We start from the raw sequence: 57,097 nt of genomic DNA on the forward strand, positions 1-57,097 counted from the left end.
TTGCCGGCTTGTAGTCCAGTTCGGTAATCGCGTCGATGCAGCGCAGCGCGAACGGCGTCGTGCGCACCGCGTGGAGCCGCAGGAATGCTTTCAGCCCCGATAACCCGTCCCGCGTCAGATCCAGCGGATGCGGCGCAAGCGTCGACAACACGCGCCACAACGCACCGTGGCCACGCGGCAGATCAGCCGTCAACGTCGGTCGGGTAATCAACTGGATCGGACAATCCAGCGCCTTGCTTTCGAGCAGCAAATCGCCCACCGGATTGCCGATCGACAAGCGCGCCGGCAAGTCGCCGTTTGTCACCGTCGTCACCACATCGATTTGGGGCAGCTTTGGCCGGACCGACTGTCCGTCCAGTCCGACCAGCGACAGCATCATGGATTGACGACCGGGCGATCCCGCATCGCGGTCACGAAACGCAACCCAATAGACCGCCGCCGAATCCGGGCGCGGATCGTGACTCAGCGCCTGATAGGGCCGCACCAGGGTTCTAGGCCGATCACTGTCGAGCGATACGTCCTCGTCTTTGTCCTTCTTCCTTGATAACTCGCCGAGATAGACCGCGTCGACCGAATACACGCCCAGCGGCGAATGTTTCGCCAGTCGCATGGGTTGGACCGGATAGGCGTCCTGCCCCTTCAACACAATGGGCAGGGCCGGTTGAGAAAAGAGATTCACGACGGGCGTACAAAACAGCTTGAACGCCGCCGCGTCCAGCGATGCAAGCGCCAGCGCGGCGACCGAGTCGGCAGGCGTATCGCGCAATACGACGTGCAACGTTAGTTCCCGAGCGTCGGGAGCGCTTGCTGCCCGCCGCACGCGGCCGATGTCGAGATCGACGAAATCGAACAGTTCGGGAAACGCGAAGTATTCCAGCAAGTAGCGGTAGGTGGTCGCGGTGTGGCTGGTGGTTCGGTTGTCCGGCAGCAAGCGGTCGTCATCGGCGAAACCGACCGGTTCGAACGGCACCTTCGATATGGCCCGCCAGCGCCCACATTGATCGACCTCGACATACGCGGCCGCCGCGCGCAGCAGCAAAGCGTCCAGCAGCGACGAGACGAACGGCCGTTCGCCGGAAAGATAGATCCGGACAGGCCCGTCCGGAATAGCCGCCGTGAATGGACCGGCAGCCGACGCGAAGCTGATCGACAGCACGCCGGTTGCGTCTGTCGGCAATCTCACGGTCGACGGCGCCAGCAGCGCCGGGGCATACCGCGCGGACCGGATTTGCAATGGCGAGAGGGTCACGTCGTAGGCCGACCGGAACCGTATCGGGGCGGTGCGCGCATTCAACGCCATGCCTCGCGGCACGATGATCGGCTCCGTCAGTTGACCGACGATCGTCCGTGGTTCGACCGAGGCAATCGCGCACGACGGTATGGTGCGCAGATAGTGGGGGTGGACGACCTCGAGCAGCGCCTCGGTGAACTCGGGATAGTCGTCGGCCAGCTTCGAATCGAGGTGTGCGGCCAGAAACGAAAAGGTTTGAATCAGACGCGCCACATGCGGATCGTCGCTTCGGCCGCTCTGGATGCCGAGCCGAGCCGCGATCTTTGGATAGCGGATCGCGAAATCGCCGAGTGCCCGCGCGAACAACCCGAGTTCATATTCGTAATGCGACAGCAGGTGATCCATTCAGCTACAGCCCTAGTCGGTCGGAACGCACGAGTGTCGGGCCGACGAAGATAAGTTTGCGCAATCCTCCTTGTGGGCCGTATGGCTGCATCCGGATCATTTCATGCTGCGGTCCGTACGACGGGAGAGATTCGGCCGCCTCGGCGTCGAGAATCGCCGGGCCGACGACGTGTCGGTCATAGAGATGTTCGATTTCCGCTAGCCGTTCCGCCCGCGTGCGCTTGCCAGGCTCCGGGAAGTGGCGTGGCCGGTTCAAATAAAGCCAATGATGCACAACCTGCGCGTCGGGCGACGATTCGCCGATCAATGCCGTTTCCTTCATCGGATCTACCGAACCGCCCATACGCGATGACCTCTATTCAAGCGACGAAATCAGTCGCGCTCCGCACTCCGTCGGATCATCGTGAAAGGCTACCGGCGTACCGTGATGGTTGCGCGTACTGTTTTGGGGAATGATCCTGAACTGCCCGCCGCACTTCGGACATTCGGTCAGGTGCCCTTCGAGCGCGACGGGAATGCCCTGCGCTTTCAGATCGTCACTCGCGGTGATCACGTGGCCTCCGTGCGTCGTCTTGTCATTCAGGCGGATCACGCCACGTCCGTTTTCATCCTTCATCATCCTTTCCGCATCGTTTGCATTGTCATGCCGTTGAACAAGCAAGACCTGATCGGTCCCGCATCCAGGTCAACCGTCGCTCTTCGGAGCGACTCCGCTAAAAGTTTTCGGATGCCGAGCATTGGCGCAAATTCGATTCCATCCGGAGAATTCGAACGCGGTCGCGTACCTGCCTCCATTGTCCTCATCACGAATTCCGTAATTCAGCTCAGGCTTCTCCAGGCTGAGCGGGCCATAGTCGGCAAGTGACGGATCATCCGAACGGGTCACATAGATAAAACGCGCACGAACCAGCTGGCCGGCCCGATTTTTGTAGGTGACGTATCCGCAAATGAACGTGCGCGTGTAGTTCGGCGTCGAACTTATCCCGTGCAAATCAAGCGTGTTTTCGTATAAATCAAAAAAATCGATGTCTTGGGCATCGACCAATGCTGATTTGACCGCTTTTTCCGCAGCATCGTATTTCGCAGATGCACTTGACGAGCATCCAGCGAACAACACAAGTGCCGTGGTTAGCGCCGCTACGATGTGCCTTTCAATCATGCCGGAAATCCTCTTCGTCAAGCACCGTTAGCTTCGCACTGCCGAGTTTGCCATGTTGGCAGCAGGATTCTCGAGCCAAGCTGCCGCGTACATTCCGCCGTCGGGTTCACCCCTCCAGTCTTCGACCCGCGCTTTCGACCCATTCGGATACTCGCCGCGCTGCTGGGCCAACACGGTGTCTCCCCATCCGACAGGCGTCCCTGAGCGCGGTTCCGCGTAAAGATCATCGGGCGCGATCGCGGAGATTTGCTCGATGGCGGCAGGCCAGACAGGATCGCGACAGGTCGCATTCGCAATGATTCGCATGACGGTAAAGATCAGAATCAGCGGCATCATCAGCAAACGAATGAAGACCGGCGCGCGCATCCCGAAGCTATACAGAGAAAACAGGAACGACTCGCGTGGCGTCTCGCGCTGCGTGTGAAACAGCATCGGTTTGGGCAAACCGTTCGGCCCGCCGTTCATGTACGCGCACCAGTAGTTCCACTGCGCGAGTGCCATTTCAACCTGCTGCTTGCCGGTCCATTCCCGACCTATCGAGAACACGCGAGTGACATTGCCGTGGTCGTCGACCGTATAGTGCCGAATGTGGAAAATCGTGCCGAAGGACGTGTCTTCGCGGTGCAGACAAAAGATCGAATCTTCCGTCCACGGTGCTTCCCAAACGATGTCACCTTCGCTGGGTTTCGCGAAAAAGCGTCGTGCGCGAATCGCAAAAAGCTTGCGAGCTTCGCGATGGAAACGGATCGGGCGATAGCGGAGACCAAAGAACAGGCCGCGCCCAAGTTTCCAGACTATCGAACCGAAAAGGACGACAGGCACAATCGCTAGGCAATTAAATACAAACATCCAAAACGCAGGAGCTGGATCGGCGTGCGTTAGAAGATAGACGTATGGACCAATTCCCATACCCAAAAAGGCCAGTACAGCGCCAGTAATGAACCACTGCCGTTCGAGAAAAGACGGCTCGATTACATCCATATAAGTTGAATTGACGCTGAACGTTGCACCGAAATCCTGGACATCTGGACCAACGGCTCGATTGATCAGCAAGCGATGCGCCAGATCCCACTGTGGCACTGGTTTGCCGATACATTTTTTCATGACGCGCTCGTCCACCTGTTAGCCTCCCGCCGCCGAGTTAAATGCCTTGATTTCCGCCTCAAGCGAGTCGTAGTGCTCCCCCTTGCTGAACTTGCAGCGAGAGACCCAGTCTTTGAGCGCCGACGCTTTGAAAATCGCGATCGCGATACCCACTAAGATGGATAGGACCAAAGCAGGCCAGAATAGGGGCAGGCTGAAGAATGCAGCAACCGCAACGTATACGCCTAGAATCCCGCTGAAAGCGTAGAGAGTAGTCAGACCATATTCTTTATTGGCATATGCCTCTGGCATGTTCTTCAAGATGTCATACCCCGCTAGCACGATGCCTGCTAGCGCACCAAGGCCGCGCCCAACCTTCGCTCCGACTTCGGCCCATTCACTGGCACCGGCCCACTGCTTCATGATGAACGCCGATAGCGGATGAGCCGGCGCTTTCGCCACTGTTTCCGACGCGGTTTCGATGACGGTCCCGACGATCGAAACGACAGCGCCGACTGCCTTCAAACCGGTTTCGCCTTGGTTGAACTGATCGCTGCCCGCCCAATCCTTCGCCGCGAAGGTAAGCGTCGCCATCTGGAATATCACCGTCACGACGCCGAGATTGAACTCCCGGGCCGAGTTGAGCCACTTCTTGGCGGTATCCACGCCCGGAACCCTGACGGCCTTGATCGCGTCAGCCTCTAGCTTCCCGTCCCGAACCAGCGCGTCGACGTCCATCTCGTAGGCGACGACGTTCGGATCACTCGGTGGCGCCGTCCTCAGGACCTGTTTCCCGACCTGGGTCGCCGAGGCGCGCTGTTCGGTCCGGTTTCCGTCCAATTTGACGCCCAACTCCCGGGCTTGCTGCAACGCCCAGTCGCGAATGGCAAGTTTGCTGACTTGTGACGGTTTGAGTCGAACTCCGGACTGTATCGCCAAACGAATGGTCACGAAGCCGAGCGCGGCACCGCGCGTGGTCTTCGTGAGTACGCCGACGATCTGATTGGCGGTCGTCACGATGAGTCGATCGCGCAGACTGGCCGCGTTGCCCAGATTTTCGATCTTCTTGAACGCTTCCTTGTAGAGATTCAGGAAGTTCTCGTATTGGATATCAGAACCGTGCACCTGTGCGTCCGCCGCTTTTATCAGCGTGTCCTGATTGAACATCAGGGCGCGCACGTACAGATTGCGGATGTTCGAAGCCTGACCGTTCAGCCAGTCATCGAGCACTTTCTTGCAGGCTTCGGTGCCGACAGCGGCACCAATGGCCTGTGCGCAGGACTCACTGTATGCGTAGCCGCTCCGAAGGTCCTGCGAATCGTGAACGCCAGCCATCCATTCGGCGAGCAATTGCGACTTGAGCCATTCCGCATGCGCTTGCACAAGCGGCTGCCACTTCGGCTTGAACGCTTCGAGCGCTTGCTGATACTCCTGTGGGAAGCGTTTCAACGCCTCTTCATCGAGCACGCTGGTTCGCTTCCCATCGGGACCGACCTTGAACGCTGCGTCCTCCCACGCCTCGTTCGCCGCCTCTTCCTGCGTCGCGGGAACGTCCCCCGTCTTTCGGTCTTCCTCCTTCATCGCCTGCTCAAGACTTCCCGTCCTAATCCACGAGCGCATGACGTGAAAAAAACCGACCGCATCCGGCGCGACGGGAGCGCCGACCTTCATATTGACGGCATTGGCATCGGCGATGGTCTTCGAAGTTCCATAGGTCAGTCCAGTAACGGCCTTCGCATTCGCTCGAATTCCCGCTTCAGCACGTTGGAGCAGTTGCGCCGATGTCCACTTCCAATACATCTGTTCGTCGAAACCATTGTTCAGGTTGGGAACCGTCAGTTCCGCGAGATCGTTAGCGACGCCGACAGGGTCGTTGACCGCGACCACAAAGCCTTTCTTGTTCGGAGATTCAGCCATTGCATCACCGATTCGTTTGGCGACGTTGCGCTGACGTAGTCGGATCTCGTCCTTGGGTGTGCGGTTGCTAAAGCCGAACGCTGCCTTCATCGCCTGAGCATCCATCGCAAAATGCGCGATCTTGCTCTGCGTGGCTTGAAATTCGCCCGTATCGGTGGCGCCCCCGGCCAGCATCGCGGGAACGTTGATGCACTGCATATGCTGCTTGCGCCAAGCGTCTTCATTGATTTTGTTGTGTACGAGGTCCTTGGTCCACCGCACGTTCGACCAGCCAATCCAGAGATTGCTCGCCTCGTCACTTCCAGGCGTATGCTGAACACTGACACATCGCCCCAGCGACTCGAAGTCCGTTTCGGCACGTGCGATACAACTTTGAGTGAGTGCGCTTTTGGAGTCGCCCGGAGGTGGCGTCGTGTCGGGTGGGAAATACCAAAGACTGCCATCATCCAGAACCATGTAAGCGCTGAGCCGTTTGCGCTTCTCGTCGTAGGTGTATAGATAGCCTTGACGCAGCGCGCGTAACGTGAATTTGGCGGAGGCAACTGCTTGAGGTGCCCGACCGTCAATTTTGAAATTACCGGACAGCGCTGGGGCTTTCGCTGCGCCACGCGGACAAGCGATTGCGTACCGTACGGGATAGATCAGCAGCGATTGGCGATCGCACAGCGGGCAACCTTTGGTCGTCATGGTTTTGATCCTCGAGTTTCAGAGTCAAGTGCAATATCGAGTCGCAAGTGTTGCAATGCATACTCGACAAGCGCATCGACATCCATAGCGTGGCCGCTCAGAATCGCCTCACTGAACACCCTGTCCAGTGCGATGGGGAATTGCGCGGCGTGCTCGACAGACATGGTGGGTAGCCGGCGTAGCACCCGATCTGCGGCTTCACTGCAATTGATGCGCGGCCATTGCTCGCGACGCGGCCAGCCGGACGGTTGATCGGTGTCCGCTGTGTCGGCGCCGGAACGCGTAACGCACCAGCAATGTCCGGCCCACGCGAACTGCCACGCCTGAATCGGGCCAAACAATGCCCGTTGCTGAGACGAATCGAGCACCGCGTGTGTCAGGCTCAGCACACGTGGATCGTAGTAACGCCAGAACGTGGGGTTACCGTCTGCGCCCGGACCGACCAGATAGCGTGCAACGTGTTCGCATATCGCGTCGGCGGGCGCATCGCTGCTGAGCCATGCGCACACCACAGGCGGGCGTTCAATATGTGTTTCTGCTACCCAGCACGCGGTTGCCAGCGCACGCGCTTCGTCGTCCAGCGCGGAGATATCGACGAGTTGGGGCATCAATTCCTCACGGTGTGCCAGCGCGCGCGGAGTACACGGCTGCATATCCAGTGCCAGCAGCTCAGGTGCATGAACTAGTGTCGTCGGTTCCACCAACAGGAAACCGTGTGTGAGCGGCCCCGAGAAGTTAGGGGCTGCTTGCAGGGGAGCAATAGTCATATGCCTTCGCTCATGTCAGTGCGACCGATGCCTGGCCAGCCTGGGCTGCGCCACTGGCAACCTGTTCACACAGATCATTGCCAGGGAAGTTGGCCGGCACGCTCTGCGGCCCCACCGTATCGTGACTGCCCGCATGGATCTTGTTTTCACCGGGCGTATAGCCCACGATGCCTTTCGCGCTGACTTCGAGCTGGCTGTTGCCGGCCGTCAAGCGAATGCCCTGCTTGGCGGTAATGTTGATCCAGTCCGTCGTGCTGATGATCGACAAGACCTTCTTTGCCAGCAGCTCCAACTCGTCGTTTTCCGCATGCACCTGCACCTTGCCGCTCGCGGCGATCAGCTTCATCCCCATCTTGTGCACGAACAGCGAGAACTTGTCCGATACGCTGGCGAAGAACGATTTGCCCGTCGCGACCGACATGCTTTCACCGGCCGTCACGGCTACGTGCTGGCCGCCCGTGACGTGCGCGGTCGCGGGCGTCGTCACGGCGATGCCAGCCGCGCCGGCCAGCAGCAAGTGCGCTTCGTTGAGTTCCGGGAAGTCGCCCTTGTCGCTGTTGCCCGTCGCCCCCGCGCCCTGGATACCCTCCACCTGCGATTTCAGCGCATCGGCGATCGGTGTCTGGTCCGCTCCGTTGTCCTGCGCCTGATAGTGCTGCGCAAGCTTGCCAAGCTGCCCGTGTAACGTTTGTGCTTTGGTCAGTCGCGATGCGGGTTCGCTAACGTCCGAGAGGTGCCCCTGCGCAGCAGGACGCACCTCGGTGCTGATTACCATGCCCTTGCCGGAGCGAATCGCGCCGACCTCATCCGTACGCAGCTCGAAGCCCTCGCCCCGAGCATCCTTGCGCCCCTGCCAGTCCTCGATCCGGGTGATCTTGCCGAGCGAAAGTTGGCTCGCCGCATGGTCGGACCGAAGTTGCGCCTGAATGGCGTTCGCCGTGTCATCGAAGATCAGTTGATTGCTTCGGCCGGACGACGCGTTGCCATCCGCGCCGATCAGTTCCCGGCTGCGAATCCCCATCAGTGGATGCTCGTCCGGCAGCTTCCACGACGGCACGTTGCGCGCGTTCATCACGCGGCCCGTGATGATCGGGTGGTCCGGATTTCCATCGAGCCATTGCACGATCACTTCGGAACCGATACGGGGCAGCGCCGCCATCCCTTGGCCGCCGCCGGCCCAGCCGCTCGCGACCCGCACCCATGTCGAATACTTGCCGTCGCGATCCCAATGGAATTGAACCAGCACGCGGCCGTGTTCGTCGGTGTGGATGCTCGTGCCGGACTGGCCGACGACGGTTGCCGTCTGTGGCGCAAGGATCTTCGTGTCGATGCTGTTGTAGCCGCGCCCCGGCCGCCACGGCGTCGCCTTGGGGACACACGTGAACTCGTTGCGGTATTCCGCCAGCACGCCCGTGTCCTGCAAATAGTTGTTGGTCACCACGTGCCGAACCGAGACGATCAGGTATTCGTCGTCGTTCGGGTCGCGGCTCAGCGCCGAACCGTAACGGTCGGTCAGCTGGAACCAGCGCCCCGGCTGCACGAAGCGATTGTTGCCCTTCGCGTCGAAGCGCTTGATCGTCGCCTCGATTTCCTCCATTCGGCGATTCGCGATCTGATACCCATGCTCCATGTTCCGGTAGCCGTACGCGCCTGCGTACTCGTTCCATTCGAGCTGCGGCAGCGCGGCATCGGGACTCAACAGACTCGTTTGAACGTGGGTCGGCGTCGGCGTCTTGAAGTCGAAGCGGGACAGTTCCGCGTGCGTCGATGTCGTCTGCTGGAACGGGGACCAGCTCCGGATGCTGTTCGACTCTTCCGCCCCCTCGCCATTGTGGAAGCGGATTTCGTGAATCTTGCCGTCGATCGCGGGCGCGGGACGCGTCGGGTCGGAAACGGTCAGTTTGTGCGACGTGGCCGTGTGCTCGTACCAGTACAGGTAGCCCGCATGCTCCCAGCGCCGATGAACGTAATTGTGGTCGTCTTCATCGAACTGGCAGGCCATCGTCATGCGCGGATCGTCTTCGCCGACGTGCCACGCCCATTCCGGCAACACGCCGTAGTCCTGAAAAACCGTCGCTGTCTGGTCGTGCAGGTTCTGGTCGAGAAACAAACGATTGTGCTGGCTGTACTTCAGGTAGCGCAGCCACGGGCCTGCGTGCGCCTCATAGAATACCCAGCCGCCATCCGTGCGAACGTGCCGGAACGCGAAAATATGGCCGTTGAAATATCGCAGGCTTCCGTCGCCGCGCGCCAGACTGATCGTAATGCGCTTGCCGATGAAATCTTTCGGTGCAAGATGATCGTTATCCGACAGGATTTCGATCTTGTACGCGAAATCCTTCGATAACGCTTCAACCGCCTCGAATGCGTTCGGCAGCAGGATTCCGTAAGGCGCGTTATCGTCCGGAAAGCTGATTTGCACTTGCCGGTTGTATTGCGGGCCCAGCGCAAGGTCTCTCAGGGCCTGTGCCGTGTTCTGCATTGTTCTCGTCCCTCGGTCTGCGCGCGACGTGCCGGTGGGCTGCTCGTATGCCCCGGAATACTCCGGCAAAGGGGGACGGATGATGAGAGCATCGCGCCCATGCCGCGATAAGCTCAGACGTATACCACAAAGCCCCGCGACGACACACGGGAAGAAGTGTCAGGAATATTGAACGAATGCTAACGTGTCGTGCGGAGCGAGCGCCGTATCAGCGCCGACCAGCGTCTCCATCGAGACCAGGGCCGGCTCTTGAGATCCAACACCGTTACAGAATGTGAAGCCAGAAACAGACGCCCAACAAAATGGCTGATTCCAGTATTTTCCGCCCGATCTGACATCGCTTGGAACGTCTCGGACGAACACCTGCGGTCCCGATGTTTTTGTACCGTCAACCCGCGCTGCCGGGCGGCATTGCACCGCCCGCTCCCGCTCACACCACCGGCCCCGGTTCCTTCTCTTTGCGCAGGATCGCGTACAGGATGATCGCGCCGAACGTCGCGGTGCCGATCCCGCCGAGCCCGAAGCCGCCGATCTTCAGCGAGAAGTCGCCGGCGCCGAGCACGAGCGTGACGGCCGCGACGATCAGGTTGCGGTTGTCGGAGAAGTCGACCTTGTTGACGACCCAGATCCGCGCGCCCGTCACCGCGATCAGCCCGAACACGACGATCGACACGCCGCCGAGCACGGGGCCGGGAATCGTCTGGATCACCGCGCCGAACTTCGGCGAGAAGCCCAGCCCGATCGCGATCAGCGCCGCGACCGCGAACACCAGCGTCGAATAGATCCGCGTGACGGCCATCACGCCGATGTTCTCCGCGTAGGTCGTCACGCCCGTGCCGCCGACGCTGCCCGATACGATCGTCGCGAGCCCGTCGCCGATGAACGCGCGGCCGACGTAGCGGTCGAGATTGGTGCCCGTCATCGCGCTGACGGCCTTGATGTGGCCGAGGTTCTCCGCGACCAGGATCACCGCGATCGGCGCGAGCATCAGCATCGCGTGCGGATCGAACACCGGCGCGCGGAAGCTCGGCACGCCGAACCACGCGGCCTGCGCGACGATCGCGAAATCGATCGGCTTGCCGAGGCCCATGCCGTTGGTCGCGATCGCGTAGATCACGTACGCGATCACGAGCCCGACGAGGATCAAGAGGCGCTGCATCATCCCGCGCGCGAATACCGCGACGCCGCCGACGCACAGCACCGTGACGAGCGCCATCACCGACTCGAAGGTCGAGCCCGACACGCCCTTGACCGCGATCGGCGCGAGGTTCAGCCCGATCACCGCGACCACCGCGCCGGTGACGACGGGCGGCATCAGCGTCTCGATCCAGCGCGTGCCGATCGCCTGCACCAGCGCGCCGAGCGCGACGTACACGACGCCGCACGCGACGATCCCGCCGAGCGCGACCGGAATGTTCGGGTTCGGGCCGCTGCCGCCGTAGCCCGTCACCGCGATCACGAGGCCGATGAACGCGAAGCTCGAGCCGAGATAGCTCGGCACGCGCCCGCCGACCAGCACGAAGAACAGCAGCGTGCCGATGCCCGACATGAAGATGCACAGGTTCGGATCGAAGCCCATCAGCAACGGCGCGAGCACGGTCGAACCGAACATCGCGACGACGTGCTGCACGCCCATCGCGACCATCTGCGGCCACGCGAGGCGCTCGTCGGGGCCGACCACGCGCGAGGCCGCGCCGGTCGATTGGACCCGCCAGCGCGGGAAGTAGGAATCGGACATGGGAAAAGCGCTCCTGTCGGTCGTCGGTCGCCGGCTGCGAAGGATGCGCCGGTCTGGAATCTGGCGCGAGTTTACGGAGCGGAAATGGGGCTGGCAAGCGAACCGGCGGGCGGAGCCGGCCAAACGAGAACGCGGCAGGCCGCGCGAGAGAGCCGGTGCGCGACCGCGCGGCCCCGGCGAAGCGCCCGTCCGCGCACGATGCGCGGCTGGCAGCGGCAAGCACCGGCCGCGAAGTAAGCGTGCGCTCACATCGAAGCCGGCGCCGCGTGCATCACGGATTGATGTACTGGAACAGCGACAGGTTCTGCAGTTGCACGTACGCCTTCTGCGCGCCGGTCAGCGCGTTCTGCACCTGCAGGTACTGGCTGATCGTCGTGACCATGTTGGTGCTGGTCAGGTCCGTCAGGTTGCTGGTCGTCTGCAGCGACGCGGTCTGGGTGACGGCCTGCATCGCCTTCACTTCCTGCTCGCGGCCGCCGACGGATGCCTGGATCGTCGTCACGTTGCGCATCGTGTTGCCGACCTTGATCGACCCGGTCATCAGCGCGTTCTTCAGCGACACGGCCGCGACAGGGTTGCCGGTCACCGGCGTCTTCAGCGCCGCGATCATCGAGTCGAGCGTCGAGAAGATGTCGGCGCCGCCGCTCGCCTGCGGGCCGGGCGTCACGGCGAACGTATCGCCCGTGCTCGGCGTGCCCGATACGGCCACCGTCATCCCGCTGCCGAGCGCGATCGACGCACCCGACGTATAGGCCTGCGCGGGCGTCGTGGTCGGCGGCTTGGCCGAGTTGTCGGTCACCGTGTAGGTCGGCGCGGCGGGCGTGCCGCCGAACGTGATCGCGAAATGGTGATCGTTGGTCGCGGCGGACGGGTCCGTCACCGTCACCGCGCCGATCGCGCCGGTGCCGACGTTGCCGGCGCCGGCCGACGGAACCTGCGCGCTGCCGAGCGACGGCACGGACATGAACACCGCCGAACCGGTGTCGCCCTGCGACACGCTGCTCGAATCGGCGATCTGCACCTGGCGCGTGCCCGAGTCGCCGACGTAGCTGATGCTGCCGTTCGGGCTGGCCGTGAACGGCGCCGTCGAATTGTTCAGGCCGGCGAACAGGTAATTGCCGGCCCCGTCGTTCGAGTTCGCGAGCGTCACCAGCTGGTCGCGATAGCCTTGCAGCTGCGTCGCGAGCGCCGAGCGGTCGCTGTCGGCCAGCGAGCCGTCGCCGGCACGCACGATCAGCGTCTGCACGCCGGTCAGCACGCTGCTCACGCTCTGCAGCGCCTGGTCCTCGGCCTGCAGCGACGCGAGCGCGGTGGTCTGGTTGGTCGTGTACTGCGACAGCGTCGCCGACGTCATCGACAGCTGCACGGCCTGCGCCGCGCCGACCGGGTTGTCGGCCGGCGTCTGCAGGCTCGTGCCGCTCGAAATCTGCTGGTACAGCTGCGCGAGCTGCGCCTGCTGATCGTTCATCTGTGAAACGTTCAGCTGGAAGAACTGGGCGCTGGAAATTCGCATCGCTTCTATCCCTCGAATCGGGTCAGTTGAACAGGCCGAGCACGGTCTGGAACAGCGTCGCCGCCGTCTGGATCACTTTCGCGTTCGCCTGGTAAAGCTGCTGGTACTGCATCAGGTTCGCCGCTTCCTCGTTCTGGTTCACGCCCGACACCGACTGCTGCGCGGTCGTGATCTGGCCGACGAGCGAGGTCTGCGCAGCGCTCGACGACTTCAACTGGCTCGCCGTGTTGCCGATCGCGTTCACGTAGTTCGCATACGCGCCGGTCAGCGTCGTCGTGCCGCCGCCGAGCGCCTTCGCGGTGACGAGCTGCGACAACGCTTGTGCGTTGGAGCCGTCGCTCGTGCCGCCCGCGTACGGTCCGATCGTGAACGTGTCGCCATCCGACGGCGCGCCGGACAGCGTGACGGTCACGCCGTTCATCACGCCCGCCGGGGCCGGCTGCGTGGTGCTGTTGATCGTCAGCTTCGCGCCGGCCGTCGCGTTGTACGGCACGCTGTCGGTCGGGCTCGTGATCGTCACCGAGGTCGGCGGGGTGCCCGCGATCGTCACCGTGGTGCCGGCCGGGAAGCCCGACAGCGACTGCGACGCCGCGTCGTAGGTCAGCTTGGTCGGCGTCGTCGGCACCTGGTAGCCGGCGCTCACCGCGCCCTGCGTGATCTTTGCCGTGCCGATGTTGGTTTTCGATGCCGCCGCGACCACCGGCGACGCGGCCGCGATCGCCGAGCCGCTCGTGGTCGCGAGGCCGAAGCCGGTCAGCGCGCCGCGCGTCGGCAGCACGGTGAACTGGTCGCCGGCATTCATCGCGCCGGACGAGAACGAGAAGTTCAGCCCGCCGAGCGAGACCGGCATCGGACCCGCCTTCTGGTCGACCACCGACCCGCTCGCGCGGTCGGTCAGCGTGTAGTTCGTGCCGTCGTACGACAGCGTGTAGTCGCTCGTCGTCGGCTGCGACGCATTGGCGAACGACACGGACAGCGACGCGTTGCCGGTGTTGCCCTGATTCGAATAGACGGTGGGGTTCGTCACCGTGAACAGGTTGCCGCCCGGCTTGCCCGCCAGATCGACGCCGAGCGCGTTCTGCGCGTTGACCTGCGCGGCGAAGCTGGTCGCGAGCGCGCCGAGCTGCGCCTGGGCCGGGTCGAGCGTCTGGCGGCGGAACGCGAGCAGGCCGCCGAGCGTGCCGCCCGACAGCGACGCATCCGGCAGCGCCTGGTTCGGCCCCTGCGGATTCGCGCCGGCGATGCCCTGCGACACGACGGTCAGCTCGCTCGGATCGGACGACGACGTGACGGTCGCAAGCTGGTAGCTCTTGTCGGCGACGACGAGCGGCTGGCCGCCCGCGAGGAATACGCTGTAGCCGCTGTCGTTGCGCACGACCTGCACGCCGGCGAGGCTCGACAGGTTCGACACCGCGAGGTCGCGCTGGTCCATCAGCTGGTTCGGCGGCTGCCCCTGGCTGCTCGCCGCCGAGATCTGCTGGTTCAGCTGCGCGATCTGCGCGGTGTACGTGTTGATCTGCGACACGGTGCTGGTGAGCTGCGTGTTCACGCTCTGGCGCAACGCGTCGTATTGCTGGCCCGCCGCCTTCAGCTGGTCGCCGAGAATCTGCGCGTTGCTGATCGCGGTCTGCCGCACCGACGGATCGGACGCATTGTTCGCGACGTTCTGCAGCCCGGTGAAATAGCTCGTGATCGCGGTCGAGATGCCGGCCGTCGGGCTGCCGACGTAGTTGTTCAGCTGGGCGACGAGCGAATACCACGTCGACAGCGCGCCGCCCTGCGACTGCGCACCGTTCAGCTGGTCGCTCAGGTACTGGCTGTACTGCCGTTGCACGGTGACGGTGTTCACGCCCTGCGGCAGGTAGCCGCTGCTGGTGTACTGCCCGCTCGCCTCGGCATAGACGGGGCGTTCGACCGAATAGCCGGGCGTCGCGGCGTTGCTGATGTTCTGGCCGGTCGTCGTGAGGCCCCAGAGCGCGGCATTCAGGCCGCTGACGCCGAGGTTCATGAGTGTGTTGGACATGCGCGATCCTGATGAGCCGGCCGCGCTGCGGCCGCCGGGTTGCGTGACTCCCGGTATAACGGCCGCGGATTGAAAAAATTGAGGAAAAAATGCACGCCCGACGCACGGGCGTGCGTCGCCGCTGGAAGCGCCCGGCGCAAGGCGCCGGCGGCGCTGCGCGGGCGGCCCGTGGGGGCCTGCGCGTCAGGCCCGCGCGAGCGAGCGGCGCTTCATTTCGAGCTGCGTGATCAGCCGCTGCAGCGTGTTCTCCGCGCTGCCCGGCAGCGACATGTAGCGAAAGCCGAGCTGGTAGCGCCGCGACCCGTTCGGCATCTGCGTCGAGCGCTGCGACACCAGTTGCAGGTCGAGCGACAGCTTGCCGTGGCCGGTCAGCTCGAGCTCGACGTCCGGCAGCAGCGTGCCGACCTCGAGCGCCTCGACGCGCTCGTCGGCCGTGCGCAGCCCCACGCCGCCGAGCGACAGGTTGTGCACCTCGAACAGGAAGCTTTCGCCGTCCGGCAGCTTGCCGCGGCACAGGAACGGATCGACGATCGGCGCGTCGACGCGGAAATATTCGCGGCGCTGGATGCACACCAGCACGTCGGGGAAATCGGCGACGAACGCGGGCAGCCCCTCGTAGCGCGTCTCGCGCGGCGTGCCCGTGGTGAATTCGACGCGCACGCCCTCCGGCGCGGCCGCGAACGTGCAGTGCGACGCGCCGAGGATGCCGGCGTTCTGCTCGGACAGCGCGCCCCAGTCGAACGTGAACGTCCGCTCGCCGACGTCGACCTCGAGCAGACGCGTGACGAGCTGGCCACCCGGGTACTGGACGGTCAGGAAATCGCCGCGGTTCACCAGGTTGCGCAGCTGCACGCCGATTTCCAGCGGATTGCGGCGGGCATAGTCGGGCCCGGAGTGGCCTGCATCCAGGCTGGGGTCCGTCGACGTTTCGATATTCATGGCTAGCCGGTCTTTCTTGTCATGGGCGCCCGGGGCAACCGGTGCGCAATAAAACCGGGCCAGAACGGGGGCCCGGTCGCAGGTCTCTCACACTTAGCGGCAGTGCTGACCGAAAGTTTAGATCGAAACGGCGATTTATTTCTCGCAAACGTTGAAACCGCGCGCGGCAAGGTGCCGGGCGCGGTCCAAAAGGGGTGGCGAGCCGGGAGCGGGCGGGCCCGTCAGCCGATCTGCTGCATGATCGAGATCAGCTTCTTCGCGTAATTCGGGTCGGTGGCGTAGCCGGCCTTCTGCATCCCGTGCGCGAAGCCTTCGACGCTGCGGCTCGCGCTCAGCACGCCCGCATAGCGCGGGTTGTTCTTCAGCAGGTTCGCGTAATCGGTCATCGCGTGCTCGTACGAGTCGTACGCACGGAACTTCGCGACCACGCGGCGCGGCGTGCCGTTCACGTATTCGGTGGTCAGCGCCGACACGGTGCGGCCGGTCCAGCCCTTGTTCGCCTTGATGCCGAACACGTTGTAGCTGGTCGAGCCGTCGGTCGCGCGGATCTCGCGCTTGCCCCAGCCCGATTCGAGCGCGGCCTGGCCGACGATGAAACGCGCCGGGATGCCGGTCGTCGCGCTGGCCGCCTGCGCGGGCGCCGCGAGCCGGTCGACGAACGCGTCCGCGTTCGGCACGCCGCTCGCGCCCTTGACCGGCGGCGTCAGCGCGCTGCCGGCCGAGTAGCCGCGCGCGCCGGCGAGCCCGCCGTTGTTCGCCGCGTTCGCATAGGCCTTCGCCATCGCGTTCATCGCGGCGAGGCTGCCTTCGTTGCCGGCCGTGCCGAGGCCGCCGGCGCCCATGCCGCCCATGCCGCCCGCGCCGACGTCGGCCGCCGTGTCGCTGCCCGCGCTGGCGCCCGCATTGCGCAGCAACTGCTTCATCAGCGCATCGGCGACGCCGATGCCGCGCGTCGACATCTGCTGCGCGAGCTGCTGGTCGAGCATCGACGTGTACATCTTCGACGTATGCGAATCGAACAGGCCGCCGTCGGGCGACGCGTCGCGCATGCTCTTGAGCATCATCTGCGTGAACATCGCGTCGAACTGGCCGGCGACCGCCTTCGCGCCGGCCTGCGGCGACTGCTTCGCCTGCGCGCGCAGCGCGTCGAAACCCTGCACGTCGAGCGCGAAGCGCTGCGTGAGGTCGTTTGCGTTGGGGAGCGTGGCTGCCATTTAGATCACCTCCAGGTCGGCGCGCAGCGCGCCGGCCGCCTTCATCGCCTGCAGGATCGACATCAGGTCCGCGGGCGTCGCGCCGAGCGTGTTCAACGCCTTCACGACGTCGGCGAGATTCGCGCCGGCCGTCACCATCTTCAGCGCGCCGTTGTCCTGCTTCAACTGGATCTGCGACTGCTGCGCGACCACCGTCTGCCCGTTCGAGAACGGCCCCGGCTGCGACACCACCGGCTGCGTGTTGACGACCACCGACAGGTTGCCGTGCGCGACCGCGCAGCTTTGCAGCGTGACCATCTGGTTCATCACGATCGAGCCGGTGCGCGCGTTCAGGATCACCTTCGCCGCGGCCTTGTCCGGGCTCACGTCGAGGTTCTGCAGGCGCGCCATGAACGCGACCTGCTGCGCGGAATCGGCCGGCGCCGCGAGCTGGATCGTGCGGCCGTCGAGCGCCGTCGCGGTGCCCGGGCCGAAGCTCGAGTTGACCGCGGACACGATCCGCTGCGCGGTGCCGTAATCCATGTCGTTCAGCTGCAGCTGCAGTACGCCGTTCATCTGCGCGACCGCGTTCGGCACCGCGCGCTCGACGATCGCGCCGCCGACGATCCGGCCGGCCGCGAGCTGATTCACCTGCACGCGGCTGCCGTTCGCGCTGGCGCCCGCGCCGCCGACCGCCATGTTGCCCTGCGCGAGCGCGTACACCTGCCCGTCCGCGCCCTTCAGCGGCGTGAGCAGCAGCGTGCCGCCGCGCAGGCTCTTCGCGTTGCCGAGCGACGACACGGTCACGTCGAGCGCTTCGCCGGGCCGTGCGAACGGCGGCAGCGTGGCCGTCACCATCACGGCCGCGACGTTCTTCAGCTGCATGTTGTTCAGCGACGACGGGCCGCCGTTGGCCGAACCGTTGTTGATCGAGATGCCGAGGTTCGCGAGCATGTTCGCGAGCGTCTGCGTCGTAAACGGCGTCTGCATCGTCTGGTCGCCCGTGCCGTCGAGGCCGACGACGAGGCCATAGCCGATCAGCGGGTTGTCGCGCACGCCCTGGATCTGCGCGAGATCCTTCAGGCGTTCCGCGTGCGCGGGCGCGGCGCCGAGCACGCACGCGGCCAGCACGACGGCGGCACACCGCGCGACGGCGCGTGCACGCAGCGACAGGCGGTGGAAAAGGGGTAGCTGCATCGTCATCACCACGGCGCGATGTTGAGGAAGAAGCGCTGCAGCCAGCCCATCGTCTCGGCTTCGTTGATATAGCCCTTCGACGAGTATTCGATCTTCGCGTCGGCGACCTGCGTCGAGTAGACGGAGTTCGCGCCCGAGATCGTGTTCGGGTTGACGACCCCCGAGAAGCGCACGAATTCGTTGCCCTGGTTGATCAGCATCTGCTTCTCGCCGCTGACCACGAGGTTGCCGTTCGGCAGCACGCTGGTGACGGTCACCGTGATCGTGCCGTTGAACGTGTTCGCCGCGCTCGCGCCGCCAGTGGCCGCGAACTTGTTCGCGCCGGCCGCCGACAGGTTCGCCTTCGCGAACAGCCCGCCGAGGAACGCGGCCGTCGGCACGCTGAAGTCGGTGTTGCCCTGCCGGTTGGTGTTCGCGCCCGACGACTTGGTCGCGTTGATGTTCTCCGCGATCATGATCGTCAGGATGTCGCCGATGTTGCGCGGGCGCTGATCCTCGAACAGCGGCCGCCCCGCGTAGCCGGGGTTGTAGATCGAGCCGGGCGCCTGCATCGACATCGGCATCGGCGGCTGCGCCGTCATCGGCTGCTGGATGATCGGATCGCGCGGAATCTGCGCGCAACCGGCGAGCGCCGCCACCGCGACCGCGCACGCGGCGCGGACGGTGGCTGACGAGGGGAGGCGAACCTGCTTCATGGCTGCGACGGGACGTTCCGGTTAGCTCTTCATCTGCGTGACGGTCTGCAGCATCTGGTCGGACGTCGTCACGGCCTTGCTGTTGATCTCGTAGGCACGCTGCGTCTGGATCATGTTGACGAGTTCCTGCACGACGTTCACGTTCGACGCCTCGACGTAGCCCTGGTTGAGCACGCCCGCGCCGTTCAGCCCCGGCTGCGACACGTTCGGCGCGCCCGACGACGTCGTTTCCGCGAACAGGTTCTCGCCCTTCGCCTCGAGGCCGGTCGGATTGATGAAGGTCGCGATCTGCAGCGAACCGATCTGCACCGCGTTGCTGGAACCCGGCTGCGTGACCGACACGACGCCGTCCTTGCCGATCGTCAGCGACTGCGCGTTCTGCGGCACGGTGATCGCCGGCAGGACCTGGTAGCCGCTCGACGTGACGAGCTGGCCCTGCGCGTTGGTCTGGAACGAGCCGTCGCGCGTGTACGCGTTGGTGCCGTCCGGCATCAGCACCTGGAAGAAGCCCGCGCCGTTGATCGCGACGTCCTTCGAGTTGCCGGTCTGCGTGAGGCCGCCCTGCGTGTACAGGCGCTCGGTCGCGACCTGCTGCACGCCGGTGCCGAGCTGCAGGCCCGACGGCAGTTCGGTCTGCTGCGTCGAGTTCGCGCCGGGCTGGCGGATGGTCTGGTACAGCAGATCCTCGAACACCGCGCGCGACGCCTTGAAGCCGTTCGTGCTGGTGTTCGCGAGGTTGTTCGAAATCACGTCCATCTGCGCCTGCTGCGCATTCATGCCGGTCGCGGCGATGTAGAGCGAACGATTCACTTGGTCAGTCTCCTGCGTAGGCTGGCGCGGGCGCTCAGCTGAAATTGAGCAGCTGGTTCGCCGTCTGCTCGTTCTGGTCGGCCGTCTGGATCAGCTTCGACTGAAGCTGGAACGCGCGCGCGTTGTCGATCATCGCGACCATCGCGGTCACCGGGTTCACGTTGCTGCCTTCGATCGAATTCGGCGTGACGACCACGTTCGGGTCGGCGTCGGCCGGATTGCCGTCGGCGGTGCGGAACAACCCGTCGTTGCCGCGCGTGAGCGTGGCCGGATCGGGATTGACGAGCTTCATCTGGTCGACGATCGCAACCGCCGTCGGCGGGTCGCCCGGCATCAGCGCGGACACCGTGCCGTCCTTGCCGATCGTCACTTCCGCGTTCGGCGGCACCGAGATCGGGCCGCCGTTGCCGACCACCGGCAGGTTGCTCGCGTTGACGAGCTGGCCGTTCTCGTCGACGTGCAGGTTGCCGGCGCGCGTGTACGCCTCGCCGCCGTCGGCCGTCTGCACCGACAGCCAGCCCGCGCCCTGCACCGCGACGTCGAGCGGATTGCCGGTGCGCGTGATCGGACCCGGCGCGTAATCGGCGCCGGGCGTGGACGCGAGCACGTAGGTGCGCGTCGTCGTCGGGTCGATGTTGCTGCCGTCGCCGAAATTCATCGGCACCGCGCGATACGTCGCGAGCTGCGCGCGAAAACCCGTCGTCGACGCGTTCGCGAGGTTGTTCGCGACGATCGCCTGCTGGTCGAGCGACTGCGACGCGCCCGTCATCGCCGTATAGATCAGTCGGTCCATGGCTGCCGGTTATCCGCGCTTACAGGTTGATGAGCGTCTGGTCGACGGTCTGCTGCGTCTTGATCGTCTGCGCGTTCGCCTGGTAGTTGCGCTGCGCGGTGATCAGGTTGACGAGCTGCGAGGTCAGGTCGACGTTCGAGTTCTCGAGCGCGCTGCCCTGCAGCGTGCCGTGGTTCGTGCTGCCCGGCGCCGACACCTGCGGCACGCCCGACGCCGACGATTCGGCGTACTGGTTGCCGCCGAGGTTCACCAGCCCGTTCGGGTTGTTGAAGTTCGCGAGCGCGATCAGGCCAAGCACGGCGGTCTGGCCGTTCGAGTAGTTGCCGGTCAGCTTGCCGTCGCTGCCGATCGAGTAGGTGGTGAGCCTGCCGCTCGCGTAGCCGTCCTGCGCGAGATTGTTCACGCCGTCCTTGCCGCCGTACTGCGTCGTGCCGGTCAGGTCCAGCGTCAGCGCCTGCGGCGTCGCCGAGCCGTCGGTGTTCGGCACGGTGAACTGGAACTGGCCGAGCGACGCGGTCGGCGCGGCCGGCGTGCCGGTCGTCGTGCTCTTGATCGCGCCCGACGTATCGAACGTGATCGTGCCGAGATCGGTCGTCGCGCCGCCCTGGACGCCCGCGTACGCTTCCCACGTGCCGGCCGCCGACTTCACGAAGTACATGTTGACCGCCTGCGAGCCGCCGAGCGAGTCGTACACCTGGATCGCGGTCGAGTAGTTGTACGTCGTGTTGTCGGTCGCGCTGAACGGCGTCTTGGTCGGCACCGTGTCCTGCGAGTTCAGGTTGAACTGGCCGGTGATCTTGGTCGTCGCGGTCGGCGCGATGTTGTTGGTCGGCGCCTGCAGCGGCACGGTCTGCGCGGTGTTGATCACGCCGCCCGCGTTGGCCGCGTAGCCCATCAGGTTACGGCCCTGCGCGTCGACGATGAAGCCGTTCTTGTCGCGCTGGAACGTGCCGTCGCGCGAGTACGTCGTCACGCCGTTGTTCGACATCTGGAAGAAGCCGTTGCCGTTGATCGCGACGTCGAGCGACGAGTTCGTCGTATTGATCGTGCCCTGCCCGAAGTTCTGCTGCACCGAGTTCAGCGACGTGCCGATGCCGATCTGCGTGTTGACCGACGTCGCGACCGAGTTCGCGTACATGTCGGCGAACTGCGCGGTGCTCGACTTGAAGCCGACCGTGTTCGCGTTCGCGATGTTGTTGCCGATCACGTCCAGCGCGTTCGATGCGCCGGCGAGGCCGCTCAGACCCTGTTGATAACCCATTTCGCTCTCCGTGACGAGAAAACTCGATCAGTTGGTGGTGGTGTCGCCGGTCGAGGACGACTTCGTGTTCGGGAAGATCGACGCAACCTGGGTGAGCCCCACCGTCGTGCCGTTCGACAGCACGAGCCCCGCCGTGCCGTCCGCCTGCTTGATCACGCTCTGCACCGTCGCGGCCGCGAGCACGGTCGGCGCATACGTCTTGCCGTCGCTGCCCGTGTACTGCGCGCTCACGGTGTAGACGCCGTCGGGCAGCGCGTTGCCGGCCGCGTCCGTCGGCGTCCAGTTGAACGGCACGGTGCCGGCCAACTGCTTGCCCGCGTTGATCGTGTTGACGACGGCGCCCGTCTTGTCCTTCACGGTGATCGTCAGGTTCGACACGTCGCTCGCGAGCGACACGCCGAACGGCGACGCCGCGCCGCTCTTCACGCCGACGCTGTTGCCCGGCGCGAGCACGTTGGTGCCGATCAGCAGCGCGGCCTGCGTCTGCTGGCCGGCCGCGAGCTGCGTCGACAGCGACGTGAGCGACGTGTTCAGCTGCGCGATGCCGCTCACCGTGTTGATCTGCGCGAGCTGCGACGTCATCTGCGAGCTGTCCACCGGGCTGGTCGGATCCTGGTTCTGCAGCTGCGTGACGAGCAGCTTCAGGAACGTCGCCTGCAGGTCGCTCGCCGACGTGCCGTTGGTCGACGACACGTTGTTGGTGTTCATCGTGTCGGTCGGCAGCGTCGACACGTTGGTGCCGTTGCCGCCGATCGTCGTGTTGGAGGAAGTCATCCTGGGTGGCCTTCTGTCGGAACTGTCGGTCCGGGTCTCGGTAGGAAAAGGTCGGGCGGCGCGCGGCTTACGAGCCGATCGTCAGCGTCTTGAGCATCAGCGTCTTCGCGGTGTTCAGCGTCTCGACGTTGGCCTGGTACGAGCGCGACGCCGAGATCATGTTCACCATCTCCTGCACCGGGTCGACGTTCGGCATCTGCACGTAGCCGTTCGCGTCGGCGGACGGGTTCGCCGGGTCGTAGGTCGATTTCATCGGCGACGGGTCGTCCATCACCTTGGTCACGCGCACGCCGCCCACCCCCTGGCCGGACGCGCTGCGCGCGCCGCCGATCGGATCGGTCGCGAACACGACCTGCTTGGCCTTGTACGGCTTGCCGTCGGGGCCGGTCGCGCTGTCGGCATTCGCGAGGTTCGACGCGGTCACGTTCAGGCGCTGCGATTGCGCGGACAGCGCCGAACCGGCGACGCCGAAGATGTTCATCAACGAAGGCATGGAGGCTCCTTGTGCTGGGTGCCGGATTCGGAAGCGGCCGGCGCTTACGAGTTCGTTACGAGTTCGTCGTGATCGCGGCGAGCATCGCCTTGATCTGCTGGGTCATCACGGTCATCCCGGTTTCGTAGTGCAGCGCGTTGTTCGCGAACTGCACACGCTCGACGTCGAGATCGACCGTGTTGCCGTCGAGCGACGGCTGCAGCGGCATCCGGTATTGCGCGCGGCCGTAGTCGTCCGACGGGCCGCCGGTCGGGATCAGCTTCGCGGTGCCGGCCATGTGGCCCGCCGCCGTCGACACCATCGACATGCCGCTCGTCACGCCGGCCGGCTGCGCCATCGGCAGTTGCGCGGCGTTGCTGGGCGCGAGCCCGCCGCCCGTCTGCTTCAGCGAGCGCGCGAGCGTCGACGCGAAATCGACGTCGCGGGCCTGGTAGCCGGGCGTGTCGGCGTTCGCGATGTTCGACGACAGCAGTTCCTGCCGATAGGCGCGCACGTCGAGCGCCTGTCGGCCGAACGCGAATTCCGCATCGAGTTTGTCCAGCATGTGTGCGTCTCTCCGTATGAAGCGCTGCACGCCCCTCGCACCGGATGGCGACCCGAGAGGCTTTTTTCCATGACAGCGATGGTAGGCGCGGGACGCAACCGGCAATCGGGCGAATAACGCGGCAAAGGCCCCCTCTATTCATCGTTTGCGCGACGCCCCGGCTCCCTAGAATGCGAAGCGGATCAACGGATCGGAGGCATGGCGATGACGGGCGGCGCACTTCGCGGCAGGAACGGGCGGCTCACGCACGCCCGGCGTGCGTTCGCGCTCGCCGCGGCGCTGTGGATCGCCGCGCCCGCCGTGCACGCCGATGACGGGATGATCGTGATTCCCGGGCGCGGCGAGACGGCCGAAACCGCGCTCGCGCACGCCAATGCAGCGAGCGGCGGGCAGTTCGGCGGGAATGCGGGGATCGCTTCGGCGTCGGCTTCGGGCGGACGGCGCGCGGCTGGCGCGGCGAGCGCCGCGACCGGAGACGGCTACGCGGCGCAACCGGCCGGCCAGATGGTCGTGACGAGCGTTCCGCCGCCGGCCGCTGTGCAGGCCCCTGCGCCGCTCCCCGTCTACGCAGCCGCCCGCGCAAACGCCGGGTACGGCACGACGCCGCGCGCGGCGGACCCCGCCGCCATCGCGACGGTCGTCGCCGGCACGGCCGAGCCTGCATCGGCTTTCGCGCGGCCGGCGCCGCAATCGGCAGCTTCGGCGCGCCTCGCGGCAGCCCGTGCCGCGTCGGCCGCAGCGGCAGCGCGCACCTCGGCCGCTTCCGCCAACCCGGCCCCGGCTCCGGCCGCCGCTACGGCCCAGCCCGCGACGCCGCCCGGCCAGCAAGACCCCGAAACGATCCGGCGCGCGGCGCTCGCGTTCCTGCAGCAGCAGATCGCCGGCCTGCCCGGCAAGACCACCGCGACGGTCACGACCGCCTTTCCGCGCGGGCTCGCCGCATGCACGACGCTCGAGCCGTTCTTGCCGACCGGCGCGCGCCTGTGGGGCCGCACGACGGTCGGCGTGCGCTGCGCGGGCGAGCGGCCGTGGACCGTCTACCTGCAGGCGAAGGTCGCCGTGCAGGCCACCTATTACGTCGCCGCGCGGCAGATCGCGCCCGGCGAGCCGCTCTCCGCGGCCGACCTGGTCGCGCGCGACGGCGACCTGACGGTGCTGCCGCTCGCGGTGATCACCGATCCCGCGCAGGCCGTCGGCGCGACCGCGCTCGCGCGCATCTCGGCCGGGCTACCGCTGCGGCAGGACATGCTGAAGAGCGCGGCGTCGGTGTCGGCCGGCCAGACGGTGCGGGTCGTCGCGGCCGGCCCCGGCTTCACGATTTCGGCCGAGGGCAGCGTGCTCGCGAATGCGGCGCCGGGCCAGTCGGTACGCGTGCGGATGGCGGCCGGGCAGATCGTCACGGCGATCGTCAAGGACGCCGGCACCGTCGAAATTCCGCTGTAGGGATGGATCTGCCGCAAAAATGTAAAGAATTGTTTATTCGGGGCATTTCGGGCTCGCGATGCTAAAGTTCGGGCCGACCCGGCCGTTATCTGGGTCAAACCGTACAGGAAACCCATCGTGAAGATCGATTCCACTCCGAAACCGAGCCCCCTCGCGCCGACCGGCACCGGCGCGGCCCGTGCGCCGTCCGGCACGGCCCAGTCGTCCGCACAGGCAGCCGATGCAGGATCGAGCGGCAGCGACACGAACGTCAACCTGTCGGGTCTGTCCGGCCAGCTGCGTTCGGTATCCGCGTCGGGCGACGCCGATATCGACACGGGTCTGGTCCAGTCGATCAAGGACGCGCTGAACGACGGCACGCTGACGATCGACGCGAACAAGATTGCCGACGGCGTATTGAACACCGCCCGCGAACTGCTGCAGCAGCAGCGCCCGCAGGGCAGCTAAGCCCCGGCCTCGTGGCCGGGTCACCCGGTTTGCCGGCGCGCGCGACACCGCACGCACCGGCGTGACGAGCATGACGCGATGAGAGAAGAGCTGCTGGCCACGGTCAACGACGAACACGCGACGATCGAGGCGTTCGCGTCCCTGCTCGTCTACGAGGAAAAGGCGCTGACGACGGCCGAGCCGCTCGAGATGCTGCCCGGCATCGTCGAGAAGAAAAGCGAACTGATCGACCGGCTCGCGCAACTCGAACGCACGCGCGACACGCAGCTTTCCGCGCTCGGCTTTCCGGCCGGCAAGAAAGGCATGGACCAGGCGGCCGAGCGCGATGCGCGCCTCGCGAGCCGCTGGCAACTGCTGCAACAGGCCGCCGAACGCGCGCGCCAGGCCAATGCGAACAACGGGATGCTGATCCGGATCCGGATGGACTACAACGAGCGCGCGCTCGCGGTGCTGCGCTCGGCGCCCGCGCCGTCCGGCGTGTACGGCCCCGACGGACGCGTGTCGGCGCTCGCGCGCTGACCGGCCGACGTCGCACCGCGCGGCCGCCCTGCAGCCGCGCCTGTCCCCTTCCCTTCGTTACAACAGCGGACACGCGGTGACCTGCGTGCCGCGTTCCACGCACAACCGCTCGTAGTCGCGCAGGTACGCACGCTCGGCGTCGTCCAGCAGATCCAGATCGATCAGGTCCCAGTCGTAGCCGACCGTCACGATGTTCTCGAACGTCACCGTGTCGGGCTGCGCGTCGTCCGGCCGCACGATCACGATGTTCTCGATCCGCACGCCGCCCTTGCCCGGCAAATAGATGCCCGGCTCGACCGAAATCACCGCATTCGGCACCAGCCCGTACCGCGCGCCCGGCGCGAACCGCACGCCGCCCTCGTGCACGTGAATCCCGACGCCGTGCCCGGTGCCGTGGCCAAAATCATGGCCGTGATCGCGACACACCTGCCGCACCAGCGCATCGACGTCGCCGCCCGTCGCGCTCGCCGGAAAGCGCGTGACGAGCCCCTTGATGCAGGCCTTCAGCGCGACCGTGTAGATCTCGCGCTGCCACGGCTGCGCGACCGTGTCCGGCCGCGTGCGACGCAGCACGACGCGCGTGCAGTCCGTCGCGAAGCCGGCTTCGTAGTACGCGCCGCTGTCGAGCAGCACGAGTTCGCCTTCGGTCAGCTCGACGTCGGCGCTCGCCGCCGTGTAATGCGCGAACGCGCTGTTCGCGCCGTTCGCCGCGATCGACGGAAACGACAGCGCGACCGCCGAACGGGCGCCGTATGCGTCGTTGATCGTGCGCGCGAGGTCGTACTCGGTGTGGCGCACGCCCGGCTCGCCGGTCTTTGCCCAGCGCATCGTCTCGGCGATCGCCGCGGCGCTGCGCGCGAACGCGTCGCGAAACTGGTCGAGCACCGCCGGCGTCTTGCTCGCCCGCATCGCCTCGACCGGGTTGAAATCGGCATGCCGCGCGTGCGGCCACACGCGGTTCACCGCGTCGACGAGCGCGCAGTTCACCGATTCGAAGCCGTAGCACACGTGCTCGACCGCGAACTGCGCGAGAAAGCGCTCGAGCGCCGCGACGTCGCGCCGGATCACGTGCAGCGCCGGATACGAATCGAGCGCGACCTCGCAGCGGTCGCAGCCTTCCGGCAAGAACAACGCCACCTGAGCACCGATCGCGAACAGGAAGCCGAGGTGCGACGACGCATTCGGGATGTGATAGCCGCGGCTGTTCAGCAGATACGCGAGATCGTCCGACGCGCAGGTGAAGAACGCGGTCTTGCCGTCGGCCGCGCCGGTATGCGCGGCGAGCCGGCGGTTCAGCGTGTCGAGGTTCTGCGCGACGCTCAGGCCGGTCATCGTGGCGGGAATCTCGAAGATCGGCCGCTCGACGTTCCAGCCCGGCAGCGCGATCGCCTGGTCGATTTCGCGATCGGCGAGGCTCGTCCAGTCGAGCGTCGCGGCCTGCGTCTGCTCGAACAGCCGGTTGCGCTGCGCGACGCTGATCCGCCGCGCGTCGTAGCCGACCCGCGCGAGCCGGCTCGCGTGCGCGACCAGCCAGTCGGCCATCGCCTGCCAGATCGTCACGTCGATGCCGAGCTTCTCGACGCGCACGCGCGCCGGATCGCACTGCTCGTCGGCCTGGAAGTGATAGCGGCCGTCGACGAACAGCACGAACGGCGGCACGCCAAGCGCCTGCGCGGTCGCCGCGCTCAGGAAGATCCCGCAGCCCGCCGAGCCGTCGAAGCCCGACACCGCGTAGCGCGGGTTGTTGCTGCGCGGCAGGTACTCGGTCACGTACTCGTCCTGCGACGTGATCACCACCGCGTCGAGTCGCGCGGCATCGAGCAGGCGCGACAAGCCGGCCTGGGTCTCGGCGACGGACGCGTCGTACGGGGAAAGGCCGGAGAAGCTGTATTTCAGTCGGTCGATCATCGGATGCCCGTTATTCATTGTTGTCCGCGGCTAGCGGCGCGTCGCGGCAGCGCTACTGCCTGACACGACACGTCGCCGCGGCGCAGGTCGCGCATGGCGCGACGCGCGGCCGGACCGCGCCGCGGTTCCAGCGGCCGCTCTCGGCAAATTTTCGTCTCACTTAACTTTGTTTGATGCGCGACAGAATCTAGAGCAGGCCGAAATCGAGGTCAAGCCAAAATTTTCGTAGGACTAAAATCGGCGCACGGCCTGCGGATCCCGGCACAGCGCCAATTCACCCGGCGATGCTGCGCGGTACAATGCGCCGGCCTCCGCCCCGGCGAGCGCACCGCCGCCGTGCCCGCGCCCCGACTCGTTGCCACGAAAGAGATTCATGGATTCAGACCTCATGCGTATCGGCCAGCGCATTCGCCGCCTGCGCCGGGAAGCGAAGAAGACGCTGCTGGAAGTCGCGACCGAAGCGAAACTGTCGGTCGGGTTCCTGTCGCAGGTCGAGCGTCATCTGACGGGCATCTCGCTGTCGTCGCTCGTCAACGTCGCGAAGGCGCTGGGCGTGCCGCTCGGCACGCTGATCGAGCAGCCTCGCCAGCCGCAGCCCGATTCGCACGAGGGCAGCCGCAAGCCGTACGCGCTCGACGCCGCGTCGCAATGGTACGAACGGCTGTCCACCACGTTCGACGGCAGCCAGATCAACGCGCTGAAAGTGCAGATGATGGAAGGCTACCGGTCGGAATGGGTCGCGCACGGCGGCGACGAATTCGTGTACGTGCTGGCCGGCCGCGTCTGCTACACGGTCGGCAGGAAGAATTACCCGCTGGGGCCCGGCGACTCGCTGCACTTCGACGCGCGCAAGCGGCATCGCGTGGCCAATGTCGGCGACGGGCCGGTCGAGCTGATCACCGTCAGCACGCTGCCGCTGTTCGACGACAGTTCGGCGGAATTCGCGTCCGCGACGACGGAAATCCGGCAGTCGAAGCCCGCCGAGCCGCGCGTGAGCCGCCGTGCGCCGACGCCCAGACGGGATGTTCGCGACGCCGCCGCGGCGCGGCCGTCCAAGGTTGACGCAGCCGACAAGAAGGGTTCGGCGAAGCCGCGCGCCGCCGCCGGCAAACGCCCGGCGGCCGCGACGCCGGCGCGCAGGAAGAAACCGTAACGGCCGACGGGCGCACATGCCGCGCGCCCGGTTCCGCGCCGATTACTCGCCGACTATTCGTCGACTACTCGCCGATCGCGAGCGCCTGCGCGACGGCCTGGATCCGCGCGCGATGCACGGCTTCCTTGATCTTCTCCGTGTCGCTGCCGATGCCACGCGCGATCGCGCCGGCATCGACGCTGCGCGCGGCCGCGAGCGCGACGCGCAGCCGCTCGGCCTGCGGATACGGCTGCGCATCGAGCCCGAGCCGGCCGCGCGCGTCCGATTCGCACGCCTGCAGCAACTCGGCGAAGCGCGCCGGCTTGCGCAGCGCGTCACTGCGCTCGAAGAGCCGCACCAGCGCGGCCGCGCCCATCTCCATCACGCGATGCAGGTTGCCGTGCTCGCGCGCGACCACCAGCGCGAGATCGCGGCATTCGTTCGGCACGCGCAGCCGCTCGCACAACGGCTTGAGCAGCTCGACGCTGCGGCTTTCGTGGCCGACGTGGCGCGGCAGCACGTCCGCGGGCGTCGTGCCCTTGCCGAGATCGTGCGTGAGCGCCGCGAAGCGCACCGCCAGCGAATAGCCCTGCTTCGCCGCGTAGTCGACGACCATCATCACGTGCACGCCGGTATCGACTTCCGGGTGGTAATCGGCGCGCTGCGGCACGCCCCACAGCGCGTCGACCTCCGGCAGGATGCGCGCGAGCGCGCCGCAGTCGCGCAGCACCGCGAACATCCGCGACGGCTTCGCCTCCATCAGCCCGCGCGCGATTTCCTGCCACACGCGCTCGGGCACGAGCGCGTCGACCTCGCCCGCGTCGACCATCCGCCGCATCAGCGCGAGCGTTTCGTCGGCGACCGTGAAATCCGCGAACCGTGCGGCGAAGCGCGCGATGCGCAGGATCCGCACCGGATCCTCGACGAACGCGTCGCTCACGTGCCGGAACACGCGCGCGCGCAGGTCGGCCTGCCCGTCGAACGGATCGATCACCGGGCCGACCAGCGCGCCTTCCGGGCTCACCTCGCGCGCCATCGCGTTGATCGTCAGGTCGCGCCGCGCGAGATCCTCGTCGAGCGTCACATCCGGCGCGTAGTGGAACCGGAAGCCGTGATAGCCGGCCGCCGTCTTGCGCTCGGTGCGCGCGAGCGCGTATTCCTCCTGCGTCCGCGGATGCAGGAACACCGGGAAATCCTTGCCGACCGGCCGGAAGCCCTGCGCGGTCATCTGCTCGGGCGTCGCGCCGACCACCACGTAGTCGCGATCCTGCACCGGCACGCCGAGCAATTCGTCGCGGATCGCTCCGCCTACTGCGTAGATGTTCATGGCTGCGGTTCGTATTCGGCGATCACGTTGGTTTCGCGGCGCGCGGCATCGATCCACCGCTGCACCGCCGGCAGCGCCGTCACGCGCGCCGCATAGCCGGCCGCCTCCGGCGACAGCGCCGGCGCATACGTGTTGAAGCGCATCACGACGGGCGCATACATCGCATCGGCGATCCCGAATTCGCCGAACAGGAACGGCCCGCCCGACGCCTCGATGCATTCGCTCCACAGCGCGTCGATGCGCGCGACGTCGGCGAGCGCGTCGGGCGTCGCGCCGCGCCCCGGCATCGACGCGCGGATGCTCATGCCCATCTGCGTGCGCAGCGCCATGAAGCCCGAATGCATCTCGGCGGACACGCAGCGCGCATGCGCACGCGCGAGCGGGTCGGCCGGCCACATCGGGAATTGCGGATAGCGCTCGGCGAGCGTCTCGGCGATCGCGAGCGAATCCCAGATCGCCGCGCCGTGATCGTCGACCAGACACGGCACCTTGCCGGTCGGCGAGTATTCGCGGATGCGCGCGGCCGTGTCGTCGCGGCGCAGTTCGACCACGATCTCGTCGAACGGGATGCCGAAATGCGCGAGCAGCAGCCACGGCCGCATCGACCACGACGAGTAGTTCTTGTCTCCAATGACGAGCTTCATGACGGGGTTCCGAAAAATGCGAAACAGGAAACGAAAGGCGCCGACCGGCGGCGCCCCGCGGGTATTAGCGACGCGAGCGGAACCAGTCGAACCGCGAGCGCGTCGGCGCTTCGCCGAGATACGCGGGCGCAATGCTTTCGAGACTCGCGGGCGAGAGCCCGAGTTCCGGCGCGAGCGGCCCCGACAGCACGTTCGGCACCGACATCGTCGCGAGATTGTCGCGCGTGAGCACCGGCTCCCCCGGCAGGCATTCGAACACGCTCGCCTGCAGCCGCGCAAGCGCGTCGGGCAGCCGCACGATGCGTGCCTGCCGACCGACCAGCGTGCCGCAGTAACGCACCAGTTGCTCGAGCGTGTAGACGGTCGGGCCGCCGAGTTCGTAGGTCTTGCCGTGCGCACCCGCGAGATCGAGCGTGTTGACGAACGCGCGCACGACGTCGCCGACGAACACCGGCTGGAAACGCGCGTCGGGCATCGCGAGCGGCAGCACGGGGACCGTGCGCTGCAGTTTCGCGAACGTATTGAGGAAGGCGTCGCCCGGGCCGAACACGACCGACGGCCGGAAGATCGTCAGCGCGAGCGAATCGGTGGCCGCGACCGCATGCAGCGCGGCTTCGCCGTCGCCCTTCGAGCGCTGGTACATGCTCGCGCCGTGCGAATCGGCGCCGAGCGCGCTCATGTGCAGCAGGCGCTGCACGCCGACCTCGGTGCAGGCGGTCGCCAGCGCGGCCGGCAGCGCAACGTGCGCGCGCTCGAAGCCGGGCCCGTACGGCGTGCCCCGGCCGCCGTGCAGCACGCCGATCAGGTTGATCGCCGCGTGCGCGCCGGCGACGAAGCGCGCGAGCGTGCGCGTGTCGAGCGCATCGAGTTCGACGATGTCGACCGGCAGCATCTGCAGGTGGCGCGCGTGGTCGCGCCGCCGCGTGCCGATCCGTACGTGCTTGCCGGCGTCGATCAGCGCATTGACGAGCCGGCTGCCGATGAAGCCGGTGCCGCCCAGCAGCGCGACGGTCTGGCGATCCATGATGTGGGCCTCAAAAGAACACTGCCGCGTCTCGCGCGGCAGTGTGAAGATTGCGTATCAGGGCGAGATCATGCCTAGACGTTTCTTCAACGACTGCGGTTTGCCCTCGAAGAGCGCCGCGTAGTAGACGGTGTTCGACAGCACGTTCTTCACGTAGTCGCGCGTCTCGTTGAACGGAATCGTCTCCGCGAAGATCGCGCCTTCGACCGGCTGCGTCAACACCTGGCGCCACTGGCGCGGCCGCCCCGGGCCCGCGTTGTAGCCGGCCGTGGCGAGCACCGGCGAGCTGTCGAAGTTGTTGTAGATGTCCGCGAGATACCAGGTGCCGAGCTGGATGTTGGTGTCGATATCGTGCATCTGCGCACGCGAGATCGTGCCCATGCCGAGCTTCTTCGCGACCATCTGGGCCGTCGCCGGCATCAGCTGCATCAGGCCGCCCGCGCCCACCGACGAACGCGCGCTGATGATGAAGCGCGATTCCTGGCGGATCAGCCCGTACGCCCATTCGACGTCGAGTCCCGTCGATTGCGCGTAGCGCTCGACGGTCGTGCGGTACGGCGACGGATAGCGCAGCGTGAAATCGTGCTCGGCTTTCGTGCGGTCGGCCGTGTTGACCGTGCGGTCGAGCAGTTCGACGCGCTTGCCGTATTCGGCGGCCGCGAGCAGCTGGCGATCGGTCATCCCGCGCAGCGGCCAGTTCCATTCGCGATTGCCTTCGAGGCGCAGGTTCAGCGCGTAGAAGCGTTGCGCGAGCGCGAAGCCCGGAATCTTGCCCATCGCGTCGACCTCGGCGTCGCTCACCTTCGTGCGCGGCGGAATCGTCGTGCGCTGGCCGAGCTCTTCGCCGGCCAACTGCCCGTAGAAGTTGAACTGGCCGGCGACCTGCTCGAATTCCTGGTTCGCCTGCAGCGTGTCGCCGCTCTGCTTGAGCGCGCGCGCATGCCAGTAGATCCACGCCGGGTCGTTGCGCAGCGACGGCGGCATTTGCTCGATCGACCAGCGCACCATCGGCCAGTTGCCGGCGAGCAGCGCGGCGCGCGTGCGCCATTCGTAGCCGGGGTTCGACAGCGGCGCGTTCGCCGATTTCGCATACCAGACCGACGCCATCGGCGAGCGCTTGATCGCGCCCTGGTAGCCGATCGCGCCCCATGCGATCGCCTGCTCCTGCTTGGTCAGCGACGGCGCGACCGTCGTCAGCATCCCGGCGGCGGCGTCCGGATCGTTGCGCGCCATGCGGCTGAGCGCGATCAGCGCGATCTGATGCGATGCGGCGTCAGCCCCGACGCCGCGCGCGAGGTACAGCGGCGGCGCGCTCGTCGCCTGGTCGAAGCCGACGGGGCGCGGGCCGAGCGCGTCGACGATCTTGCCGCCGAGCGTCGTGTAGTTCTGCTCGTACGCGAGGCGCGCCTGCTGCCACACGTCGTCGCTCGTGAACTGCTGGTTGACGGTGAGCGCGGTGATCAGGTCGACGCACGCATCGCCGTAGTTCTTCGGCTCGACGAGCAGCGCGCGCGCCGCGTCGGCGACGTTCTCGTTGCGCGCCGCGCGCGACTCGAGCGCGTAGCACTTGACCTGCGTGTCGTCGTCGAGCACGAAGCGCTTGTACTGGTCGTCGAAATTGCGCCAGTCGTGGCGCGCGCCGAGCACGAGCAGGTAGTCGTTGCGCAGGCGATCGGCGATCGCCTGGCCGTCGTAGCGCTGCAGGAACGACTGCACGGGCGCGTCCGGCGCATCGACGCGCGCGCGGCCCGTCGAATCGAACAACTGCGGCTTGATCTGGAAATACTCGACGTAGGACGGCACCGGATAGTTCGGGATCATCGACGCGAGCTGCGCGGCCTTCGCGGCGTCGTTGCGGCGTGCGGCTTCGCGAAGCTGCACGAAGATCTGGTCGTCCCCGGCGAGCGTGTCGTCGTTCGGTGCGGCGCATGCGGCCGTGCCCGCGACGAGCGCGGCGGCCGAAAGCGCGAGCGCGACCGCGCGATATACTCGGAAAAGGCTGTTCGACATCGTTTTGAATGGAGCACGAAGTGACCGAAAGCATAGCACGCAACCCTGTGCCGAACCCGAAGGTTGCGCTGCGCAAAACGCTGTCCGGCGCCCGTCGCGACGCCGCGTCGCAACCCGCCGCGAACGCCGCGCTCGATGCGCGGCTGCGCACGCTGCTCGACCGTCTGGCGCCGCGCACGGTCGGGTTCTACTGGCCGCTGCCGGGCGAATTCGATGCGCGCGACGCGGTGCTCGCATGGTGCGCGGCGGGGCCCGGCCGGTGCGCCGCGCTGCCGGTGATCGGCGAGCGTCACACGCCGCTCGCGTTCCGCGCGTGGGACGCGCACACGCCGATGCGCGAAGGCCATCACCGGATTCCCGAACCGGCGTCGGGAATCGTCGTCGTGCCCGATCTTTTGCTGATTCCGTGCGTGGGATTCGATCCGCAGCGCTACCGGCTCGGCTACGGCGGCGGCTACTACGATCGCACGCTCGCCGCCTGGCCGGGCGACACGCTGCCCGTGACGGTCGGCATCGCGTACGAAGCGTGCCGCGTCGATGCGCTGCCGGCCGAGGCGCACGATCTCGCGCTGCGCTGGATCGTCACCGACGGTGCGCTTTACCCGGCCGCCGGATGATGGCGCGCGCGGCGCCGCGATCGTCGCGGCTTGCCGTGAGCGCGTCGCGGCGACCGACCGTTTCCGCGCTCGGTTACAGCGACGCCGCCGCGCGCGCGGCCGTGTCGTAGAGGCCCGACGCGTGGCGCAGCAACTGCGCCGCGTCTCCGATCTGCGCGTTGGTGAGGCCGCTGTCCTTCAGCGTCTCGATCAGGCAATGCTCGCGCACCTCGCGGTACTTCAGGCACAGCTCGCGGCCCGCGTCGGTCGCAAAGAAGAACACTTCCTTGCCGCTCTTCTCGCTTTTCACATAGCCGCGGGCGATCAGTTTTTTCAGCGCATAGGTCGCGACGTGCGTATCCTCGATATTGAGCACGAAGCAGATGTCGGCGAGCTTCTTCTTGCGTTCGCGATGGCTGACGTGATGCAGCAGCGAGACCTCGACCGCCGTCATGTCCTTCGCGCCGGCCGCCGACATGCAGCGCACCATCCAGCGGTTGAACGCGTTGCCGGCCATGATGAGCCCGTATTCGAGTTCCGACAGCTCCGCGCTCGAATCGGAAACGAGGTGTTCGGATGACACGATCTTGGTCGCAGGACGCTTCATGGAAAGGCGGCGCAAGCCGGATGACAGGATGTGCCCGAGTGTACGCCAGAAGCCCCGGCCTACGAGCTAGGCGAAAACGCTTATTGAGAAGTTGTCGATATTTTATTGACAATGTGCGCTAACATTGCCGTCCGAACCGTGCCAGTCCGATGACGCCACCCCGCATTTATCCGCTCGGCGATGCCGCCCTCGTCTGCGAGGTGCCGCCGCCCGCCACGCTCGATTGCCAGCGCCGCGTCTGGGCCGTGGCCGCGGCCGCGCGCGCGTGGCCCGACGTGATCGACGTCGTCCCCGGCATGAACAACCTGACCATCGTGTTCGACCCGCTCGCCGCGACGGCCGACTCGCTCACGCCCGCGCTGCGCGACGCGTGGGAGACGGCCGACGTCGAGCACGCGGACGGCCGCGAGGTCGAGATCCCGGTCGAGTACGGCGGGGCCGCCGGCCCCGACCTGGCCGCCGTCGCCGCGCACACGGGGCTGTCGGCCGACGAGGTCGTCGCACGCCACGCGGCCGGCGCCTACGTCGTGTTCTTCGTCGGATTCCAGCCGGGCTTCGCGTATCTGGGCGGCCTCGACGCGTCGCTGCATACGCCGCGCCGCGCGGCGCCGCGCCTCGAGGTGCCGGCCGGCTCGGTCGGCATCGGCGGCGCGCAGACGGGCATCTACCCGGCCACGTCGCCCGGCGGCTGGCAGCTGATCGGCCACACGTCGCAGCGGCTGTTCGATCCGGCGCGGCCGCAGCCGACGCTGCTGCTGCCCGGCGACCGCGTACGCTTCACCATTGCGGGAGTCGACGCACGATGACCCAGAGCAACGCACCGGGCACCGTCGAGGTCGTGCGGGCCGGCCCGCTGTCGACCGTGCAGGATCTCGGGCGCCGCGGCACGCGCCATCTCGGCGTCGCGCAAGGCGGCGCGCTCGATGGCCTCGCGCTCGAAGTCGGCAACCGGCTCGTCGGCAACCGCCCCGACGCGGCGGCCGTCGAAATCACGATCGGCCCCGCCACGTTCCGCTTCACGCGCGCCACGCGCATCGCGATCACCGGCACCGAGTTCGGCGCGACGCTCGACGGCAAGCCCGTGTATTCGTGGTGGAGCCTGCCGGTCGACGCCGGCCAGACGCTCGTGCTGCCGGCCGCGAAACGCGGGATGCGCGGCTACCTGTGCATCGCGGGCGGCATCGACGTGCTGCCGATGCTCGGCTCGCGCAGCACCGATCTCGCGTCGCGCTTCGGCGGCCTCGGCGGTCGCACGCTGCGCGACGGCGACCGGCTGCCGGTCGGCGCGCCGCCGGCCGGCGCCGGCTGCCTCGCGGCCGACGCGCCCGAATTCGGCGTGAAGGCGCCGGCGTGGTGCGCGTTCGTGCGCGTCGACGAGCCGCCGCGCCGTCACCGCCCCGCGCATGCGCCGTGGGCGATGCCCGTGCGCGTGCTGCCGGGCCCGGACTACGCGTCGTTCGCGGCCGATTCGCAGCAGGCGTTCTGGGACGAGGAATGGCTCGTCACCGCGAACAGCAACCGGATGGGCTATCGCCTCGCCGGCGCCGAGCTGGTGCGCGAGCGGCCGGCCGAGCTGCTGTCGCACGCGGTGCTGCCGGGCACGATCCAGGTGCCGCCGAACGGCCAGCCGATCGTGCTGATGCACGACGCGCAGACCACCGGCGGGTACCCGAAGATCGGCACGGTGATCCGCGCCGACCTGTGGAAGCTCGCGCAGGCGCGGCTCAACCTGCCGATCCGCTTCGTGCGCACGACGCCCGACGCCGCGCGCGCCGCCCTCGTCGCTGAACGGGCGTACCTGCGCCAGATCGACGTCGCGATCGAGATGCGCGAGGAAGCGCGCCGCCGCGCGCAATCGCGCGCGGCGTGACAATGGCGGAAGCGGTAACGAAAGACGCGCCACGCAACCAGTGGACGAGGAACATATGGAAATCGATCTGAATGCCGATCTCGGCGAAGGATGCGGATCGGACGAGGCGCTGCTCGACCTCGTCACGTCGGCGAACATCGCATGCGGCTGGCATGCAGGCGGCGCGAATGCGATGCGCGACTGCGTGCGCTGGGCCGTGCAGAAAGGCGTGTCGATCGGCGCGCACCCAAGCTTTCACGATCCGGAGAATTTCGGCCGCAAGGAAATGCAGCTGCCGGCCGGCGACATCTATGCGGGCGTGCTGTACCAGCTCGGCGCGCTGTCGGCGATCGCGCAGGCCGAGGGCGGGCGCATCGCGCACGTGAAACCGCACGGCGCGCTGTACAACCAGGCCGCGCGCGACCCGCTGATCGCCGACGCGGTGGTGTCCGCGATCCACGACTTCGATCCGTCGCTCGCGGTGTTCGGGCTCGCGAACAGCGTATTCGTCGCGGCCGCGCGGCATGCGGGGCTCGCCGCGGTGGAGGAAGTGTTCGCCGATCGGGGCTACCGCGCGGACGGCTCGCTGGTGCCGCGCAGCCAGCCCGGCGCGTTGATCGACGATGAGGATGCGGTGCTCGCGCGCACGCTCGACATGGTGCGCAACCGGCAGGTGCGCGCGCTGAGCGGCGAATGGGTGCCGCTCAATGCGCAGACCGTCTGCCTGCATGGCGACGGGCCGCATGCGCTGGCGTTCGCGAAGCGGATCCGCGCGGCGCTCGAGGCCGCCGGCGTCGACGTGGTGGCACCCGGAGCGGTGCAGGCCGACGAAGGCGCGTAACTGCCCGTTCGACGCACTCGACGCATTCGCGACGTTGCCCGCTCACCGCACGTTTTCATCGCACCAAAGAAAAAAGCGCCCTCGTGGCGCTTTTACGTTGATGCAATCGCTGCGGCTTCGCCGTCTGTCGATTCATCCCCCGAAACCGTCTTTCGACGGTGACCGGAAAAATATTCCGGATTAAAAAACGTCCGCCGCCGCCCGATCACTGCCTTCCCCGGTCAGACGACGGAACGTCGCTTATGTGCAAGTCGACCTGCATGCCTATGTTGTTCGACGACGATTGGCCCCGCCGTGCATGCAGACTCTCCGCGGCCGGCACGTGCTTCACGTGCCGGCGACGCTCACCCCGCGCTTTATTTCTGCTACCCCGTAGAACTTATCTATTCTTTTCATTTTTTCAACTTGTGGGATGAAGAATAGATATCGGCCGATCGGGATGTCAATCGTTTTAAACGCTATTTTCCGATGATTCGAGGGTTTTCCTTATCGACCGACGCCCCGCGCGCAAGCGCCTCGCGCGGGGCGCGCGACGTCGATCAAACAGGGGAAGATCGGTGCGGACAGCCGGGCGCGATCAGTTCGCGTCGACCCGGTATCCTTGCTGGCGCAACAATTCGAGCACGCCGCGCGAGCCGCCCAGATGCAGCGCGCCGATCGCGACGAACAACGGCCGGTTCGGCGCGGCGATTGCCGTCATCCGTGCAACGAAGCGCCGATTGCGCTCGTACACGATCTTGTTGTCGAGCGACGCCGACAACGCCTTCGAACGCGCGAGCCGCTCGCTCTTCGCGACGGCCCACGCGGCGATCGCATCGGCGTCGCCAATTCGCCACAGTCGATGCAGCGCCTTGATGTCGTCGGCGTTCTGCGCGGGCGTCTGCACCATGTCCTGCGCGAGCATCTCGCGCTGCTCGGCGAGCGTCAGCCCGGTGAATGCGCGCATCTGTTCGGCGAGCGTCTCGAGCCCGATCACGCGGCCGCCCTTGCGCTTCAGGAACACGTTCTGCAGTTGCGCCTCGGTGCCGTATTCGGTCTGCAGGCCGGCCGACAGCGAATCGTAGGTCTCGACGACGAGCGCCGCGAGCCACGGCCGCATCTTGCGGATCTCGGCGAGCGCGGCCGGGTTGCCGCGCAGGCGCGCCGCGAGCCGCTGCCACAGCGGCTCGGGCAGCAGGCGCTGCAGGCATGGGTAGCGGCACACGCCGTACTTCGACACGTCGTCCTGCGATTCGAGCAGATCGTCGGGCGACAGCTCGAGCGCGAGCGTCGGCGACGCGGCGAGCGCCGCGAGGATCTGCGGCCGGAACGGCTGCGCGCTCGGGTAATCGGACGGGTCGCCCGTGTGCAGTGTGCCGAGCACGTAGAGCGTGACCTTGCCGCGGGTCGCGACGTAGAACGGCATGCGCGCCGGCTGCACGCGCACGGTGCCGCGCGACACCGTGCCATCGGACACGGCCGGCGCATGGAAGCCCGGCAGGCTCATGCCGGGCCGCGGCACCTGCGACGGATGAATCGGCGAGGTTGCCGGCGCACGCCCTTCGGCGCGCGCCGGTTCGACGGGGACCATGACGCTGGCCGCCACGCACGCGCCGGCCAGCGCCGCGCCCGTGACGGTACGCACGCTCCAGCGCCGCGCATCGCGGTACGCACGCATCGCGCGCGCGCCGCCTGCTCCCGCACGGCGCACGCCGGACACGCGCGCCGCCAACGCTTCAGGCATTCTCCTCCCCGACCTCCTCGGCGCGATGGCAGGCCACGCGCCGGCCGTCGACTTCGCGCAATGGCGGCTCCTCGACGCGGCACCGCTCGATCGCGTACGGGCAGCGCTGGTGAAACGAGCAGCCCGACGGTGGATTGAGCGGCGACGGCAACTCGCCCTGCAGCTTGATCTGCACGCGGCGATCTTCCTCGAAGATCGCCGGCGTCGCCGACATCAGCGCCCGCGTGTACGGATGACGCGGCCGTGCGTAGATCGTCGCCTTGTCGCCGAGCTCGGCGACGCTGCCGAAGTACATCACCATCACGTCGTCCGCGACATGCTCGACCACCGACAGGTTGTGCGAGATGAACACGTAGCTCGTCTTGAACTGCTCTTGCAGATCCATGAACAGGTTCAGGATCTGCGCCTGGATCGACACGTCGAGCGCGGACACCGGCTCGTCGGCGACGACGATGCGCGGATCGAGGATCATCGCGCGCGCGATCGCGACCCGCTGGCGCTGGCCGCCCGAGAACATGTGCGGATAGCGTTTCGCGTGCTCGGGCCGCAGGCCGACCGTGCGCATGATCTGCGCGATGCGCGCGGCGCGCTCGGCGGCCGTCAGGTTCGCGTTGATCTCGAGCGGCTCCGCGAGCGTCTGCTCGACGGTCTTGCGCGGATTCAGCGACGCGAACGGGTTCTGGAACACCATCTGCACGCGGCGGCGCAGGTCGGCGACCGTCTCGCGGTTCGCGCCGGCGACGTTCTTGCCGTCGATCACGAGGCTGCCGGCGGTGGGCGTCTCGATCATCGTCAGCTGGCGCGCGAGCGTCGACTTCCCGCAGCCCGACTCGCCGACGACGGCGAGCGTCTTGCCGCGCTTCAGCGAGAACGACACGCCGTTCAGCGCCTTCACCGTGCCCTGCCCGAACATCCCGCGCTTCACCGTGTAGTGTTTCGCGAGGCCATCGGCCACCAGGACGTCCTCGTCGTGCGACGCGTGGCGCGTATCTTGGACTGCGTTCATCGTGCGCCTCCCGTCACGTCGAGGTTGGAAAGATTGAGCGGCTTGATGCAGCGCGCGCGCATCGCATCGTTGCCCGACACCAGCGCGTCGAGCGCCGGCCGCGCCTTGCGGCAATCGTCGACGACGTACTTGCAGCGCGGCGCGAACAGGCACCCGGACGGGCGATCATCGCGGCCCGGCACCATGCCCGGCAATGCGGCAAGGCGACGCGCCCCCTGATTGTGCTCGGGAATCGCCGCGAGCAGCGCTTCGGTGTACGGATGATGCGGCGCGCGGAAGATGTCGGGCACGCGGTTGGTCTCGATGATCTCGCCCGCGTACATCACCGCGACGCGATGCGCGACCTCCGACACCACGGCCAGATCGTGCGAGATCAGCACGAGCGCCATCCCGCGCTCCTTCTGCAGCTTCACGAGCAGATCCATGATCTGCGCCTGGATCGTCACGTCGAGCGCGGTGGTCGGCTCGTCGGCGATCAGCAGCTTCGGGTTGCACGCGACGGCCATCGCGATCATCACGCGCTGGTTCATCCCGCCCGACATCTGGTGCGGAAACGATGCGATGCGATTCTTCGCATCGGGAATGCCGACCTGGTCGAGCAGCTCCAGCGCGCGCCGGTGCAGCGCGTCGCCGCGCAGCCCTTCGTGCAGCTTCAGCACTTCCTTGATCTGGTAGCCGACCGTGTAGCTCGGGTTCAGGCTCGTCAGCGCGTCCTGGAACACCATCGCGATGTCCTTGCCGACGATCTTGCGGCGCGCCTTCGGCGATGCCTTCAAGAGATCGACGCCGTTGAACGTGACCTCGTCGGCCGTCACCTTGCCGGGCGCGTCGATCAGGCCCATCAGCGCCATCATCGTCACGCTCTTGCCCGAGCCCGATTCGCCGACGACGCCCACCACCTCGCCCGGCGCGACCGACAGGTTGATCCGGTCGACCGCGGGCAGGCCGTTGAAGTTCACCGCGAGATTGCGGATGGTCAGAAGATTGTGGCTCATATCAGGCCATCCGTTTCAGTTTGGGATCGAGTGCGTCGCGCAGCCCGTCGCCGAGCAGGTTGATCGCGAGCACCGAAATCAGGATCGACAGGCCGGGCATCGTCACGATCCACCATGCGTTGTCGATGTAGTCGCGCGCGGACGCGAGCATCGCGCCCCACTCGGCGGTCGGCGGTTGCACGCCGAGGCCGAGGAAGCCGAGCGCGGCCGCGTCGAGAATCGCCGACGAGAAGCCGAGCGTCGCCTGCACGATCAGCGGCGCCGTGCAGTTCGGCAGCACCTGCGAGAACATCAGCCGCAGCGTGCCGGCGCCGGCCACGCGCGACGCGGTCACGTACTCTTTCTGCAGCTCGCCGAGCGCCGACGCGCGCGTGAGGCGCACGTAGGCCGGCAGCGCGACGATCGCGATCGCGAACATCGTGTTGGTGAGGCCCGGGCCGATGATCGCGACGACCGCGACCGCGAGCAGCAGCGACGGCAGCGCGAGCAGCACGTCCATGATGCGCATCACCGGCGTGTCGGCCCACTTCTGGAAGAACGCGGCGACGAGCCCGAGCACGATGCCGGGGATCAGCGCGAGCACGACCGATACGAAGCCGATCCAGAACGACATCCGCGCGCCGAACATCAGCCGCGAAAGGATGTCGCGGCCCGCTTCGTCGGTGCCGAGGATGAATTGCCAGTTGCCGCCGGCGAGCCACGCGGGCGGAATCTTCACGTAGTCGCGGTATTGCTCGACCGGGCTGTGCGGCGCGATCAGCGGCGCGAGCAAGGCGACTGCGATCAGCACGATCACGACGATGCCCGCGCCGACGGCGCCGCGGTTGCGCGAGAAGTTGGCCCAGAACTCGCGCAGCGCGAGCGCACGGCCGCCGGCCGGCGCGGATTCGGTCGGCAGGGTATTTTGCAGATTGCTCATGGAATTACCTCGTGTGGCGGATGCGCGGATTCAGCACGCCGTACAGCAGGTCGACGACCAGGTTCACGACGATCACGAGCGTCGCGATCAACAGGATGCCGCCCTGGACGACCGGATAGTCGCGGCGGCCGATCGCATCGATCAGCCACTTGCCGACGCCGGGCCACGAAAAGAGCGTCTCGGTCAGCACGGCGCCAGCAAGCAGCGTGCCGATCTGCAGGCCGATCACGGTGACGACCGGGATCAGCGCATTGCGCAGCGCATGCACGACGACCACGCGCACGGGCGACAGCCCTTTCGCGCGGGCGGTGCGGATGTAGTCCTCGCGCAGCACTTCGAGCATCGACGAGCGCGTCATCCGCGCGATCACCGCAAGCGGGATCGTGCCGAGCACGATCGCGGGCAGGATCAGGTGGCTGACCGCCGACTTGAACGAACCTTCGTCCGGCGCGAGCAGCGCGTCGATCAGCATGAAGCCGGTCGGGTGCGGGAAATCGTATTCGACCGCGATGCGCCCCGACACGGGCGTCCAGCCGAGATACGACGAGAACACCATGATGAGGATCAGCCCCCACCAGAAGATCGGCATCGAATAGCCGGTGAGCGCGGTGCCCATCACGCCGTGGTCGACGACCGAGCCGCGCCGCAGCGCGGCGATCACGCCGGCCGGCAGCCCGACCGCGAGCGCGAACACGAGCGCACACAGCGACAGTTCGACGGTCGCCGGGAAGCGCGCGAAGAACTCGCCCGCGACGCTCGTGTTGGTGATGATCGACATGCCGAGGTCGCCATGCAGCGCCCGGCCGATGTAGTGGATGTACTGCAGGGGCAGCGGCTGGTCGAGCCCGAGGCGTTTCATCGCCTCTGCGTGCATCGCGGGATCGACGCCGCGCTCGCCCATCATCACTTCGATGGGGTCGCCCGGTATCAGGTGAATCAGCGCAAACGCCAGGATGGTGATGCCGATGAAAGTCGGGATCACCATCCCCACGCGGCGCAACACGAATCTGAACATGATGCGTCTCGTATTTTCTTGTGGGAAATGTGCGACCGGCGACGAAGGGCTTTTGGCCCCTCGCCGCCGGATGATTTCAAGCCGGTTTTCTCAATGACGACAGCTTACGCCAGCCCGGTTACTTCACGCTGACACCGTCGAAACGCGCATAGCCGAGCGGTTCGATACGCATGTCGACCACGTTCTTGCGCACCGGCTGGTAAACGGTCGAGTTCGCGATCGGCGAGAACGGCAGCTGTTGCGCGAAGATCTGCTGCGCCTGCGTGTAGAGCTTCGTGCGCGCGTCCTGCCCCGTCGTCGTGCGGCCCTTCTGCACCAGTTCGTCGAACGGCTTGTAGCACCAGTGCGAGAAGTTGTTGCCCTTGATCGCCTCGCAGCCGAGCAGCGTGCCGAGCCAGTTGTCCGGGTCGCCGTTGTCGCCCGTCCAGCCGATCAGCATCGTATCCTGCTCGCCCGAGTGCGCGCGCTTGATGTACTCGCCCCATTCATACGTGACGATCTTCGCCTTCACGCCGATCTTCGCCCAGTCGGCCTGGATCATCTCGGCCATCAGGCGGGCGTTCGGGTTGTACGCGCGCTGCACCGGCATCGCCCACAGCGTGATCTCGAAACCGTTCGGGAAGCCTGCCTTCGCGAGCAGCGCCTTCGCCTTCGCGGTGTCATAGGCGGCCATCTTCAGGTTCTTGTCGTACGACCATTGGGTCGGCGGCATCGGCGCGGTCGCGGCCTGGCCGGCGCCCTGGTAGACGGACTCGAGGATCGCCTTCTTGTTGATCGCCATGTCGAGCGCCTGACGCACCTCGAGCTTGTCGACCGGCTTGTGCTCGACGTTGTACGCGAGGTAGCCGAGGTTGAAGCCGGCCTGCGACGGCATGTCGACGTTCGAATCGGCCTTCAGCGTCGCGATGTCGGCCGGGCGCGGATAGCTCATCACCTGGCATTCGTTGCGCTTGAGCTTCTGCACGCGCACGCCCGGATCCGGCGTGATCGAGAAGATCAGCTTCGACAGCTTCACTTCGCCCTTCTTCCAGTAATCAGGATTGCCGTCGAAGCGGATCGTCGCATCCTTCGTATAGCTGCGGAAGATGAACGGGCCCGTGCCGACCGGCTTCTGGTTGATGTCGGCGGCCTTGCCGGCCTTCATCAGCTGATCGCCGTATTCGGCCGACAGGATCGACGCGAATTCCATCGCCATGTTCTGGATGAACGGCGCGTTCGGCTCGGCCAGCGTGAACTTCACGGTGTACGGATCGACCTTCTCGATCTTCGTGATCAGCTTGTCGAGGCCCATGTCGGTGAAGTACGGGAACGACACCGGGTACGCCTTGCGGAACGCATTGTTCGGGTCGAGCATGCGCTGGAACGAGAACAGCACGTCGTCCGCGTTGAATTCACGCGTCGGCTTGAAGAAGTCGGTCGTGTGGAACTTCACGCCGTGGCGCAGGTGAAACGTGTACACCTTGCCGTCGGACGACACGTCCCACTTCTCGGCGAGGCCGGGCTCGACCTTCGTGCCGCCGCGCTCGAATTCGACGAGGCGGTTGTAGACGGTGAACGTGGCGGCGGTGAAATCGACGCCGGTCGTAAATTGCGCGGAATCGAAACCCGCCGGGCTGCCTTCTGAGCAGTAGACGAGCGTTTTGTTCGGGATCTGTGCGAATGCAGAGCCCGCGACGCCGAGCGATGCCGCTGCCACGCCTGCCATGGCGGTAACACGCAGGGTGTGCAACAGACGGTTGTATTCCATGTTTCCTCCAGGTCTCCAGATCGGAACCGGTCCCGCCAGGGTCCGGCGTACGCGGATATTACTTGAGCTAACGATGCGGCAACAAGCTGGAGAAAAAACTCTTCTAGATGTCCGGCGGGTTTTTGCCGATTTTTAGTGGGGGTAAAAAATGCGACAACGCGCGCGAGCGACAATTTCGTTCATTTCGCGGCTTGTTTCGTTCGACGACTAAACAATTCGGGTGCGAACACGAAGGGGCGACGCACCGTTTCCCCGCGTTCTGCAGCACATCATTGCGTTTTACGAAACGATGCGATGACCGTCGTCAAATCGTCATGTCGTCACGCCGGCGCGTCGAGGTCGGCGTTGCGCGCGGGCACGAACGCGACCGCGACGATCGACAGCGCGATGCCCGCCATCACGTAATAGGTCGGCGCGAGCGGCGTGCCGGTCACCTTGATCAGCCACGTGACGATGAACTGGCCGAAGCCGCCGAACAGCATCACCGCGACGTTGTACGCGATCGACAGCCCGGTCGAGCGCACGTTGGCCGGGAACAGCTCGGCGATCATCGCGCCGAACGGCCCGTAGTAGCCCGCGAGCGTCACCGACAGCACGGCCTGCACCGCGATCAGCCGCCCGATGCTCGGCGCCGCGTCGAGCCACGCGAACAGCGGATACATCAGCGCGAGCGTCAGCGCCAGCGACCACAGCGACAGCCCCTTGCGGCCGATGCGGTCCGACCACGCGCCGGCGATCGGCGACAGCACCATCAGCAGCAGGTTGCCGACGATCACCGCGTAGAACGATTCCGCATAGGGCAACTTCAGCTGCTTCACCGCGAAGGTCGGCAGATAGCTGATCAGCACGTAGATCGTCACGGTGAGCGCGATCACCGAGCCGAGCCCGCACAGCACCTCGCGCGGGTGGCGCGTGAACACTTCGCCGAGCGTCGCGCGGCGCGCGCTCTGCTGCGCATGCAGGAATGCTTCGGAATCCGCGAGATGACGGCGGATGTAGAAACCGATCGGGCCGATCACGAGCCCGAGGACGAACGGCACGCGCCAGCCCCAGCTGCGCAGCGCGTCGTGCGACAGCCCGCGCGTGACGGCCGCGCCGACGAGCGCGCCGATCAGCAGCGCGCCCGCCTGGCTCGCCATCTGCCAGCTGCCGTAGAAACCGCGTTTCGAGAACGGCGCCGCTTCGATCAGCAGGGCCGTCGCGCTGCCGAATTCGCCGCCCGCGGAAAAGCCCTGCAGCAGGCGGCCGAGCACGATCAGCAGCGGGCCGCCGATGCCGATCGCCGCATAGGGCGGCGCGATCGCGAGCAGGAAAATGCCGGCCGTCATCAGCAGGATCACCAGCGACAGCGCGGCCTTGCGGCCCGCACGGTCCGCGTACAGCCCGAACACGATGCCGCCGATCGGGCGCATGAAGAACGCGACGCCGAACGTCGCGGTGGTGAGCAGCAGCGACGAGTATTCGCTCGAGGTGGGGAAGAACAGCTCGGCGATCACGACCGTCATGAAGCCGAACACCGTGAAGTCGTACCACTCGAGCGCATTGCCGATCACGGCGGCCACGACGGCTCGCCGGTTCAGCGCACGCTCGGGCCGGGTCAATTTCGTTGAATTCGCAATCGTCGCCATGCGTGCCTCGTCTCATGAATTCGCCGTGTCGGGCGGTTCGGCGCGCGGGATGCCGCGGCGCGCTGGTGTGCAGCGAGTGTAGAAAGCGACGGAACCGTTTTCAAGCAATAAAAAACGCCCGCCACCGAACGACAGCGAGCGTGTTGCGGTTTTCGCCGCATTGCGGCATCGCACGATCGAGCGGACATGCTCCGTCGAGAACACGCCAGCCGTGCAACGGATCCCACCCATTCGCGTGGTGTCAGTCGTGCGCGGAGACAACGCTTTCGTCCTTGTCTGATTTCCCGCGCCATTCCTTTCCATTAACTTTCGCCCGATGCAATTCCACGCGCCGGATCACACGATGTTCGACATGTATCGGAACGTTGGCCGGTCACAACAATTTTGCTCGGGCACCATCATGGACAACGACAAAATTCCTTATTACAAGGCTAACAGGCTGCTATGGAAATGGGCTCGATGCGAAGGCATCGAAGGCTGCGAAATCGCCCACGACGCCAAGCTATCGATGAACAAGGCGCCACCGCCGTTGCCCGCTGCTCCCAAGCCCCCCAAACCAGCCCGGCAGCCCGTCAAGCGCCTGACTCGCGCAGATCGCGTGGACAACACACTGAACGCCCTCATGGCCGCTGCCGAGGCCCTGGGGCGATTCAAAAAATGGCTTGATACGCCGCAAGAACCGGCACGCTCCGCGCCTGCGCCACCTGCAGAGCACGAAAAGGACCCGACGATCGCGCCACTGGACATCCAGGAAATCCCCGGGGCAATGCGGAGACTGTTCATGCCGGTATCGGCGAGGTTGATGGAGCGATGGTTTGCCGGAGCGTTGAACTATTCGCCGACCGACAGGGACGAGGCACTATGCATCAATCAGGAGGGCCAACCCTATCCCCCCGACATGTACGACATGAAATCCGTCAAGCTCGAATGGGTTCTCAAATACCCTCGTGCACGGGCGCAATACAACGCGCTACAACAACGTGAACGGCTCACTACGCCACGGGCTGTCGAATCACTTCGCCGGTGCTTGTCCCGTGTCAGAATGACCGATACGACGATCGACGCGCTGGCGCTTTGCAATGGAAACCTGGCGGAATTGCACAAACGCTTCCAGTTTCAGTTCGCCGGCGTTGAAAGTACGTTTGGCCAAAAGCTCGACGAATTCATCCTCCAACGGCTGACCAACAGCGGATTACCGGATGATCTGACGGGGGCGCTGGGGTCGTTCAACATCTATGCGGCCGTCGCCTATGCCGAATTCGACCGCGACGCGCGTCACGCAACGATCACGTCGATCTATCTTTACGTACGCGACAACTATACGTTTTCCGACCGGACCGGCGAACAGTCGCAATATCTCGGACACTGGAACCACAAGCGCGTCGTCCTCGTGCTGGCGACCGGTGCAGCCGGAATTGCCGGCATTCGCTGGCTGGACTATCCCGTCGTCGCCGAAGGCAAGCGGTCCCGGGGCAACATCTACTATCCGGTCAGAAACAAGTCGTTTCGCGAGTGGCAGCTACGGCACCGGCGCGGCGGTGACTTCGTCATCTTCTCGGACTATCGCTGCGTAACCCTCCCCGAACCCATCGAGATCGAGTTTTCATGAGTGCCGCCGCAGAATCCATTGGTATCGGTACGCTTGTTCTGATATTCGCGAGCGTTTCCATCGTGATTGCATCGATCGCAATGATTCGCGCGCTACGCTTCATCTGGTCGGGTCAAGCCGGCCAAACGCAGCGAGCCAGCCGAATGGTCTTCGCATCGGTCCGGCGCGTCGTCATCACACTCGCGGTCCTCATGGTGCTTGGCATGGCGTGGCGATACTGGCTTGACGCACGATTGCGAGGCGCCTGCAGTCCCCGCGATCAAGTGACCGAGTACGCGCCTGACGGCCGCTACGTCGCGCAATACTGCTACTTCCGAGACACGATCATTCTGAGGCTGTACAGCAACGACGTCACGCGGCTGCTTGCCGAGCGAACCTACCGGGATACCTCCGGGACGTTGGTCAGCCTGACCTGGACAAAGGACGCATTGATCTATCCCAAGGGCGACAACCTCGAGACGATCGGGCTTCCGCCTTCCCTTTACGATCGACTCGCCGCACAGCTTCCGTAAGACATGCGTGACACGTCGAAGCGATAGCCGATCCAGCCACATCCCGTATTGCTGGGCAGAACGCCTCCGAAGCAGTATCGAAGTGCCTTGCGCTGCGTAACCGCGTCCCGCACGCGGGAACCGTTTTCAAGCAATAAAAAACGCCCGCCATCGTTGGAAGGCGAGCGTGTTGCGGTTTTCGCCGCATTGCGGCATCGCACGATGCCGCACGGGCCTCAACCCATCTTCGAGAACGCGCTGCACCAGCCCTTCGCCGACACCTGCTTGCCGGGGAACGCGCCGCACGGGCCCGACGCCGAGCCCTTCTTGCCTTGATACAGCATGCAGGCCGCGCAATCCTGGCCCGCCGCGTATTTCGGGTACTTCGTCTTGTCGACCTTCGTGGCATCGGCCTTGTAGCCGAGCGCCACCGCGGTCGGATCGGTTTCCGACAGCATCGGCGCATCGGCCAGCGCTTCGCGCGACAGCGCCAGCGCGGACACGGCGCCGATGCTCGTAATCAGGAAACTCCGACGGGATGTTTTCATGGGGGACTCGCTCCAACGTTATCGGTTTGAAAGCCGTTCTGGCGACGGCGTCCAACAGAATAACCGCCAAGCGAATAAATGTGCGCGCCGAAATGCCGGAGATAAGGGATTTCACACGGGCTTCACACGGGCTTCCCGCGGCCGGCCCGCGCGGAGGCGGGCCGTGCGTCACGCGCGCGACACCATGTCGCCGACGCGCTGCGCGAGCGCGAGCGACGCGGTGAGCCCCGGCGACTCGATGCCGAACAGGTTCACGAGCCCGCGCACGCCGTGTTGAGCGGCGCCCTGCACGATGAAGTCGGCCGGCGGCTCGCCGGGCCCGGCGACCTTCGGCCGGATGCCCGCGTACGCCGGCTGCAGCGCGTCGTCGGGCAGGCCCGGCCAGAATGCGCGGATCGACGCGTAGAACGCACCCGCGCGCGCCGGATCGACTTCGTAGCGCAGCGCATCGCACCACTCGACGTCCGGGCCGAAGCGCGCCTGCCCGCCGAGATCGAACGTCAGGTGCACGCCGAGCCCCGCACGATCGGGCATCGGGTAGATCAGGTGCGAGAACGGCGCACGGCCCGACAGGCTGAAATAATTGCCGCGCGCGAGATAGAGCGGCGGCACCCAGCGCGGATCGAGGCCGCGCGTGCGGTGCGCGAGCGCCTGCGCGCCGAGCCCCGCGCTGTTGATCACGCACGACGCGTCGATCTCGGTCGGCGCGGCGCCGCCGGTACGCACGCTGAAGCGCCCGCCGCGCAGCACGTCGATCGACTCGACCGGAGATTGCAGCGCGCACACGGCGCCGTCGCGCTCCGCATCGCCGAGCAGCGCGAGCATCAGCTGGTGGCTGTCGACGATGCCGGTCGACGGCGAGAACAGCGCCTCCACGCATTCGAGCGCGGGCTCGAGCGTCTGCGCCTCGGCGCGCGTGAGCGGCAGCAGGTCGAGCACGCCGTTTTCGGCCGCGCGCGCGCCGATCGCCTTCAACTGCTTCACCTGCGCGGCGCTCGTCGCGACGATCAGCTTGCCCGTGCGCCGGTGCGGCACGTGATGCGTGTCGCAGAATTCGTACAGCAGGTCGCGCCCGTGCACGCACGACGTCGCCTTCAGCGACCCGCGCGGATAGTAGAGCCCCGCGTGAATCACCTCGCTGTTGCGCGAACTCGTGCCCGTGCCGATCGCGTCGGCCGCCTCGAGCACGATCGTTTCACGTCCGCGCGCGGCCAGCTCGCGCGCAATCGCCAGACCGACGACACCCGCGCCGATCACGACACAATCCGTCTGCTCCATGGCTTTTCGCGCTGCTCGCGCGTCGAAGGGAGAGAAAAGAATTGTACGTCCCGGTTCGCCCGCTTGCCGAACACGTGCGCATCGCGTCGCGACGATACGGATGGTGGTGTGGACAACGATGTGGCCGGGCGCACAACGCACGCCCCGCGCACACCGCAGCCGGGCGCGCGGGACGGCGTCAGAAGCCGATCGGCCGGCGCTTCGCCGCGCCTTCGTCCGCGCGGATGTCGGTCGGCCCGATCGCGTCGCGGCCGTCGAGCCGCGCGGCGCCGAACGCGTGCAGCAGCGCGCGGCGCATCGTGCGCGGCGGCGTCGCGGCCAGCACGTCGAGCGCATCGTCGCCGAGCGTCTCCGGGAAGCGCCGCCCCCACGCATGCGACGTGCGGATCTCGTCGTAGATCGTCTGCGCGATCCGGCGCGCGCCGGCCGCATCGGGCGCCGCGATCTCGTACACGTTCATCCGGTTGAGCAACGGCTCCGGAATCGCCTGCGCGTCGTTCGCGGTCGCGATCCAGATCACGTTGCCCGCGTTGATCGGCACTTCCGCGAATTCGTCGACGAACGCGCGCGCGGTGTCGTGCTCGAGCAACGCATACAGCGCGCCGAGCGGATCGTATTGCGCATCGCTGCCGGCCTTGTCGATCTCGTCGACCGCGATCACCGGGTTCGCGTAGCTGCCGTTCACGAGCGCGTCGAACACCTTGCCCGGCTTCGCGTTCTTCCATTGCGACGACGCGCCCGACAGGATCCAGCCGGCCGTCAGCGAACTCATCGGCACGTAGTGGTACGCGGTGCCGAGCAACTGCGCGAGCGCCTTCGCGAAATGCGTCTTGCCGATCCCGGGCGGCCCGAGCAGCAGGATCGGCATCAGTTCGAGCCGATCCTCCGTTTCGAGACACAGCGCGATCTGCTTGCGCACGTCGTCGAGCGGCTCGCCGAAATTCGGCAGCGCTTCGCCGAGCGCGTCGAACGACGGCATCCGGTTCGGCTTCACGCAGAAGCGCAGATTCCCCGTCTTGAGCATCCGCTCGTAGGTCGAGCGCAGTGCGTCGCTCGCGCTCTCGTTCAGGTCGCTCAGCGCCGTCTCGACCTGCTCGAGGTCGTACACCGTGCTGAAGGACGCCACCGCCAGTTCCTGTTTCACCATCGCCGTCGTCATACCCACCTCGCTGCACTTGCCGTCACACACTCATCAGACCCTTACGATTTTCAGTGTAACGATCCCGCATCGCCGTGCAAGCAAGCAGCCGGGGGCGTCTGCTGCTAACAGCGCGCGCCCGCTGCACGGCCGCGCGCCGCGGCGTATGATCGAACGTTCACGACCCTCGCGGCGGGCGCGCCGCTCGCACACTGCCCCGCGCTTCGCCTGACGCCGCGCCGCCCGAAGGTGTATGCCGATGCCCGTCCCCGCTGCTTCCCCGCGCGTCGATGCCGACGCGATCCGTTCCGTCGATGCCGTCGACGCCGCGCTCAAGTCGCGCCGCGCGGTCCGCGCGTTCCTGCCGACGCCTGTGCCGCGCGACACGATCGAGGCGATCCTCGAAGCCGCGAGCCGCGCGCCGTCGGGCACCAACATCCAGCCGTGGCGCGTGTACGTCGCGACGGGCGCCACGCGCGACGCGCTCGCCGCCGCGCTCACCGCCGCCTACGACGACCCCGCGCGCGACGAGAAATACGTCGCCGAATACGACTACTACCCGCGCGAATGGGTGTCGCCGTATATCGACCGGCGCCGCAAGGTCGGCTGGGACCTGTACGGCCTGTTGAACATCCGCCGCGACGAGAAGGCGCGCATGCATGCGCAGCACGCGCGCAATTTCCGTTTCTTCGATGCGCCGGTCGCGCTGTTCTTCACACTGGACCGGGTCATGACGCACGGCGCATGGCTGGACTGCGGGATGTTCCTGCAAGGCGTGATGACGGCCGCGCGTGCCCGCGGCCTCGATACGTGCCCGCAGGCGGCGTTCGTGCCGTTTCACCGGATCGTCGCCGAACACCTCGACATTCCTGCGAACGAGCAGTTCGTCTGCGGGATGTCGCTCGGCCATGCGGACCCGGACGCGATCGAGAACCGGCTCGTCACCGAGCGCGCGAGCGTCGCCGAGTTCACGCGCTTTTTCGCTTGAAAATGCATGACGCGGCCCTACCTGCCGAGCAGGACCGCATCGTGCTTCGAACCTGGCGCGGCACGTCCCGTCACATCGCGACCGAAATCGATCGGGCGTAAGATGTGCGTCCGTTCCCCGCTTTTCCCGAGTTTCCGGAGACGTTTCATGCTGAAACACGGCCTGGCCGTCCTGCTTGCGAGCGTCGTGCTCGCCGCCCATGCGCAGAGCCCCGCGCCGGCCGTCGTCGCATGGGAAATCCAGGTGGTGCGCGACGGTCAGACGATCGACACGTTCCAGCAAAACACCACCGTGGGCCAGTCCCGCACCGATACCCATCGCTATCCGTCGTCCGTGCCGGTCGGCTGCGGCAATGCCGCGCGCGTCGTGCCGACCGAGCGCGCGCGCTCGGTGACGGTCGCGCCGCTCGCCGTCGACGTCAGCGCGAATACCGTGTCGCTCGGGCTCGACGTGCAGGAAACGCTCGACGACGAAAACGCGACGCGTAGCGATCCGTGCGTGCCGGCGTCGCCGCGGCAAATCGTCGCGAGCCACCCCGGCCTGGCGGTCGGCGGCGACGCCTGGACCGACTGGACGCTCGTCGAGCAGCATCCGCATCTCGTGTACCGCGTGCGCGCGCACGTCGCGAAGGACTGAACGTCATGTCCGCCGACGCCCTCTCCTTGCCGTTCGCCGAGCCCCACGCCGCGCCCGACGAAATCACCGCCGTCAGCTGGAACCTGCACAAAGGGCGCTCGCCGCTCGGCTTCACCGCGTGGAACGCGATGCGCGACTGGATGCAGTCGACCCACGCCGACGTGTATTTCCTGCAGGAAGCGATGGCGCGCCGCATGCCGCGCCCGATGCTCGCACCGGGCTTCGGCGCGCCGATGGACGACACGGTCGACGACGTGTGGCATTGCCAGGCCACCGAGATCGCGCAGGCGCTCGACTGGCAGATCGCGCTCGGGCCGAACGTGTTCAAGCCGTCGTGGCGGCACGGCAACGCGATCCTGTCGCCGCATCCGCTCGACCTCGGCGGCCGCTGGGACATCTCCGCGCACCGCTTCGAGCGGCGCGGGCTGCTGGTCGCGCGCGCGACGCTCGCGGGCGCGCGGCCGGTGACGCTGCTGTGCGCGCACCTCGCGCTCACGCGCGCCGCGCGACTGCGCCAGATGCACTGGATCGCGCACTGGATCGTGCGCAACGCGGGCGACGGCCCGCTGATGCTCGCCGGCGACTTCAACGACTGGCGCAACGATTCGGTCGCGCTGTTCGGCGAGATCGGGCTGTCCGAGGTCGCGACGCTGCTCGGCGAATCGGGCCGCACGTTCCCCGCGTTCTCGCCGGCGCTCGCGCTCGACAAGATGTTCGTGCGCGGCCTGACGCCGCTCGAATGGCGCGCGCCGTCCGGCGAGGCCGCGTGGCTGTCGGACCACCTGCCGTACATTGCGCGCCTGCGCCTCGATCCGCAGTAACGCGCGCGGCCGGCGGCGCCCCGGTCACGGCGCCGCCGGCGCGCGCCGCATGCGCCGCGAATCACGCGGCCGACCAGCGAAAGCATGTTGAAAGGATATGTTGCGCCAAATCCGCGCAGCCGCGGGGGTCAAGCCCGCGATCCGCGTCGACAGGGTAAAATAACCAGTTCCTCAAACGTCTGTCATCGAGAAGGCGCGTGTCCGACGCGCCAGCCGGCCGATCCGCGATCGGGCCGTCGCACTCGGTTTTTGCCCATTTTTTGGGCCCGTTACACGCGTTCGCCACGCGCGTCCGTTTTCAAAGCCATGAGCAAATACGACACCGCCACCGTCCAATCCGTCCATCACTGGACCGACACGCTTTTCAGCTTCACCTGCACCCGTGAGGCGAGCCTGCGCTTCAACAACGGCGAATTCACGATGGTCGGCCTCGAAGTCGACGGCAAGCCGCTCGCGCGCGCCTACTCGATCGTCAGCCCGAACTACGAAGAGCATCTCGAATTCTTCAGCATCAAGGTGCAGGACGGCCCGCTGACGTCGCGCCTGCAACACCTGAAGGTGGGCGACACGGTGCTGATCGGCAAGAAGCCCACGGGCACGCTGGTCGCCGACAACCTGCTGCCGGGCAAGACGCTGTGGATGCTGTCGACGGGCACGGGCCTCGCGCCGTTCATGTCGATCATCCGCGATCCGGACATCTACGACCGCTTCGACAAGGTGATCCTGACCCACACGTGCCGCCTGAAGGGCGAGCTCGCGTACATGGACTACATCAAGCACGACCTGCCGGGCCACGAGTACCTGGGCGACATCATCAAGGAAAAGCTCGTCTACTACCCGACGGTCACGCGCGAAGCGTTCGACAACGAGGGCCGGATCACCGACCTGATCGCGACGGGCAAGCTGTTCACGGATCTCGGCGTGCCGGCGTTCTCGCCGGAAAACGACCGCGTGATGCTGTGCGGCAGCACCGCGATGCTGAAGGACACGACCGAGCTGCTGAAGCAGGCCGGCCTCGTCGAAGGCAAGAACAGCGCACCGGGTCATTACGTGATCGAGCGCGCGTTCGTGGACTGATCGATCCCCTTCGGGCCTGTTCCCGCCAATAACGGGAACAGGCCCTCATTGCGCGTCATCAAGAACCGGAGCGAAAGCGCCGGTTTTTTTTCGTCCGCACTTGGCGAATTCGTAACAAACTGGGACCATTCCATCTCAAATAGTTACATTTGGATACGTCATCCCCGGGTGCTCGGGTGTCAGTGTTTTTCCTACAACACCTTCATTCCGATTATTCACATTTACCCTTAAATGTCCGCCTGACATGACCTTTTCAGAAATTTTGAGATATTATTCGGCGCGCGTGGTTGCCGTTTGGATGAGCTTGAAAGGGTCGGATGCAAGTGTTACAAGACGTAACTTTTGTTACTTCGGCATGGGGCGATTCTCCGGCGGCGACCGTCATCGAAACGGCAGCCAGCCCACGCAGCCAGCCGGTGTCTGAACCGCTTTCTGACAGCAGGGAGAGTCATGGATACGTCGCTTAACGCGCCCTCGGGCGCCCACGCCCCGTTCCCGTCGCGGCAGCGCATGCCTGGCCGCGCTGCTACTCCGTCGACGGCCGACGCCGCGTCGAAACGCGACGCGTCCGCCGCACGGATCGCGGCACTTTCCGCCCAGCTTCTCGCCGCCGACGAAGCGGCCCGCCGCCATCTGGCCGGCGAGCTGCACGACGGGCTCGGCGCCGAATTGACCGCCGCCCGCTTCGCGCTCGCAAACGTTCAAACGTGGCTGCCGGCCGATGCGCCGGAAGGCTGCTTGCGCGCGCTGGCGCTGGCGCAGCAGGCGCTCGACGCCGCGACCGACGCGAATCGCCGGCTCATCGACGAGCGCGACACGCCGGCGCTGGACGCCGGCATGGTCGGCGCGCTGGCGTCGTGGATCGACACCCATGCGGCCCGCACGGGCCTGCGCACGAGCTTCGTGTGCGCGGCCGACGCCCGCCTGACGCAGCTCGCCGGCGCAAGCGCGCTCGCGGTGTTCCGCGTCGCGCAGGAAGCGTTGTCGAACGTCGCGAAACATGCCCGCGCGACGTCGGTCGACGTCCGGATCGCCACCGACGGCACGCACCTGTCGCTCAGTGTCGCCGACGATGGGACCGGTTTCGCCCAGCGCCGCCGCAGCGGCTACGGCCTGGCCGGCATGCGCGCCCGGTGCGAGGCGTTCGGCGGCAGCTTCGAGGCGGCCACGCCGGCCACCGGCCGCGGCACGCGCGTCACCGCACGCTTCGCGTGGGATTCGCTGCTCGCGGTGCCGGTCGCGGCACGCCGCACGTCGCTTTCGTGAGGTCGCGATGAGCCTGAACATCCTGCTCGTGGACGATCACGCGATCGTCCGGCAAGGGATCCGCCAGTTGCTGATCGACCGCGGCATCGCGCGCGACGTGACCGAGGCCGAAAACGGCGGCGACGCGATGGCTGCCGTCGACAAGCAGGAATTCGACGTGA

53 protein-coding genes (2 of these 53 cut by a window edge) are annotated in these 57,097 nt (G+C 66.4%); 16 read left to right on the top strand and 37 right to left on the bottom strand.

Going from position 1 to position 57,097, the window contains the following annotated elements; translation table 11 throughout:
* The 21 genes from tssF to flgB form a co-directional block, all read right to left on the bottom strand.
* Positions 1-1,636, bottom strand: the 5' portion of a protein-coding gene (tssF, locus tag GJG85_RS15900) for a type VI secretion system baseplate subunit TssF (protein ID WP_204383461.1). Its footprint begins 242 nt before the window's first position; the window shows 1,636 of its 1,878 coding nt (coding positions 1-1,636); the start codon lies at positions 1,634-1,636; its stop codon lies off the left edge, out of view.
* A 4-nt stretch (positions 1,637-1,640) separates the two neighbouring features.
* A complete protein-coding gene (locus GJG85_RS15905) occupies positions 1,641-1,958 on the bottom strand; it encodes a hypothetical protein (protein WP_089488943.1) in 318 nt (105 codons plus the stop codon).
* A gap of 33 nt (positions 1,959-1,991) precedes the next feature.
* A complete protein-coding gene (locus GJG85_RS15910) occupies positions 1,992-2,252 on the bottom strand; it encodes a PAAR domain-containing protein (protein ID WP_050014342.1) in 261 nt (86 codons plus the stop codon).
* A gap of 69 nt (positions 2,253-2,321) precedes the next feature.
* A complete protein-coding gene (locus GJG85_RS15915; RefSeq protein WP_124631170.1) occupies positions 2,322-2,795 on the bottom strand; it encodes a hypothetical protein in 474 nt (157 codons plus the stop codon).
* Positions 2,796-2,822: 27 nt separating this feature from the next.
* Positions 2,823-3,914 (bottom strand): DUF6708 domain-containing protein, encoded by a 1,092-nt coding sequence (locus GJG85_RS15920; protein WP_124653038.1) that lies wholly within the window; start codon positions 3,912-3,914, stop codon positions 2,823-2,825.
* Positions 3,915-3,917: 3 nt separating this feature from the next.
* The gene (locus tag GJG85_RS15925) at positions 3,918-6,482 is read right to left on the bottom strand and encodes a T6SS effector BTH_I2691 family protein (protein WP_204383462.1); all 2,565 of its coding nucleotides are present in this window, start codon (positions 6,480-6,482) and stop codon (positions 3,918-3,920) included.
* Positions 6,479-7,249 carry a DUF4123 domain-containing protein gene (locus GJG85_RS15930; protein ID WP_089488895.1) on the bottom strand — a complete coding sequence of 257 codons (771 nt, stop codon included), beginning with the start codon at positions 7,247-7,249 and terminating at the stop codon, positions 6,479-6,481. Before GJG85_RS15930 ends, GJG85_RS15925 begins: the two co-directional genes overlap by 4 nt.
* 10 nt (positions 7,250-7,259) lie before the next feature.
* A complete protein-coding gene (locus GJG85_RS15935) occupies positions 7,260-9,731 on the bottom strand; it encodes a type VI secretion system Vgr family protein (RefSeq protein ID WP_089488896.1) in 2,472 nt (823 codons plus the stop codon).
* Between the two features lie 430 nt (positions 9,732-10,161).
* A complete protein-coding gene (locus GJG85_RS15940; RefSeq protein WP_050014271.1) occupies positions 10,162-11,469 on the bottom strand; it encodes a solute carrier family 23 protein in 1,308 nt (435 codons plus the stop codon).
* 271 nt (positions 11,470-11,740) lie between these two features.
* Positions 11,741-12,982: a flagellar hook-associated protein FlgL gene (flgL, locus tag GJG85_RS15945; RefSeq protein WP_050014270.1), complete on the bottom strand. Its 1,242-nt coding sequence runs from the start codon at positions 12,980-12,982 to the stop codon at positions 11,741-11,743.
* A gap of 22 nt (positions 12,983-13,004) precedes the next feature.
* Complete coding sequence (gene flgK, locus GJG85_RS15950) at positions 13,005-15,005, bottom strand: flagellar hook-associated protein FlgK (protein WP_050014269.1); 2,001 nt, start codon at positions 15,003-15,005, stop codon at positions 13,005-13,007.
* Between the two features lie 183 nt (positions 15,006-15,188).
* Positions 15,189-15,944, bottom strand: a complete 756-nt coding sequence (locus GJG85_RS15955) for a flagellar brake protein (protein WP_050014268.1) — start codon at positions 15,942-15,944, stop codon at positions 15,189-15,191.
* A 221-nt stretch (positions 15,945-16,165) separates the two neighbouring features.
* On the bottom strand, positions 16,166-17,158 hold the full coding sequence (flgJ, locus tag GJG85_RS15960) for a flagellar assembly peptidoglycan hydrolase FlgJ (RefSeq protein WP_089488897.1): 993 nt from the start codon (positions 17,156-17,158) through the stop codon (positions 16,166-16,168).
* Positions 17,159-18,334: a flagellar basal body P-ring protein FlgI gene (locus tag GJG85_RS15965; protein WP_050014341.1), complete on the bottom strand. Its 1,176-nt coding sequence runs from the start codon at positions 18,332-18,334 to the stop codon at positions 17,159-17,161.
* Positions 18,335-18,339: 5 nt separating this feature from the next.
* The gene (gene flgH, locus GJG85_RS15970; protein ID WP_050014266.1) at positions 18,340-19,029 is read right to left on the bottom strand and encodes a flagellar basal body L-ring protein FlgH; all 690 of its coding nucleotides are present in this window, start codon (positions 19,027-19,029) and stop codon (positions 18,340-18,342) included.
* 21 nt (positions 19,030-19,050) lie between these two features.
* Complete coding sequence (gene flgG, locus GJG85_RS15975; RefSeq protein ID WP_006477564.1) at positions 19,051-19,839, bottom strand: flagellar basal-body rod protein FlgG; 789 nt, start codon at positions 19,837-19,839, stop codon at positions 19,051-19,053.
* 34 nt (positions 19,840-19,873) lie between these two features.
* The gene (gene flgF, locus GJG85_RS15980; RefSeq protein ID WP_050014265.1) at positions 19,874-20,632 is read right to left on the bottom strand and encodes a flagellar basal-body rod protein FlgF; all 759 of its coding nucleotides are present in this window, start codon (positions 20,630-20,632) and stop codon (positions 19,874-19,876) included.
* 19 nt (positions 20,633-20,651) lie between these two features.
* Complete coding sequence (flgE, locus tag GJG85_RS15985; RefSeq protein ID WP_050014264.1) at positions 20,652-21,893, bottom strand: flagellar hook protein FlgE; 1,242 nt, start codon at positions 21,891-21,893, stop codon at positions 20,652-20,654.
* A 27-nt stretch (positions 21,894-21,920) separates the two neighbouring features.
* Positions 21,921-22,667 (bottom strand): flagellar hook assembly protein FlgD, encoded by a 747-nt coding sequence (locus tag GJG85_RS15990; protein WP_204383463.1) that lies wholly within the window; start codon positions 22,665-22,667, stop codon positions 21,921-21,923.
* A 67-nt stretch (positions 22,668-22,734) separates the two neighbouring features.
* Entirely contained in the window at positions 22,735-23,160 is a 426-nt protein-coding gene (gene flgC, locus GJG85_RS15995) for a flagellar basal body rod protein FlgC (protein ID WP_050014262.1), read from the bottom strand.
* 55 nt (positions 23,161-23,215) lie between these two features.
* Positions 23,216-23,704 (bottom strand): flagellar basal body rod protein FlgB, encoded by a 489-nt coding sequence (gene flgB / locus GJG85_RS16000; protein WP_050014261.1) that lies wholly within the window; start codon positions 23,702-23,704, stop codon positions 23,216-23,218.
* Positions 23,705-23,908: 204 nt separating this feature from the next.
* Between flgB and flgA the strand changes: the two genes are divergently transcribed.
* The 3 genes from flgA (at position 23,909) to GJG85_RS16015 (ending at position 26,113) form a co-directional block, all read left to right on the top strand.
* Complete coding sequence (gene flgA / locus GJG85_RS16005) at positions 23,909-25,147, top strand: flagellar basal body P-ring formation chaperone FlgA (protein ID WP_124631183.1); 1,239 nt, start codon at positions 23,909-23,911, stop codon at positions 25,145-25,147.
* A 117-nt stretch (positions 25,148-25,264) separates the two neighbouring features.
* Positions 25,265-25,594, top strand: coding sequence for a flagellar biosynthesis anti-sigma factor FlgM (flgM, locus tag GJG85_RS16010; protein WP_050014260.1), 330 nt, complete (start codon positions 25,265-25,267; stop codon positions 25,592-25,594).
* Between the two features lie 78 nt (positions 25,595-25,672).
* On the top strand, positions 25,673-26,113 hold the full coding sequence (locus GJG85_RS16015; protein WP_050014259.1) for a flagellar protein FlgN: 441 nt from the start codon (positions 25,673-25,675) through the stop codon (positions 26,111-26,113).
* A 57-nt stretch (positions 26,114-26,170) separates the two neighbouring features.
* Here GJG85_RS16015 and GJG85_RS16020 read toward each other — a convergent pair whose 3' ends face one another.
* Positions 26,171-28,021: a M24 family metallopeptidase gene (locus GJG85_RS16020; protein ID WP_089488899.1), complete on the bottom strand. Its 1,851-nt coding sequence runs from the start codon at positions 28,019-28,021 to the stop codon at positions 26,171-26,173.
* A 373-nt stretch (positions 28,022-28,394) separates the two neighbouring features.
* Between GJG85_RS16020 and GJG85_RS16025 the strand changes: the two genes are divergently transcribed.
* Positions 28,395-29,174 (top strand): XRE family transcriptional regulator, encoded by a 780-nt coding sequence (locus GJG85_RS16025; RefSeq protein ID WP_089488900.1) that lies wholly within the window; start codon positions 28,395-28,397, stop codon positions 29,172-29,174.
* A 64-nt stretch (positions 29,175-29,238) separates the two neighbouring features.
* Here GJG85_RS16025 and GJG85_RS16030 read toward each other — a convergent pair whose 3' ends face one another.
* The 4 genes from GJG85_RS16030 to GJG85_RS16045 form a co-directional block, all read right to left on the bottom strand.
* Positions 29,239-30,480: a multifunctional CCA addition/repair protein gene (locus GJG85_RS16030; RefSeq protein ID WP_204383464.1), complete on the bottom strand. Its 1,242-nt coding sequence runs from the start codon at positions 30,478-30,480 to the stop codon at positions 29,239-29,241.
* Positions 30,477-31,124, bottom strand: coding sequence for a glutathione S-transferase family protein (locus tag GJG85_RS16035; protein WP_124557368.1), 648 nt, complete (start codon positions 31,122-31,124; stop codon positions 30,477-30,479). Before GJG85_RS16035 ends, GJG85_RS16030 begins: the two co-directional genes overlap by 4 nt.
* Positions 31,125-31,188: 64 nt before the next feature.
* Positions 31,189-32,148 (bottom strand): complex I NDUFA9 subunit family protein, encoded by a 960-nt coding sequence (locus tag GJG85_RS16040; RefSeq protein ID WP_050014254.1) that lies wholly within the window; start codon positions 32,146-32,148, stop codon positions 31,189-31,191.
* 57 nt (positions 32,149-32,205) lie between these two features.
* Positions 32,206-34,158: a lytic transglycosylase domain-containing protein gene (locus GJG85_RS16045; protein ID WP_050014253.1), complete on the bottom strand. Its 1,953-nt coding sequence runs from the start codon at positions 34,156-34,158 to the stop codon at positions 32,206-32,208.
* Between the two features lie 8 nt (positions 34,159-34,166).
* Here GJG85_RS16045 and GJG85_RS16050 point away from each other — a divergent pair, with 8 nt between their 5' ends.
* Entirely contained in the window at positions 34,167-34,775 is a 609-nt protein-coding gene (locus tag GJG85_RS16050) for a 5-formyltetrahydrofolate cyclo-ligase (protein WP_204383466.1), read from the top strand.
* Positions 34,776-34,848: 73 nt separating this feature from the next.
* Here GJG85_RS16050 and GJG85_RS16055 read toward each other — a convergent pair whose 3' ends face one another.
* A complete protein-coding gene (locus GJG85_RS16055; protein WP_057924555.1) occupies positions 34,849-35,361 on the bottom strand; it encodes a winged helix DNA-binding protein in 513 nt (170 codons plus the stop codon).
* Between the two features lie 149 nt (positions 35,362-35,510).
* On the opposite strand from GJG85_RS16055, the gene pxpB reads away from it, so the two are divergent.
* The 3 genes from pxpB to pxpA are packed head-to-tail and all read left to right on the top strand — an operon-like array spanning position 35,511 to position 38,051.
* Positions 35,511-36,167 carry a 5-oxoprolinase subunit PxpB gene (gene pxpB, locus GJG85_RS16060; RefSeq protein WP_050014251.1) on the top strand — a complete coding sequence of 219 codons (657 nt, stop codon included), beginning with the start codon at positions 35,511-35,513 and terminating at the stop codon, positions 36,165-36,167.
* Positions 36,164-37,231, top strand: coding sequence for a biotin-dependent carboxyltransferase family protein (locus GJG85_RS16065; RefSeq protein WP_050014250.1), 1,068 nt, complete (start codon positions 36,164-36,166; stop codon positions 37,229-37,231). The genes pxpB and GJG85_RS16065 overlap by 4 nt, the downstream gene beginning before the upstream one ends.
* A 55-nt stretch (positions 37,232-37,286) precedes the next feature.
* A complete protein-coding gene (gene pxpA, locus GJG85_RS16070) occupies positions 37,287-38,051 on the top strand; it encodes a 5-oxoprolinase subunit PxpA (RefSeq protein ID WP_050014249.1) in 765 nt (254 codons plus the stop codon).
* A gap of 577 nt (positions 38,052-38,628) precedes the next feature.
* Here the strand turns inward: pxpA and GJG85_RS16075 are convergent.
* The 7 genes from GJG85_RS16075 to GJG85_RS16105 form a co-directional block, all read right to left on the bottom strand.
* Positions 38,629-39,774 (bottom strand): TraB/GumN family protein, encoded by a 1,146-nt coding sequence (locus GJG85_RS16075; RefSeq protein WP_050014248.1) that lies wholly within the window; start codon positions 39,772-39,774, stop codon positions 38,629-38,631.
* Positions 39,767-40,780, bottom strand: a complete 1,014-nt coding sequence (locus GJG85_RS16080; RefSeq protein WP_050014247.1) for a peptide ABC transporter ATP-binding protein — start codon at positions 40,778-40,780, stop codon at positions 39,767-39,769. The genes GJG85_RS16075 and GJG85_RS16080 overlap by 8 nt, the downstream gene beginning before the upstream one ends.
* A complete protein-coding gene (locus tag GJG85_RS16085; RefSeq protein ID WP_050014246.1) occupies positions 40,777-41,775 on the bottom strand; it encodes an ABC transporter ATP-binding protein in 999 nt (332 codons plus the stop codon). Before GJG85_RS16085 ends, GJG85_RS16080 begins: the two co-directional genes overlap by 4 nt.
* 1 nt (position 41,776) lies before the next feature.
* Entirely contained in the window at positions 41,777-42,694 is a 918-nt protein-coding gene (locus tag GJG85_RS16090) for an ABC transporter permease subunit (RefSeq protein ID WP_006489141.1), read from the bottom strand.
* Between the two features lie 4 nt (positions 42,695-42,698).
* Positions 42,699-43,709, bottom strand: a complete 1,011-nt coding sequence (locus tag GJG85_RS16095) for an ABC transporter permease subunit (protein WP_050014245.1) — start codon at positions 43,707-43,709, stop codon at positions 42,699-42,701.
* Between the two features lie 118 nt (positions 43,710-43,827).
* Positions 43,828-45,456, bottom strand: coding sequence for an ABC transporter substrate-binding protein (locus GJG85_RS16100; RefSeq protein ID WP_050014244.1), 1,629 nt, complete (start codon positions 45,454-45,456; stop codon positions 43,828-43,830).
* A 320-nt stretch (positions 45,457-45,776) separates the two neighbouring features.
* Complete coding sequence (locus tag GJG85_RS16105; RefSeq protein WP_050014243.1) at positions 45,777-47,084, bottom strand: MFS transporter; 1,308 nt, start codon at positions 47,082-47,084, stop codon at positions 45,777-45,779.
* A 343-nt stretch (positions 47,085-47,427) separates the two neighbouring features.
* Here GJG85_RS16105 and GJG85_RS16110 point away from each other — a divergent pair, with 343 nt between their 5' ends.
* Together GJG85_RS16110 and GJG85_RS16115 are read left to right on the top strand one after the other, a co-directional pair.
* Positions 47,428-48,693 (top strand): DUF6402 family protein, encoded by a 1,266-nt coding sequence (locus GJG85_RS16110; protein ID WP_204383467.1) that lies wholly within the window; start codon positions 47,428-47,430, stop codon positions 48,691-48,693.
* A complete protein-coding gene (locus tag GJG85_RS16115) occupies positions 48,690-49,205 on the top strand; it encodes a hypothetical protein (RefSeq protein ID WP_050014241.1) in 516 nt (171 codons plus the stop codon). Before GJG85_RS16110 ends, GJG85_RS16115 begins: the two co-directional genes overlap by 4 nt.
* Before the next feature lie 215 nt (positions 49,206-49,420).
* On the opposite strand, the gene GJG85_RS16120 is transcribed toward GJG85_RS16115, so the two are convergent.
* The 3 genes from GJG85_RS16120 to GJG85_RS16130 form a co-directional block, all read right to left on the bottom strand.
* Positions 49,421-49,732, bottom strand: coding sequence for a high-potential iron-sulfur protein (locus GJG85_RS16120; RefSeq protein WP_021163765.1), 312 nt, complete (start codon positions 49,730-49,732; stop codon positions 49,421-49,423).
* A 168-nt stretch (positions 49,733-49,900) separates the two neighbouring features.
* Positions 49,901-51,010: an NAD(P)/FAD-dependent oxidoreductase gene (locus GJG85_RS16125; RefSeq protein WP_050014239.1), complete on the bottom strand. Its 1,110-nt coding sequence runs from the start codon at positions 51,008-51,010 to the stop codon at positions 49,901-49,903.
* A gap of 178 nt (positions 51,011-51,188) precedes the next feature.
* Positions 51,189-52,169: an AAA family ATPase gene (locus GJG85_RS16130; protein WP_124556267.1), complete on the bottom strand. Its 981-nt coding sequence runs from the start codon at positions 52,167-52,169 to the stop codon at positions 51,189-51,191.
* Between the two features lie 238 nt (positions 52,170-52,407).
* Between GJG85_RS16130 and GJG85_RS16135 the strand changes: the two genes are divergently transcribed.
* The 6 genes from GJG85_RS16135 to rqpR all read left to right on the top strand — a co-directional run.
* On the top strand, positions 52,408-53,136 hold the full coding sequence (locus tag GJG85_RS16135) for a nitroreductase (protein ID WP_050014339.1): 729 nt from the start codon (positions 52,408-52,410) through the stop codon (positions 53,134-53,136).
* Positions 53,137-53,283: 147 nt separating this feature from the next.
* The gene (locus GJG85_RS16140; RefSeq protein WP_050014237.1) at positions 53,284-53,772 is read left to right on the top strand and encodes a hypothetical protein; all 489 of its coding nucleotides are present in this window, start codon (positions 53,284-53,286) and stop codon (positions 53,770-53,772) included.
* A gap of 5 nt (positions 53,773-53,777) precedes the next feature.
* Positions 53,778-54,593: an endonuclease/exonuclease/phosphatase family protein gene (locus tag GJG85_RS16145; RefSeq protein WP_006477533.1), complete on the top strand. Its 816-nt coding sequence runs from the start codon at positions 53,778-53,780 to the stop codon at positions 54,591-54,593.
* 306 nt (positions 54,594-54,899) lie between these two features.
* Positions 54,900-55,670 (top strand): ferredoxin--NADP reductase, encoded by a 771-nt coding sequence (locus GJG85_RS16150; RefSeq protein WP_050014236.1) that lies wholly within the window; start codon positions 54,900-54,902, stop codon positions 55,668-55,670.
* Positions 55,671-56,120: 450 nt separating this feature from the next.
* On the top strand, positions 56,121-56,936 hold the full coding sequence (rqpS, locus tag GJG85_RS16155; RefSeq protein WP_050014235.1) for a quorum system sensor histidine kinase RqpS: 816 nt from the start codon (positions 56,121-56,123) through the stop codon (positions 56,934-56,936).
* A gap of 7 nt (positions 56,937-56,943) precedes the next feature.
* Positions 56,944-57,097, top strand: the beginning of a protein-coding gene (gene rqpR, locus GJG85_RS16160; protein WP_050014234.1) for a response regulator transcription factor RqpR. Its footprint extends 503 nt past the window's final position; the window shows 154 of its 657 coding nt (coding positions 1-154); it begins with the start codon at positions 56,944-56,946; its stop codon lies beyond the right edge, outside the window.

Source organism: Burkholderia sp. MS389 (assembly GCF_016899425.1).
Taxonomy (GTDB): Bacteria; Pseudomonadota; Gammaproteobacteria; order Burkholderiales; family Burkholderiaceae; genus Burkholderia; species Burkholderia sola.

Bases quoted from the DNA above. Each gene is read 5' to 3' on its own strand.
- GJG85_RS16150 (WP_050014236.1), top strand. From the start codon at position 54,900: ATGAGCAAATACGACACCGCCACCGTCCAATCCGTCCATCACTGGACC.
- GJG85_RS16055 (WP_057924555.1), bottom strand. From the start codon at position 35,361: ATGAAGCGTCCTGCGACCAAGATCGTGTCATCCGAACACCTCGTTTCC.
- flgL (WP_050014270.1), bottom strand. From the start codon at position 12,982: ATGCGAATTTCCAGCGCCCAGTTCTTCCAGCTGAACGTTTCACAGATG.
- pxpA (WP_050014249.1), top strand. From the start codon at position 37,287: ATGGAAATCGATCTGAATGCCGATCTCGGCGAAGGATGCGGATCGGAC.
- GJG85_RS16035 (WP_124557368.1), bottom strand. From the start codon at position 31,124: ATGAAGCTCGTCATTGGAGACAAGAACTACTCGTCGTGGTCGATGCGG.
- GJG85_RS16095 (WP_050014245.1), bottom strand. From the start codon at position 43,709: ATGTTCAGATTCGTGTTGCGCCGCGTGGGGATGGTGATCCCGACTTTC.
- GJG85_RS16025 (WP_089488900.1), top strand. From the start codon at position 28,395: ATGGATTCAGACCTCATGCGTATCGGCCAGCGCATTCGCCGCCTGCGC.
- GJG85_RS15990 (WP_204383463.1), bottom strand. From the start codon at position 22,667: ATGACTTCCTCCAACACGACGATCGGCGGCAACGGCACCAACGTGTCG.
- GJG85_RS15930 (WP_089488895.1), bottom strand. From the start codon at position 7,249: ATGACTATTGCTCCCCTGCAAGCAGCCCCTAACTTCTCGGGGCCGCTC.
- GJG85_RS16145 (WP_006477533.1), top strand. From the start codon at position 53,778: ATGTCCGCCGACGCCCTCTCCTTGCCGTTCGCCGAGCCCCACGCCGCG.
- GJG85_RS16050 (WP_204383466.1), top strand. From the start codon at position 34,167: ATGGAGCACGAAGTGACCGAAAGCATAGCACGCAACCCTGTGCCGAAC.
- GJG85_RS16045 (WP_050014253.1), bottom strand. From the start codon at position 34,158: ATGTCGAACAGCCTTTTCCGAGTATATCGCGCGGTCGCGCTCGCGCTT.
- GJG85_RS15935 (WP_089488896.1), bottom strand. From the start codon at position 9,731: ATGCAGAACACGGCACAGGCCCTGAGAGACCTTGCGCTGGGCCCGCAA.
- GJG85_RS15915 (WP_124631170.1), bottom strand. From the start codon at position 2,795: ATGATTGAAAGGCACATCGTAGCGGCGCTAACCACGGCACTTGTGTTG.
- GJG85_RS16075 (WP_050014248.1), bottom strand. From the start codon at position 39,774: ATGCCTGAAGCGTTGGCGGCGCGCGTGTCCGGCGTGCGCCGTGCGGGA.
- GJG85_RS16115 (WP_050014241.1), top strand. From the start codon at position 48,690: ATGAGTGCCGCCGCAGAATCCATTGGTATCGGTACGCTTGTTCTGATA.
- GJG85_RS15940 (WP_050014271.1), bottom strand. From the start codon at position 11,469: ATGTCCGATTCCTACTTCCCGCGCTGGCGGGTCCAATCGACCGGCGCG.
- GJG85_RS15965 (WP_050014341.1), bottom strand. From the start codon at position 18,334: ATGCAGCTACCCCTTTTCCACCGCCTGTCGCTGCGTGCACGCGCCGTC.
- flgH (WP_050014266.1), bottom strand. From the start codon at position 19,029: ATGAAGCAGGTTCGCCTCCCCTCGTCAGCCACCGTCCGCGCCGCGTGC.
- GJG85_RS16105 (WP_050014243.1), bottom strand. From the start codon at position 47,084: ATGGCGACGATTGCGAATTCAACGAAATTGACCCGGCCCGAGCGTGCG.
- GJG85_RS16110 (WP_204383467.1), top strand. From the start codon at position 47,428: ATGTTCGACATGTATCGGAACGTTGGCCGGTCACAACAATTTTGCTCG.
- GJG85_RS15925 (WP_204383462.1), bottom strand. From the start codon at position 6,482: ATGACGACCAAAGGTTGCCCGCTGTGCGATCGCCAATCGCTGCTGATC.
- GJG85_RS16015 (WP_050014259.1), top strand. From the start codon at position 25,673: ATGAGAGAAGAGCTGCTGGCCACGGTCAACGACGAACACGCGACGATC.
- flgF (WP_050014265.1), bottom strand. From the start codon at position 20,632: ATGGACCGACTGATCTATACGGCGATGACGGGCGCGTCGCAGTCGCTC.
- flgA (WP_124631183.1), top strand. From the start codon at position 23,909: ATGACGGGCGGCGCACTTCGCGGCAGGAACGGGCGGCTCACGCACGCC.
- GJG85_RS16030 (WP_204383464.1), bottom strand. From the start codon at position 30,480: ATGAACATCTACGCAGTAGGCGGAGCGATCCGCGACGAATTGCTCGGC.
- GJG85_RS16040 (WP_050014254.1), bottom strand. From the start codon at position 32,148: ATGGATCGCCAGACCGTCGCGCTGCTGGGCGGCACCGGCTTCATCGGC.
- GJG85_RS15910 (WP_050014342.1), bottom strand. From the start codon at position 2,252: ATGAAGGATGAAAACGGACGTGGCGTGATCCGCCTGAATGACAAGACG.
- flgK (WP_050014269.1), bottom strand. From the start codon at position 15,005: ATGTCCAACACACTCATGAACCTCGGCGTCAGCGGCCTGAATGCCGCG.
- GJG85_RS15905 (WP_089488943.1), bottom strand. From the start codon at position 1,958: ATGAAGGAAACGGCATTGATCGGCGAATCGTCGCCCGACGCGCAGGTT.
- GJG85_RS16135 (WP_050014339.1), top strand. From the start codon at position 52,408: ATGCCCGTCCCCGCTGCTTCCCCGCGCGTCGATGCCGACGCGATCCGT.
- flgB (WP_050014261.1), bottom strand. From the start codon at position 23,704: ATGCTGGACAAACTCGATGCGGAATTCGCGTTCGGCCGACAGGCGCTC.
- GJG85_RS16120 (WP_021163765.1), bottom strand. From the start codon at position 49,732: ATGAAAACATCCCGTCGGAGTTTCCTGATTACGAGCATCGGCGCCGTG.
- rqpS (WP_050014235.1), top strand. From the start codon at position 56,121: ATGGATACGTCGCTTAACGCGCCCTCGGGCGCCCACGCCCCGTTCCCG.
- GJG85_RS16020 (WP_089488899.1), bottom strand. From the start codon at position 28,021: ATGATCGACCGACTGAAATACAGCTTCTCCGGCCTTTCCCCGTACGAC.
- flgE (WP_050014264.1), bottom strand. From the start codon at position 21,893: ATGGGTTATCAACAGGGTCTGAGCGGCCTCGCCGGCGCATCGAACGCG.
- GJG85_RS16085 (WP_050014246.1), bottom strand. From the start codon at position 41,775: ATGAGCCACAATCTTCTGACCATCCGCAATCTCGCGGTGAACTTCAAC.
- GJG85_RS16065 (WP_050014250.1), top strand. From the start codon at position 36,164: ATGACCCAGAGCAACGCACCGGGCACCGTCGAGGTCGTGCGGGCCGGC.
- GJG85_RS16090 (WP_006489141.1), bottom strand. From the start codon at position 42,694: ATGAGCAATCTGCAAAATACCCTGCCGACCGAATCCGCGCCGGCCGGC.
- GJG85_RS16130 (WP_124556267.1), bottom strand. From the start codon at position 52,169: ATGACGACGGCGATGGTGAAACAGGAACTGGCGGTGGCGTCCTTCAGC.
- GJG85_RS16080 (WP_050014247.1), bottom strand. From the start codon at position 40,780: ATGAACGCAGTCCAAGATACGCGCCACGCGTCGCACGACGAGGACGTC.
- pxpB (WP_050014251.1), top strand. From the start codon at position 35,511: ATGACGCCACCCCGCATTTATCCGCTCGGCGATGCCGCCCTCGTCTGC.
- GJG85_RS16125 (WP_050014239.1), bottom strand. From the start codon at position 51,010: ATGGAGCAGACGGATTGTGTCGTGATCGGCGCGGGTGTCGTCGGTCTG.
- GJG85_RS16140 (WP_050014237.1), top strand. From the start codon at position 53,284: ATGCTGAAACACGGCCTGGCCGTCCTGCTTGCGAGCGTCGTGCTCGCC.
- GJG85_RS16100 (WP_050014244.1), bottom strand. From the start codon at position 45,456: ATGGAATACAACCGTCTGTTGCACACCCTGCGTGTTACCGCCATGGCA.
- flgJ (WP_089488897.1), bottom strand. From the start codon at position 17,158: ATGGCAGCCACGCTCCCCAACGCAAACGACCTCACGCAGCGCTTCGCG.
- flgC (WP_050014262.1), bottom strand. From the start codon at position 23,160: ATGCCTTCGTTGATGAACATCTTCGGCGTCGCCGGTTCGGCGCTGTCC.
- GJG85_RS15955 (WP_050014268.1), bottom strand. From the start codon at position 15,944: ATGAATATCGAAACGTCGACGGACCCCAGCCTGGATGCAGGCCACTCC.